The organism is Enterovirga sp. (genome assembly GCF_035325185.1).
Taxonomy (GTDB): domain Bacteria; phylum Pseudomonadota; class Alphaproteobacteria; order Rhizobiales; family Beijerinckiaceae; genus Enterovirga.
Genome location: NZ_DAOLAJ010000017.1, coordinates 1 through 41,223 on the forward strand (window position 1 = coordinate 1; position 41,223 = coordinate 41,223).

Annotated in this window: 43 protein-coding genes and 1 pseudogene; 20 read left to right on the forward strand and 24 right to left on the reverse strand. The window is 66.8% G+C overall.

Features of this window, described 5'->3' with window-relative positions; translation table 11 throughout:
- Positions 1-1,123: pseudogene (locus PKD06_RS05340) on the reverse strand (DUF932 domain-containing protein); the annotation flags it as partial.
- Positions 1,124-2,254: 1,131 nt separating this feature from the next.
- Here PKD06_RS05340 and PKD06_RS05345 point away from each other — a divergent pair.
- Positions 2,255-2,905: a hypothetical protein gene (locus PKD06_RS05345; RefSeq protein ID WP_324378336.1), complete on the forward strand. Its 651-nt coding sequence runs from the start codon at positions 2,255-2,257 to the stop codon at positions 2,903-2,905.
- 76 nt (positions 2,906-2,981) lie between these two features.
- On the opposite strand, the gene PKD06_RS05350 is transcribed toward PKD06_RS05345, so the two are convergent.
- The 8 genes from PKD06_RS05350 to PKD06_RS05385 all read right to left on the reverse strand — a co-directional run bounded on the left by PKD06_RS05350 (position 2,982) and on the right by PKD06_RS05385 (position 11,154).
- Entirely contained in the window at positions 2,982-3,227 is a 246-nt protein-coding gene (locus PKD06_RS05350) for a DNA polymerase (protein ID WP_324378338.1), read from the reverse strand.
- The gene (locus PKD06_RS05355; protein WP_324378340.1) at positions 3,203-4,129 is read right to left on the reverse strand and encodes a hypothetical protein; all 927 of its coding nucleotides are present in this window, start codon (positions 4,127-4,129) and stop codon (positions 3,203-3,205) included. Before PKD06_RS05355 ends, PKD06_RS05350 begins: the two co-directional genes overlap by 25 nt.
- Positions 4,130-4,213: 84 nt before the next feature.
- The gene (locus PKD06_RS05360) at positions 4,214-6,547 is read right to left on the reverse strand and encodes a DEAD/DEAH box helicase family protein (RefSeq protein WP_324378342.1); all 2,334 of its coding nucleotides are present in this window, start codon (positions 6,545-6,547) and stop codon (positions 4,214-4,216) included.
- Complete coding sequence (locus PKD06_RS05365) at positions 6,547-8,547, reverse strand: site-specific DNA-methyltransferase (protein WP_324378344.1); 2,001 nt, start codon at positions 8,545-8,547, stop codon at positions 6,547-6,549. Before PKD06_RS05365 ends, PKD06_RS05360 begins: the two co-directional genes overlap by 1 nt.
- 112 nt (positions 8,548-8,659) lie before the next feature.
- The gene (locus PKD06_RS05370) at positions 8,660-9,055 is read right to left on the reverse strand and encodes an XRE family transcriptional regulator (RefSeq protein ID WP_324378346.1); all 396 of its coding nucleotides are present in this window, start codon (positions 9,053-9,055) and stop codon (positions 8,660-8,662) included.
- A complete protein-coding gene (locus PKD06_RS05375) occupies positions 9,045-9,425 on the reverse strand; it encodes a type II toxin-antitoxin system RelE/ParE family toxin (protein WP_324378348.1) in 381 nt (126 codons plus the stop codon). Before PKD06_RS05375 ends, PKD06_RS05370 begins: the two co-directional genes overlap by 11 nt.
- 12 nt (positions 9,426-9,437) lie before the next feature.
- On the reverse strand, positions 9,438-9,740 hold the full coding sequence (locus tag PKD06_RS05380) for a DNA-binding protein (RefSeq protein WP_324378350.1): 303 nt from the start codon (positions 9,738-9,740) through the stop codon (positions 9,438-9,440).
- On the reverse strand, positions 9,733-11,154 hold the full coding sequence (locus tag PKD06_RS05385; protein WP_324378352.1) for a tyrosine-type recombinase/integrase: 1,422 nt from the start codon (positions 11,152-11,154) through the stop codon (positions 9,733-9,735). Before PKD06_RS05385 ends, PKD06_RS05380 begins: the two co-directional genes overlap by 8 nt.
- A 379-nt stretch (positions 11,155-11,533) precedes the next feature.
- On the opposite strand from PKD06_RS05385, the gene PKD06_RS05390 reads away from it, so the two are divergent.
- Both PKD06_RS05390 and der read left to right on the forward strand, forming a co-directional pair.
- Positions 11,534-12,196: a tetratricopeptide repeat protein gene (locus tag PKD06_RS05390; protein WP_324378354.1), complete on the forward strand. Its 663-nt coding sequence runs from the start codon at positions 11,534-11,536 to the stop codon at positions 12,194-12,196.
- Entirely contained in the window at positions 12,197-13,537 is a 1,341-nt protein-coding gene (der, locus tag PKD06_RS05395; protein ID WP_324378437.1) for a ribosome biogenesis GTPase Der, read from the forward strand. It begins immediately after the preceding gene.
- A 10-nt stretch (positions 13,538-13,547) separates the two neighbouring features.
- Here the strand turns inward: der and PKD06_RS05400 are convergent, their stop codons facing one another.
- Together PKD06_RS05400 and zigA are read right to left on the reverse strand one after the other, a co-directional pair.
- Positions 13,548-13,838, reverse strand: a complete 291-nt coding sequence (locus tag PKD06_RS05400) for a hypothetical protein (protein ID WP_324378356.1) — start codon at positions 13,836-13,838, stop codon at positions 13,548-13,550.
- The gene (zigA, locus tag PKD06_RS05405; RefSeq protein ID WP_324378358.1) at positions 13,835-15,046 is read right to left on the reverse strand and encodes a zinc metallochaperone GTPase ZigA; all 1,212 of its coding nucleotides are present in this window, start codon (positions 15,044-15,046) and stop codon (positions 13,835-13,837) included. Before zigA ends, PKD06_RS05400 begins: the two co-directional genes overlap by 4 nt.
- Before the next feature lie 157 nt (positions 15,047-15,203).
- Here zigA and PKD06_RS05410 point away from each other — a divergent pair, with 157 nt between their 5' ends.
- Entirely contained in the window at positions 15,204-15,509 is a 306-nt protein-coding gene (locus PKD06_RS05410; protein ID WP_324378360.1) for a PsiF family protein, read from the forward strand.
- Between the two features lie 27 nt (positions 15,510-15,536).
- Here the strand turns inward: PKD06_RS05410 and PKD06_RS05415 are convergent, their stop codons facing one another.
- The 7 genes from PKD06_RS05415 to PKD06_RS05445 form a co-directional block, all read right to left on the reverse strand.
- A complete protein-coding gene (locus tag PKD06_RS05415; RefSeq protein ID WP_324378362.1) occupies positions 15,537-16,028 on the reverse strand; it encodes a DUF3617 family protein in 492 nt (163 codons plus the stop codon).
- A 134-nt stretch (positions 16,029-16,162) separates the two neighbouring features.
- Positions 16,163-16,900: an SDR family NAD(P)-dependent oxidoreductase gene (locus PKD06_RS05420; protein WP_324378364.1), complete on the reverse strand. Its 738-nt coding sequence runs from the start codon at positions 16,898-16,900 to the stop codon at positions 16,163-16,165.
- A gap of 7 nt (positions 16,901-16,907) precedes the next feature.
- Complete coding sequence (gene purF / locus PKD06_RS05425) at positions 16,908-18,392, reverse strand: amidophosphoribosyltransferase (RefSeq protein WP_324378366.1); 1,485 nt, start codon at positions 18,390-18,392, stop codon at positions 16,908-16,910.
- 104 nt (positions 18,393-18,496) lie between these two features.
- The gene (locus PKD06_RS05430; RefSeq protein WP_324378439.1) at positions 18,497-19,072 is read right to left on the reverse strand and encodes a CvpA family protein; all 576 of its coding nucleotides are present in this window, start codon (positions 19,070-19,072) and stop codon (positions 18,497-18,499) included.
- 187 nt (positions 19,073-19,259) lie between these two features.
- Positions 19,260-20,699 (reverse strand): DNA repair protein RadA, encoded by a 1,440-nt coding sequence (radA, locus tag PKD06_RS05435; RefSeq protein WP_324378368.1) that lies wholly within the window; start codon positions 20,697-20,699, stop codon positions 19,260-19,262.
- Positions 20,699-21,853 carry an alanine racemase gene (gene alr, locus PKD06_RS05440; protein WP_324378370.1) on the reverse strand — a complete coding sequence of 385 codons (1,155 nt, stop codon included), beginning with the start codon at positions 21,851-21,853 and terminating at the stop codon, positions 20,699-20,701. The genes radA and alr overlap by 1 nt, the downstream gene beginning before the upstream one ends.
- A 13-nt stretch (positions 21,854-21,866) precedes the next feature.
- Positions 21,867-23,354 (reverse strand): replicative DNA helicase, encoded by a 1,488-nt coding sequence (locus PKD06_RS05445; RefSeq protein ID WP_324378372.1) that lies wholly within the window; start codon positions 23,352-23,354, stop codon positions 21,867-21,869.
- Between the two features lie 234 nt (positions 23,355-23,588).
- On the opposite strand from PKD06_RS05445, the gene PKD06_RS05450 reads away from it, so the two are divergent.
- Positions 23,589-23,840 (forward strand): hypothetical protein, encoded by a 252-nt coding sequence (locus PKD06_RS05450; protein ID WP_324378374.1) that lies wholly within the window; start codon positions 23,589-23,591, stop codon positions 23,838-23,840.
- A gap of 175 nt (positions 23,841-24,015) precedes the next feature.
- Here PKD06_RS05450 and rplI read toward each other — a convergent pair whose 3' ends face one another.
- The 4 genes from rplI to rpsF form a co-directional block, all read right to left on the reverse strand.
- On the reverse strand, positions 24,016-24,579 hold the full coding sequence (gene rplI / locus PKD06_RS05455; protein WP_324378376.1) for a 50S ribosomal protein L9: 564 nt from the start codon (positions 24,577-24,579) through the stop codon (positions 24,016-24,018).
- A 23-nt stretch (positions 24,580-24,602) separates the two neighbouring features.
- On the reverse strand, positions 24,603-25,583 hold the full coding sequence (locus tag PKD06_RS05460) for a DUF2232 domain-containing protein (RefSeq protein ID WP_324378378.1): 981 nt from the start codon (positions 25,581-25,583) through the stop codon (positions 24,603-24,605).
- Positions 25,584-25,718: 135 nt separating this feature from the next.
- Entirely contained in the window at positions 25,719-25,961 is a 243-nt protein-coding gene (gene rpsR / locus PKD06_RS05465; protein WP_324378380.1) for a 30S ribosomal protein S18, read from the reverse strand.
- A 2-nt stretch (positions 25,962-25,963) separates the two neighbouring features.
- Complete coding sequence (rpsF, locus tag PKD06_RS05470) at positions 25,964-26,380, reverse strand: 30S ribosomal protein S6 (protein WP_324378382.1); 417 nt, start codon at positions 26,378-26,380, stop codon at positions 25,964-25,966.
- Between the two features lie 319 nt (positions 26,381-26,699).
- Between rpsF and PKD06_RS05475 the strand changes: the two genes are divergently transcribed.
- The 6 genes from PKD06_RS05475 to era are packed head-to-tail and all read left to right on the forward strand — an operon-like array spanning position 26,700 to position 30,607.
- The gene (locus tag PKD06_RS05475; RefSeq protein ID WP_324378384.1) at positions 26,700-26,894 is read left to right on the forward strand and encodes a hypothetical protein; all 195 of its coding nucleotides are present in this window, start codon (positions 26,700-26,702) and stop codon (positions 26,892-26,894) included.
- Between the two features lie 42 nt (positions 26,895-26,936).
- The gene (locus PKD06_RS05480) at positions 26,937-27,695 is read left to right on the forward strand and encodes a pyridoxine 5'-phosphate synthase (protein WP_324378386.1); all 759 of its coding nucleotides are present in this window, start codon (positions 26,937-26,939) and stop codon (positions 27,693-27,695) included.
- A gap of 6 nt (positions 27,696-27,701) precedes the next feature.
- Positions 27,702-28,166: a holo-ACP synthase gene (acpS, locus tag PKD06_RS05485; RefSeq protein WP_324378388.1), complete on the forward strand. Its 465-nt coding sequence runs from the start codon at positions 27,702-27,704 to the stop codon at positions 28,164-28,166.
- A gap of 47 nt (positions 28,167-28,213) precedes the next feature.
- Positions 28,214-28,984, forward strand: coding sequence for a signal peptidase I (lepB, locus tag PKD06_RS05490; RefSeq protein WP_324378390.1), 771 nt, complete (start codon positions 28,214-28,216; stop codon positions 28,982-28,984).
- Positions 28,985-28,989: 5 nt separating this feature from the next.
- Complete coding sequence (gene rnc / locus PKD06_RS05495) at positions 28,990-29,700, forward strand: ribonuclease III (protein ID WP_324378391.1); 711 nt, start codon at positions 28,990-28,992, stop codon at positions 29,698-29,700.
- Positions 29,693-30,607 (forward strand): GTPase Era, encoded by a 915-nt coding sequence (gene era, locus PKD06_RS05500; protein ID WP_324378393.1) that lies wholly within the window; start codon positions 29,693-29,695, stop codon positions 30,605-30,607. Before rnc ends, era begins: the two co-directional genes overlap by 8 nt.
- 176 nt (positions 30,608-30,783) lie before the next feature.
- On the opposite strand, the gene hemB is transcribed toward era, so the two are convergent.
- Positions 30,784-31,851, reverse strand: a complete 1,068-nt coding sequence (gene hemB, locus PKD06_RS05505) for a porphobilinogen synthase (protein ID WP_324378395.1) — start codon at positions 31,849-31,851, stop codon at positions 30,784-30,786.
- Positions 31,852-32,008: 157 nt separating this feature from the next.
- On the opposite strand from hemB, the gene PKD06_RS05510 reads away from it, so the two are divergent.
- The 4 genes from PKD06_RS05510 to PKD06_RS05525 all read left to right on the forward strand — a co-directional run bounded on the left by PKD06_RS05510 (position 32,009) and on the right by PKD06_RS05525 (position 35,709).
- Complete coding sequence (locus PKD06_RS05510; protein ID WP_324378397.1) at positions 32,009-33,082, forward strand: enoyl-CoA hydratase/isomerase family protein; 1,074 nt, start codon at positions 32,009-32,011, stop codon at positions 33,080-33,082.
- Positions 33,079-33,531 carry a DUF6163 family protein gene (locus tag PKD06_RS05515; protein ID WP_324378399.1) on the forward strand — a complete coding sequence of 151 codons (453 nt, stop codon included), beginning with the start codon at positions 33,079-33,081 and terminating at the stop codon, positions 33,529-33,531. Before PKD06_RS05510 ends, PKD06_RS05515 begins: the two co-directional genes overlap by 4 nt.
- 205 nt (positions 33,532-33,736) lie before the next feature.
- A complete protein-coding gene (locus PKD06_RS05520) occupies positions 33,737-34,246 on the forward strand; it encodes a winged helix DNA-binding protein (RefSeq protein WP_324378401.1) in 510 nt (169 codons plus the stop codon).
- A gap of 218 nt (positions 34,247-34,464) precedes the next feature.
- Positions 34,465-35,709 (forward strand): L,D-transpeptidase family protein, encoded by a 1,245-nt coding sequence (locus PKD06_RS05525; RefSeq protein ID WP_324378403.1) that lies wholly within the window; start codon positions 34,465-34,467, stop codon positions 35,707-35,709.
- Between the two features lie 56 nt (positions 35,710-35,765).
- Here the strand turns inward: PKD06_RS05525 and PKD06_RS05530 are convergent, their stop codons facing one another.
- Complete coding sequence (locus tag PKD06_RS05530; RefSeq protein WP_324378405.1) at positions 35,766-36,782, reverse strand: polyprenyl synthetase family protein; 1,017 nt, start codon at positions 36,780-36,782, stop codon at positions 35,766-35,768.
- 102 nt (positions 36,783-36,884) lie between these two features.
- Here PKD06_RS05530 and PKD06_RS05535 point away from each other — a divergent pair, with 102 nt between their 5' ends.
- From PKD06_RS05535 to glyS, 5 genes are all read left to right on the forward strand, one after another.
- Positions 36,885-37,109 carry a DUF2007 domain-containing protein gene (locus tag PKD06_RS05535; RefSeq protein ID WP_324378407.1) on the forward strand — a complete coding sequence of 75 codons (225 nt, stop codon included), beginning with the start codon at positions 36,885-36,887 and terminating at the stop codon, positions 37,107-37,109.
- Positions 37,102-37,914 carry a methyltransferase gene (locus tag PKD06_RS05540; protein WP_324378409.1) on the forward strand — a complete coding sequence of 271 codons (813 nt, stop codon included), beginning with the start codon at positions 37,102-37,104 and terminating at the stop codon, positions 37,912-37,914. The genes PKD06_RS05535 and PKD06_RS05540 overlap by 8 nt, the downstream gene beginning before the upstream one ends.
- A 31-nt stretch (positions 37,915-37,945) precedes the next feature.
- Complete coding sequence (locus tag PKD06_RS05545; protein WP_324378411.1) at positions 37,946-38,887, forward strand: glycine--tRNA ligase subunit alpha; 942 nt, start codon at positions 37,946-37,948, stop codon at positions 38,885-38,887.
- Positions 38,884-39,303, forward strand: a complete 420-nt coding sequence (locus PKD06_RS05550) for a hypothetical protein (protein WP_324378413.1) — start codon at positions 38,884-38,886, stop codon at positions 39,301-39,303. Before PKD06_RS05545 ends, PKD06_RS05550 begins: the two co-directional genes overlap by 4 nt.
- Before the next feature lie 92 nt (positions 39,304-39,395).
- Positions 39,396-41,223: glycine--tRNA ligase subunit beta (gene glyS / locus PKD06_RS05555; RefSeq protein WP_324378415.1), on the forward strand; the 1,828-nt coding region annotated here is incomplete at its 3' end.

The window sequence follows — 41,223 nt, forward strand, 5'->3', positions numbered from 1 at the left end:
CGCGCGCGACGGCGGTGATGCCCTGCACGAAATCGAAGATGCTCTCCGGCGGGCGACCTTCCTCGGCCAGCACCGTGTCGATGATCTTGCCGGTCTCGGCCTTCGAGAAGCCGCGGCGGCGCAGGAAGTCGGTACGATCCTCGTCGGTGCGCGCCACGATCTGCTCGCGGGCCATCTTGATGCCGTTGACGAAAGGCACGGCTGAGGAATTGGCGAAGTTCGCCAGCGCCGGCGCCGCCTCATGGGCGAAGCGGTTGGCGGCATATTTGGAGTGGCGGATGGTGATCTCCTCGAAATCCTCCACACCCCAGAGATTCCGGTTCTGACAGACCGCCCGCAGATAGAAGCTCGCCATGCCGAGCGTCTTGGCGCCGACCTCGGAATTCCAGCAGTAGAAGCCCCGGAAGTAAAGGTCGGGCGAGCCGTCAGGTAGCCGGCCGGCCTCGATCGGGTTCAGGTCATCGACCAGGAACAGGAAGACGTCACGGTCCGAGGCATAAAGCGTCGTCGTGTCCTTGGTGATGTCGACACGCGGATTGTAGATGCCGGTCGACCAGTCGAGCACGCCGGGCACTTTCCAGCGTGTGTCGCCGGTGCCGTTGCCGGCAATGCGCTGCACAGCCTCGACCAGCTCACAGTCGTAGATGCGGCCATAGTCCGGGCCGGTGACGGCGCGCAGTTCGACACGGCCGTTATCTGCTTCGAGCGTCTTGATCTGCTCGGCCCGATTGGATGTCAGGCCATATTGCAGGTTGATCGCGGCGAGCGGCGCCGGGAGCTGGCGCAGATAGGCGGCCGGCGCCCCGACCAGGCTGGCCAATTGGCCGAAGCTCCAATGGGTCGGGGCGATGGGCGTATCCGTGCCGGGCAGGATCAACGCCAGCCGTTCCGGGTCGCTGCGGTTCGCTTCAACGTGGATGAGCGCGCTCTCCACCACGCGCGTCCGGCTGCGATCGGCGCGGTCGCGAACGGAGTGCGCCAGTTCGGACAACGACAGATACCGCTCATCCGCTGGCCGGGAAAACCATTCCGACTAAACGCGGCCGATCCGCCCGCCGCGGCCGACATCAACCTTATAGCCGCCGGTGTCGCGGCGCGCGTCGAGAACTGAAACCTGGGTCATGGGACCAATCTCCATGACGGGCGCCGGAGACCTCTTCTCCAGCCCTCAACCCGTCACGGAAAATCTCTCCGCACTCTCACTCTCAGGGGGCGTTGCGGGGTCTCCCCGCAGAAGGGGTCGGCCGAGACCATAGGCTCGGTCGCAGGGGAAAGCTTTCCCCTTTTCGGTTCGCGGTGAATATCGGATCGTCTCAACAATTGTCCCGTCTTGAACGACCCTCGTGTCCAGACGTCATCGGCGCTATGAACGACGACATGCACAACGATCATGAGCATCACATGGAACGAAGAGAATATTACAGACCAGCATGGTCGTTGATACTCGACACGATCCGGTCGCGAGGCGCGGCTTGCAGCTTGCTCGTAGGTGCGATGACCGTTGGAGCTTGCACAGCGGAGCCTGAGGCGTCCGTTGCGGACACGTCGTCGCGCTCTGTCGCGCTCGCTACCCCGGCCGTGGAAATGGAGGCTGACCCACCGCCAGCCTTCACCTATTGGGCGCCAGAGGGATCGACGATCCGAAATCATCCGCAGGATCCAAACATATGGATCGCCGAAGGCACGGACGGGTCGAGGACCTACTATTTCGGCGACCAGTGTCGTGCGTCCGAACGTCAGGATTGGGTTGGACAGCCCGTTGAAACCCTGCCCAAGCCGCCCGTTGACGCGGTCTGGCGCATCGGCACCACCACCTCGCCTCAAACGTCAGACCTGCGGCGCGAACGGCTTAATATTTCTGTCGACGAGAAAACCCGTCGGGTCGCTCGCGTGGCCTGCGGCTAGATGGCGGGGCTTGTCAAGATGCGCGAGACGCTCATTACGTTCGTAGCACTGTTGGGTCTGGCCGCCTGCACGACCTCGCCCGAGGCGCCAGCCGCCTCTGCGACGCGTGAGCCCACGCCGCCGTCAAATACCACTTCGGTGGATGCGCCCGTATCCGACCAATGCCGAGCTGCGGAGCGTCAAGGTTGGGTGGGTCGGTCGGTCGACAGTCTGCCTGCGGCTTCGCACGGTGAGAACCGGCGCGTCGTTTGCACGACCTGCGCCCGAACGGAGGACTATAGGTCGGATCGCCTGAACATCGACTTTGATGCGGGTACGCGGCGTGTCGTCAAGGTGAGTTGCGGCTAGCATGGCGGGCAAGCCACCTGATGATACGGCTTCTGACGCCGAACTTCCGGCTGGCGTCGCCATACTGACCATCGAGATCCCGAACACGCCCCCTCCGCCGCTCCTCTCGGAGCGTGAAGCTCTTGACTGTCTGCTGGGCGCGTTGGAGGGCGGGCCGCTCGAACGGGTGTCGCGTGCTTTGGACACATTGGCGTCCCCGGCCGAGTGCCGGACATTCTTCTCAGCCGCTCTGCGACCTGGGGCCGCGGTGAAAGACATTCGGGCGGACTTCCATTTGGCCTGGACGGTTCGAGGGTTTCGACTGCGAGAAGCGCTCGACAACGACGGCCTGTTGCTCGCTGCGCTTCGCGTCCTGCTGCCTGCCTATGAGGGAGAAGGTTTGTGCCTGTTCCGCGGCGAGCAAGCCGGACGGTACGCGGCGGGAAAGCTCGGCTTCGGATGGACGCCCAAGCGGCAGGCGGCGGAAATGTTCGCGAGCGGACTCTGCGCCAGCTACGATGGTGGCGGCGTCCTGCTCGAGGCGACCGCGCCCGCAGAGGCCATCATAGCCGGACCAAGCGCCCACAGCGGATATCTTGGTGAACATGAACACGTCGTCGATCCGTCGCGCCTTACGGATCTACGGCCAGTGGCGTGGTGTCCGCAAAACTGAAACACGCAATGCGATCACATAGGGTTCGCAGGCTCCGGCGGCGCCCCCGCGACGACATCGGTGTTCGGCCAAGATTTCAGCGGAAGTCCCGCGTCTTCACCTTGATCGAGTCGATGTGCAGGTCAGGGATGTAGATGTTGCGGGTACGCATGGCGTTGGGGGCCTTGCCGCGGGGATCTGGCGTCGGCGAGCCGTGATGGAATTCGTCGCCGCGCCCATGCGGCAATGGAAAGGCCGTGTCGCGCTCGCCAACGCTTGCCAACTCGGCGGAGAGATCGGTCAGCCGTGGACGGGTAGCTACGACACCTTTTCGCGAAGCCATGACGATAGGCCTGCGTCGAGAATCATACGGGAGAGCTTCTGCGGTCCAAGGAGAACGACGCCGGCAGGAGCATCCTCTTCCGGGATGTCTCCAGTGTGCCAGACGAAAAACATACGGTCATATGCTTCGGCCTGGCTGAGCCGCGCCGCGTAATCGTGCAGCCCGCCACGGGTGGCTTGAGATTTGACTTGGACGAACGCGCGCTCCGCAGTGCTTGGGAGTATGAGTTCGAGGTCCACAGTCTTCTGCGTGCGACCGACTTGGCTCAAGCGTCGCCAACCGCTGGTCGAGAAGACAAGATCGACAAGAAGCTCGAAGTCCTGCCATGTGAGCAGACGCATGAGGCCAGCGATCGCGACTAACAGCGCTCGCTCGGCTTCTTCGGCAGCCGCTACCTCAGGAGCAAGCTCGTCGTTCAGCCTGCGCAGTACATAGTCGCTGGCGCGAACATCGCAGATAGTTCCCCGAAACATCTGGACCTTCAGTAGTCGGCCCGAGAGCCGATCTGCTGAAAGGACGGTGCCGCCGGCGGTAGTGCTGTGCCATCCGTCTAGTGTGGTGCGGCGATGGCTGCGGTCTTCCAATAACTCGACGTCGCCGCCGGGATGGCACCAATAAAGCAAGCCTCCGACGAAGGTGATGAAGATCGACCGGTCGTCGGCTTCATAGAAAGCCCGAATTTGATTGACGTCACGAGTGGCGGCGCCAGCGTCACCACGAATAGCTTTCATCGCTTCCCATACACCCTGCCATTCACCTTTGGAGCAGAGTTCGTGAGGCGCTTCCCGATAGCCAAACCGTATGACGCCGTCGCGCAGACTTTCGGCCTCCCAGTCTCCGCCTCGACCGAGCTTGATATAGTAGATTTTCGAGGCTGTGATCGGATGGGACTTGGCCGTCATCAGGTTAGGACCCGTCGGCAAGTCGTCTACGCGGGGATGCGTAGCGCCCCGGATGGAAGCAAAAGACAATGTCCTGCTGCGGCTTCAATAGGTGAGTGCCTTCTTGACCGCGGCACGCTCATCCTCCGCATGTTGAGCGTGCAGCTTGCCAGCTTTCCAGCTCCAAACCGTAAAGCCTATTCCGCTCAGCTTGGTGATTTGTCCGGAAGGAGACACCTGGGCTTCTCCTTCCGACACTAGGCGAAGTACGACTTTGGCTGGTTCCCCCAAAGTATCTATTTCAAACAGCTTGCCTAGCGTCGCGTCCGTGAGGAGGTGATCGCCCTTTGTATCGATGGCGACCACGGTTTTGTCGACCCACACCAGGAAGTCCGGCCAGTACGTTGAGGCCGACGCGAGATCTAACAGAGGCAAATAAAAGCCGCTGTTACGCGGATTGCGTGCCCACACTCGCTGCGACTTATCAAGCGCGCGTGCGAAGCGAAGTTCGAGGGGATTTAAGCCAGAATAGCGGCGATGGAGGGATTTGGAGAATGCTACGGCATCTGCTTCGTCGATAAGGACCGGTCCCACCGAGTACGGAGCGTCAAAGTCATTCTGAAAAATGCGAGAGTTCGATATGTAGCAATCGACAACATCTCTCGCGATTGATCGAATATGGTCGGCTGCCGGGCTTGTGAGCTCGACAAGAGCGTCGAACTTTGGAAGCTCGATATCGACGAGATTGATCGGTCCCCCGGCTCTCCTAAGGGCACCGGAATAAAGGCGCTGAAGCTCGCGCCGAAAAATCGCGCGCGCTGTCACGCGATTGCTGTGTTCGACTTCGACCCAGTCATAGGTGGCTTCATTGCCAGTCCCGATCTCTTGCAGAACCAACATGCGACTACCTTGGCCGATGGTGTTCTCACCTCCAGATGAGAAGTTCATCATTTTCGAGATAATCGCCGCGATAGGGTCCTTTGCATTTGCCGACAGAATGCCAACAGTCGGGACTGTGCGCGGCGGCTCCGGCATGAGCTTCTCAAGGATGCGACCTCGCCCGTCCTTCTTTATGCTTAGGCTGATGGCGGGATGCTCATTGAGCAGTTGCGTTCGAACATCATCCAATATCTCGTCAAAAACGCCCCGCTCATCGGAGCGAATGTAGAAGTGCGCGGTATTGAGAATGGGGTTCTGATAGTGCTCGGCTCCGGGTTGTCGCAGGACGCGACCGATCACCTGAGTGATCTGCCGTGCTGAGGCCATCTCCTTGTCAATATATGCGAAGCCGCAGGTGGGATCATCCCAACCTTCTTGCAGGCCGAGGTTGAAGATGACGTGCTCGAAGTTGCCTTCCAGGAAGGTGGTATAGTCGTTGTCTCCGCCAGAAAGCAGACGAAGTGACGGCGGCGGCGGAAACCCTGGCCCAAACTTCAGTTGGCTGTAGATAACGATCTTAGACGGATCAATCCCGGCATTTTCTACGAGGTGGCGCCAAATAAGGATCGGTCGAGCCTGACGATCTGTGAAGGGGCGCTTGACGTCCTCGCTTATAGGGACGCCGTCGACCGTATTTGTGCTGCAGACGTAGATTGCCTTCGGCCTGAAGGGGATGGGAACGGAGGCAGCCGCCTCTTGAGCATCTCCCATGTCAGTCAGCATTGCATCGATAGCCGTTTCCATCGGAGTGACATAGCCGCCAATCGCGATGCGCTCTTTAACCAAACCGGCATCAACAACGGCGCGGCTTGAAACGGCGGTAGTAAAACGCTGCTCATTCCAGCCGCGATCATTCCGAAGGCGGGCAATCGTATTTTCAAGCTGGCCAGGTAGCGCCATAGTCGCGCTTGCTGAGATCAGCGCGTCCGGCGAAAGCTCGAGGAGCCGTCTTGTTTGGAGATCCGAGAGGTTGTGACCTTCGTCGTAGACTACAATCAACGGACGGCGCAGCCCGCCGTGTGTCCGTCGCTTCGCTATGAGGGACCAGAGCGATTCAGAGGCCAAGTCGAGTTGTGCCTGGTAGACGCGCCGGTCTCCTCCCTGACTGTCCTCAACCGCGAATTTGCCGACCGTCGCCACCAACAGAAGCGGCACTGTGTCATCTTCGAGGTCGCTCGGAGCCACCTGCAGAAGCGGCTTCACGTTGAACCCGGGCAGATTGTCAGCGTACTTCCCCGAGGAAAGGTTTGCATACGCCTGAGAAACGACGATCCGGCCTTTAGATATCCAGAGAACGACGGGCTGGATAGGAAGCCGATCGCGAATCTGCGCGATGGCCTCAGCCAAGATCAAGGTCTTTCCGCTACCAGTGATGGACACCAACGTCTGAAGGAATGGAACCGTCGTTTGACGATCTACCATCAAAGGATTTGCGGCGTACTCGGCAAAACGTTCGGCTATCTGGCTAGACGCCTCTTGCTGAAAACTGAAGGCGTCCATCACATTTCCTGCTCAGACGAGTTGTACTCATCATTCTCATCCAAACCGAGGTGCGCGAGGATACGGTCCGGTATCTTCCAGAAGCGCACGTTAGGTGACTGAAATGTCTCGTACCTTGCATAAACGTGGTACGGGGGCTTTACACCCGCTCGCTTCCCCTCCGTCACGACGGTCTTGTAGGTACTGAGGTCGAGAGAGCCGACCGGACCCCCGTTGTCCCAAATCAAAAAATAGCCCTCACCCGCATCGTCGGTCCCGATGAGGTACTGGTAGCCCGCACCATCGAAGAAGCTCAAGCTCGGAGCGCTTCTGCGCTGAGTTTCCCAGTGTGACGTAAGCACGATGTCGATCAACTCGCTTCGCTGCATCGATAGAACCGTGCGCGCGTCGATCGTCTTCGTTAGCAGCCTATATTCGAAGCCGCCGCCGAGCGGTTCTGCTTGGCTTCCATCGGGCCGTTCGCCAGTTATGGCATTGTGCAAACGCTTCCATGTGAGAGTGCGAGCGTACTTATCGCCGTTTTCGGGGGCACCTTGCTCAATCAAGATGAACCGTCGGTCCGCTTCCTGCTCCTGGTTGAGTTCTAGCACTGCATGTGCCGTCGAACCGGAGCCGGCATACGGGTCCATTACGAGACCGGCGGGCGGACACCAGATCTGAATGATCTTCTTTAGCAAGCGCAGTGGCTTGACCGTATCGAAGCCGTGATCCTTCCCAACCACAGCATCGAGTTCACGTTTTGCCAGGTCCGTATGGCCGGACTCGCCATGGGCCCAAGCCACCGCCCCGATCTCGAACGGATCATCGTACTGCTCTTCGTCCCAGAAGGTCGTAGGGACTTTGCCCTCCTTGATCCGATGAAGATGATTCTTTAGCCGAGGCCGAACGTATCCGGGCCGGCGGGCCTTATCGTCGCGGAAGTATAGCTGGGGCCAATTCCCCGCTTCTCGGCGCCGTTGCGCTTGAGTCGCCGCCTTCTTGACGACTGGGTCCTTGGCGGGGTCATAATCTTCAAGCCGTGTCCCCGCACCCTTCAGGACGAGCGCCTTTCCTCGGCCATCCCCAAGGTCTTTTTCGACGTACTCGCTACCCCACTCAGCAAGGAGCTTACGCGCCTCCGCCTTTGTGAAGTTGACCCAATGTGCGCGTGCCTCGGGCAGTTGCCCATCGAATCTGTATTCGCCGTTGGGATAGTGAAGATATCCGGTGACCGGAGACTGAATTGCGTAGGCGGTCTTGTCGCGATGCTGCCGCGCCGTCGGATCGCTGGGAATCCAATCGCCGTCAGGGTCATCGTCCAGATTGCGGACCACCCCACGATCCAAGTCTACGCGGCCAGTTTTGGCTCGTGTGCGATCTTTGGCATAAACGAGGACGTACTCTGTAGTCTTCGAAATCGTCTTGGCGTCGTTCTTGGGAGAGTAGGCCTTCTGCCAATTAATAATTCCGAGCCTATTCTCCTCACCAAACACTTCATCCAGCATCATTCCGAGATGATATAGCTCGTTGTCGTCTATGCAGATCGCAAGAACGCCCGATGGCTTCAGCATCGCCTTCATCACCTGAAGACGAGGCATCATTGCCTTGATCCACTTGGTATGGCGCGACCCATCTTCGCGGCCAACAAGCGTGCCGAGCTCGGGATCGTTAGGATCACTATCCCAGCGATCATTGTACCGGAAATATTGTCCTGTATTATAAGGTGGATCAGTCAGAATAAGGTCGACCTCGCCGCGATACTTATACAACGTCACCATTGCTTGAAGATTTTCGCCTTCAATCAAGAGGTTTTTCGCTTGGTCGATCGCAGGACCGACATGCAGCCGCGGCTCGCGCCGCGTGACTCGAGGACGCACTCGGCGGTAAATTTCCAGAGCTGTCCGCTTTCCATGGAAGCTCAACGCGACACCATGTGAAAGGAGGCCGCGCACGATTCTTTCAAGGTCATCCCTGTCCAGCTTGGCTAGTTCGCTGCCAAGAGCGTCATTCTCAATGTCCACCCATCACTCCAATCACGCATCGAGGCACCCCCCCGACGCCAGCTATGTTCTTATTTAGTTCTCGGCTGTCCGGCAACGTTTGATCCGGTTTAGCGCGTGGTCGGGGACAGCGCTAACGCGATGTCGTGCGGGCCCCAGGATGTCGTTTTCGAGGCCGGGATCGTGCCGAGGGAGCCGAGCGCGGGGGCGATAGCCCGATGTCACCTAATGTTTGCAGGTTGATTATCGGGCGAGAAGGAAGCCTCACAGTCAGTTCAAGCTTGCCTCCGACAGCTTCCACGTAGCTCCGAAGCGTCGAGAGGTACATGTCGGTTTGCTTTTCGAGCTGAGAGACGGACGGCTGCCTTATGTTCAGCGCCGACGCGATGTCCGCTTGAGCCTTGCCTGTAATACGACGAAGTTCGCGCAGGCCATCAACCTCCTGCTTCAACTCGTGATAACGAGCTTCAATCGCTGCCTGCTCGTCAGCCGGCAACGCCGCCACGATTTCAGTCAGGCTACGGCCCATTTCGTTTGCTTTCTTTTGCGGACTTCAGGCTTTCCAGATGCTCGGAAAACCGAAGATCCGCTTTTGCGGTCAGTTTCTTGTAGAAGCGCTTCTGGCTGACGCCAGACTTGTCGCCTGCTACAAGGACGATGGCCTTTCGCTTGGGATCGAAGGCGAAGGCCGCACGCCATTCGCCGTCGCCGCCCTCGAACCGCAGCTCCTTCATATTGGCGTGTTTCGATCCCTTGAGCGTGTCTGCGTGAGGCCGGCTAAGCTGGGGACCGTAGTCGGCCAACAGCTTGGAGACGGCGATCAACGCGACGCGGACATCACGCTCAAAAGTCAGAACCTCCGCCTCGAAGGCTGGGTGGAATTCGACCTCCCATTCCATATAGGTTGGAACCTATATTCGGTCAATGGGCAGGACGCGCGGTGCGGCGGGCGACGCCGTCGTTGCGCGCCGGCAGCTCTCGGCCCACGCGTCGAGATCATCGACCGCATAGCGCACCCATTTTCCGAACTTATGGAAAACCGGTCCGCCACCCAGCGAGCGGTAGCATTCGAGCGTATGCGCTTCGAGGGCGAGATAGCGGGCGGCCGCGTCGGTATCGACGAAGCGGATCGGTCCCGCATCATCGACGAACCTGGCCCGGCGCAGGATGTCACGCGTAGGCCAGCGGCGTTGCGGATTGGCGTCCTTACGCATGGCTCGCCTCCTTTTCCTCATCGCGCTTGGTGCCGGGAGGGACGGCGCGGTTTTCCCCGGAGCGATGGCGGAACGGCCGATAGTTTCCGAGCTTGGTGCGTGAGGCATACTGGCCGTCCTCATAGCCAAGGGGCTTGCCGGTCGCGGTCAGGGCCGGCTCGATTGCTTCGACGTCGGGCGCGACTGAGGGCACGTCTACTATCGGCGTCGCAACGGGGTTGGGAGTCGGGCTCGCCGGCAGGCCGCCGAGCAGAGCTTGTCGGCGCTGGTTCACTGCTTCCGCCGCAGCGCGTACCGGATCGTCCTCGGTGTGGACGTATTTCATGAACATCGTCACCGTCTTGTGGGCGGTGAGTGCCATGCCGACCTTCACCGGAATGCCCGAGTTGGCGATGTCGGTCGCCGAGCGGTGGCGGATGCCGTGCGTCCCGATATGCGGCAGCCCGGCGCGTTCCAGGATGCGCCGCCAGCCCTGATAGTAGGTGTGCTTGGACATCGGCAGATTGGGATCGAAGACAGACGGGCAGACGAATGGCGATTCCTCAAGCAGCGGCGCGGTCTCGAAGAGCCGCTGCGCTTCGGCGCTCATCGGCTTGGACATGCCGCCGGTCTTGCTGTCGGGCCAAACCACGCGCCGGTTGTCGTAATCGACCCACGACCATTCGAGCTGGAGGATCTCCGACATGCGCGCGGCGAATTCGAACTGGAGCCGGATCGCGAGGAGAATGAACGGATGCTCAAGCCCCTCCGCCTCGGCGCGCGCGAGATAAGCAAAGAGTTTCTTCATCTCGCTGTCCGTGATCAGCCGGGTCTTTCCCCGTTCGGGGAATTTGGGAACGTGGCGGCACGGATTCGAACCGTCAGGGCGCATGCCCCAGACCTCGGCCATGTTGAACATCTTCCGCACGGCCGCGAGGACTCGGTTCGCATTCGTTGGCTTCTTCGCCATCTTCTTCATCAGGTTCGAGATGTCGGCGCGCGTGACGTCGGGCACCTTCAGTTGGCCGAGCACCGGGATGATGTAGCGCTTGCCGTAGCCGCGGTTCGAATGGACTGTGGACGGCTTATTGCGGCTCTCCGAGTAGTCGGTGATGAAGCGGTCGAAGAGTTCCTTGACCGTAGGCGCCTGCCGCGCCGTGGCCCGCTCGGCACTGGGATCAACGCCGCGGCGAACCTCGGCCAGCCAGTCCTGGGCGATTCCGCGGGCTTGCTCGACGGTGATCTCGCCGTAGCGGCCGATAGCGGGCTTTCTGCGCTGCCCGTTGTTCGCGACGTAGGCGACCATGAAAATCTTGCGGCCAGCCGGGGTGATCTTGACAAGGAACCCGGGTATCGTCGTATCCCGGAGTTCGTAATCACGCTCCTGCGGGGTTGCGGCGTCGACAGCGGTCTTTGTGAGCTTGATTTTGGGCATTCCTAACCTCCGTTGAGGTCGGATTTCAGGTGCAGAATAGGTGCACCTAGAAAGCCAACCGTAGCGTACGTCCGGCTAGGTATGTGTGTTCTGGGAACCGAAAAAAGCTAGTGCTGACAATCGGTTATCGGGAAAACGGATACTGCCGGATACACAAAGGATAGGGCATATCCGGTCTCTCAAAATCCGCCGTCCTCGCGGATATGTCGGTTCGAGTCCGACCGCCCGCACCATTTGCGCGGGACCGCTTTTCATCCGCTTCCGGTGGAAATGCACTCTCCAGAGCGGGGCGCCGGGATTGGATGCCGCGCCTCCTCTGCCTCGCCTTGCGGCCTCGCCTGTGCTAGGCGCCGCCCCGAGAGGGACCCACGGCCGGGACATGGACAATTTCATTCGCGAAGTCGACGAGGAGTATCGCCGGGAGCGGCTCGCGCAGATCTGGAAGCGTTTCGGCGCCGCGATCGTCGCCCTCGCCCTGCTGATGGTCGGGGGCGTCGGCGGCTGGCGCTACTGGCAGCATAGGGAACTGGCACGGCAGGAGGCCGCCGGCGCTCGCTTCGCCGAGGCGGTGCAGCTCTCGACCGACGGCAAGGGTGAGGAATCCGAGGCTGTTCTGAAATCCCTCGTCGGCGACGGGCCGGAGGGCTACCGGCTGATCTCGCGCTTCCGCCTCGCGGGCGAGCTCGGCAAGACCGGCACCGGCGAGGAAGGGGCCAAGGCTTTCGACGCCCTCGCCGCCGATGCCTCCCTCGAGGCTGTCCTGCGCGATCTCGCGAAGCTGCGCGCGGCCGCGATCCGGCTCGATTCGGACAGCGAGGCGGCGACGCGGGAACTCGAGCCTATCGCCTCGCCCTCGAACCCCATGCGGCACACGGCACGCGAACTGCTCGGCCTCGCGGCGCTGAAGCGCGGCGATTTCGAGGGCGCGAGCCGCTGGTTCGACCAGATCGCTCAGGATCGCGCCACCCCGCAGAACCTGCGCGGGCGACTCGAGATCTATACCGCGCTCGCCGCGGGCGGTCCCGTCCAGGTCACGCAGTAGCTGTCCATGGCGGTCGTCGCGATCGTCGGCCGGCCGAATGTCGGCAAGTCGACCCTGTTCAACCGGCTGGTCGGGCAGAAGCTCGCGCTGGTCGACGACCGGCCGGGCGTCACGCGCGACCGGCGCGAGGGCGAGGCCCGGCTCGGCGACCTCTCCTTCCGCATCATCGACACCGCCGGCCTCGAGGAGGCCGAGGCGGGCTCGCTTTCCGAACGCATGCGCCGGCAGACCGAGGCCGCGATCGAGGAAGCCGATGCCGTCCTCTTCCTGATCGATGCGCGGGCGGGCGTGATCCCCGACGACCGCACCTTCGCGGAACTGGTGCGGCGCGCGGACCGTCCCGTCGTGCTGGTCGCCAACAAGGCGGAGGGGAAGGGCGGCCTCTCGGGCGCCTATGACGCCTTCTCGCTCGGCCTCGGCGATCCGGTGCCGCTCTCGGCCGAGCACGGCGAGGGGCTCGGCGATCTCTACGACGCGCTGGAGCCGATCCTCGGCGGGGAGGAAAGCGACGGGGAGAGAGCTGGCAAGGCCCTGAAGGTCGCGATCGTCGGCCGGCCGAATGCGGGCAAGTCGACGCTCGTCAACCGCATGGTCGGCTCGGACCGTCTCCTCACCGGCCCCGAGGCCGGCATCACGCGCGACACGATCTCGCTCGAATGGCGCTGGCGCGACAAACCCATCCGCCTCTTCGACACGGCCGGGCTGCGCAAGCGCGCGCGGGTCGAGGACAAGCTGGAGAAGCTTTCGGTCGCCGATGCCTTGCGCGCGATCCGCTTCGCCGAGGTCGTGGTGGTGCTGCTGGATGCGACCATTCCCTTCGAGAAGCAGGATCTCTCGATCGTCGACCTGATCGAGAGCGAGGGCCGCGCGCTCGTGATCGGCCTCAACAAATGGGATCTCGTGGCCGACCAGCCGGGCCTGCTCAAGACCTTGCGCGAGGAGGCGACGCGTCTCCTGCCGCAGGTGCGCGGGGTGCCGGTCGTGCCGCTCTCGGGGCTTGCGGGGCAGGGGATCGACGCCCTGATGGGCGCGGTTGTGGCGGCGGCGGAGGTGTGGAGCCGGCGCGTCTCGACGGCCCGGATCAACGACTGGCTGGCCGAGGCTCTCGCCGCCCATGCGCCCCCGGCCGTCTCGGGGCGGCGGATCAAGATCCGCTACATGACGCAGGTGAAGAGCCGCCCTCCCCATTTCGCGCTTTTCGGCAACCAGCTCGATGCCCTGCCCAAGGCTTACACGCGCTATCTCGTGAACGGGCTGCGCGAGGCGTTCGACCTGCCCGGCGTGCCGATCCGCCTCTCGCTGCGGTCGGGCCCGAACCCCTTCGACAGGAAGAAGCGCTGAGGGGAGGGCCTCAGGCCGCTCCCGCCAGTTCCCGGCAGGCTTCGTCGATCTCGTCTTCCCTCACCTCGGCGAAAGCGGCGGAGATCTTGTAGGCGCGTGGCTGCTCGCCTGCCCGCATCAGCAGGATCACGGTCTCGACCCCCGGGCAGCCGGGGTCGTGGCAGACGATCTCGCTGATCGTGATCGCGTCGTCCTCGCCGAGCGCCAGCTTCTCCGAGAGGCGCGCCTTGAGGGCGGCGCGCCGGCCGGCCTCCTCGGCCGGGCGCTTGCAAAGGCCCCGGAAGCCGGCAAGCAGGCTCATGCGGCCTGCCTGCGCCACAGGGGAAACGGATCGGGCAGGTTGCGATAGGCGTCCGGGTCGAAGCGGGGCGTCGTCACCGAGCCGACGAGGCAGGAATCGAGCGCCGCCCGGAGGCCGGCCTCGTCGAGATTCGTGCCGATGAAGACGAGTTCCTGCCGCCGGTCGCCCCAGGTCGGGCTCCAGTGCCGCGAGATCAGCCGCTGCCATTCCGGGTGGTCGGGCCAGCGCGATTTCGGCACCGCCGCCCACCAGGTCCCCATGGGCGCGACGCGGCGGATCGCGCCGGCAATGGACAACTCGCCCACCCAGTCGGGCCGCGTCGCGAGCCAGAAATGACCCTTCGCGCGGATGAGGCCGGGCCAGGTCCGGTTGAAGACCTCGTCGAGCTTCGCCGGATGGAAGGGTCGTCGGGCGCGGTAGACGAAGCTGCCGATCCCGTATTCCTCGGTTTCCGGGGTGTGCTCGTGGGGCGCGTAGAGTTCCTTGTACCAGAGAGGATGGCGCTGGGCCTTCTCCTCGTCGAAGAGCCCGGTCTCGAGGACCGCGTCGAGCGGCACGCGGCCGAAATCGGCCTCGATGATCCGCGCATCGGCGTTCAGCCCGCGCACGACCTTGCGGCAGAGATCGCGCTGGTCCCCGGTGACGTCGCTCGCCTTGTTGATCACGACGACGTCGGCGAATTCGATCTGCTCGACGAGAAGGTCGACGATGGTGCGCTCGTCCTCCTCCCCCGCCGTCTCGCCGCGCTCGTGCAGGAAGTCGTGCGAGCCGTAGTCGCGCAGGAGATTCATCGCGTCGACGACGGTGACCATCGTATCGAGCCGGGCGACGTCGGAGAGCGAGCGTCCGTTCTCGTCGCGGAACGAGAAGGTCGATGCGACGGGAAGGGGCTCGGCGATCCCCGTTCCCTCGATCAGGAGATAGTCGTAGCGACCCTCGGCCGCGAGGCGGCCGACCTCTTCGAGAAGGTCGTCGCGCAGGGTGCAGCAGATGCAGCCATTGGTCATCTCGACCAGCTTCTCGTCCGTGCGGGAGAGGTCGGCTCCTCCCTCGCGCACGAGATCGGCATCGATATTCACCTCGCTCATGTCGTTGACGATGACTGCGACGCGGCGCCCCTCGCGGTTGTTGAGGATGTGGTTGAGAAGCGTCGTCTTGCCGGCTCCGAGAAAGCCGGACAGGACGGTGACGGGAAGACGGTCGGGCATGCGGGGCTCTGGCTTGAGACGAATTGTTATATTATAACGTATCTATCGTGGCTGCAAAGCCGGCTTGCCCTGGCGAGGTGACGCATCCCGCGCGGTTGTTCCGGCGGCGTTCAGGAATAATCTGCGGGGATCGCTGTTTCTTGAAGGGAGATTCGAGATGTCCCTTGTTCGACTGACCCTGGCCGCCGGGCTCGCCCTCGGCCTCTGCTCGCCGGTCTATGCCCTGACGGCGCAGCAGGAGAAGATGAAGACTTGCAATACCGACGCCACGGCGAAGAGCCTCAAGGGCGCCGACCGCAAGACCTTCCTGTCCGAATGCCTGAAAGCGGATAGCGCGACGGCTGAAAAGGCCCTGACGGCGCAGCAGGAGAAGATGAAAACCTGCAACGCCGACGCGACGGCCAAGAGCCTGAAGGGCAAGGAGCGCCGCACCTTCATGAGCACTTGCCTGAAGGGAAGCTGACGAGCCTCTCCGCCGCGGCTTCGGAGGTCACTTCCCCGGCATATGCATCACCTTGCCGCCCGGCAGGACGATGTCGCCGGGGTTCTGGCCCGCGCCGCAATCGCCGAGGCGCGTCGTCGTGATGGTTGTCTCCTGCGTCAGGGGCTTCGGCATGCCCGGAATCCCCTTGATGGTCGTCGTCATGGCGAGCTTGACGGAGGTGTCGAAGTCGCCGCTGATCAGGCCCTTCCCCTCGGCGGTGATGCCGCCGACCGTGCAGACGGTTTCGATCTCGTAGCCGGCCTCGACCTTGCGGATCTCGCGCTTCGAGCAGGTGGCGCCCGGCGCTGTCGTCGATTCGGCGAGCTTGTCGGTCTTCTCGTCGATGCATTGCCGCACCTTCGTCCCCTTGGGCAGGGCAGCCCCGGCGATGGTGGATTCCCAGAGCCCAGGCTTGCGGGACGGAAGCGTATCGGCCGCGCAGGGCAGGGCCGACACGGCGAGGGGCGCGAGACAAAGGACGAAGGCGGCAGGTCTCATGAAGGCTCCGGCTTCCGGAGCATGCTGCGGAAAAGTGGACCCTGGTTTTCCGGAAACAGCATGCTCGAACAAAAAGATAGATCCGGCAATGTCGCTGTCCGGTGGGACTGAAATGTGACCCGTCGGCGACGGGTTCAGCTCGGCCGGTGGAACTCCAACACCTTGTCCTGCGGGAAGTCGTAGAGCTTTCCCGTCTCGCTCCAGGCGGGGGAGGCGAGGCGGACGATGTGGGGCGCGAGGTCCTCGGGCGTCTTCAGCGTCATCGGATCCTCGCCCGGCATGGCGGAGGCGCGCATGCGCGTGCGCAGCGGGCCCGGATTGACCAGCATCACGCGGACGGGGGTGGTCACGGTCTCGGCGGCATAGGTCCGGGCCAGCATCTCGACGGCGGCCTTCGAGATGGCATAGAGGCCCCAATAGGCGCGCCCGTTATGCGCCGCCCCGGAGGAGGTGACGATCACCCGTCCCGCATCCGAGGCCCGCAGCAGCGGGTCGAGCGAGCGCAGGAGGCGCCAATTGGCCGTCACGTTCACGGCCATGACGTCGTCCCAGCTCTTCTGGTCGTAATGGCCGAGGGGGGCGAGGCCGCCCAAGAGGCCCGCATTGGCGAAGAGGATGTCAAGCCTGCCCCAGCGCTCGTAGAGCGCGCCGCCGAGCCGGTCGAGCGCGTCGAAATCCTTGATGTCGAGCGGCACCAGCGTCGCCGAGCCGCCGATCTCGCGGATCGCGTCGTCCAGTTCCTCGAGCGCGCCCTGGGTGCGGGCGAGGGCGACGATATGGGCGCCGGCCGCGGCGAGCGCCAGGGCCGCGGCGCGTCCGATGCCTCGGGACGCGCCCGTCACGACCGCGATGCGGCCGTCGAGTTCTGCCATGATAGGTCTAGCCGGCTTCTGCGAGGAGCGAGATCTGCTTGGAGGCCTCGCCCATGTGGTCGGTGATAGGCGTCGGATATTCGCCGGTGAAGTAATGGTCGGTGAACTGGGGCATGGCGTCGTTGCGGCCGGGCTGGCCGAGCGCGCGATAGAGCCCGTCGATCGACAGGAAGGCGAGGCTGTCGACGCCGAGATAGGCCGTGATCTCCGGCACCGACATGCGGGCGGCGATCAGCTTGTCCTGCGAGGGCATGTCGATGCCGTAGTAATCGGCATATTTGATCGGCGGGCAGGCGATGCGGAAATGGATCTCGGCCGCACCCCCCTCGCGCATCATGGCCACGATCTTGCGCGACGTCGTGCCGCGCACGATCGAATCGTCCACGAGCACGATGCGGCGTCCCGCGATGACGGCCTTGTTGGCCGAGTGCTTCATGCGCACGCCGAGCTCGCGGCCCGTCTGGCTCGGCTGGATGAAGGTGCGTCCGACGTAATGGTTGCGGATGATGCCGAGTTCATAAGGAATCTGCGAGGCTTGGCTGAAGCCGATCGCGGCGGGGACGCCGGAATCGGGCACCGGCACCACGACATCGGCCTCGACCGGGCTTTCGGCCGCGAGGGTGGCGCCGATCTTCTTGCGCACCTCGTAGACGTTGTAGCCGCCGAGGATCGAATCGGGCCGCGAGAAATAGACGTATTCGAAGAGGCAGGGGCGGGCGCGGAGCGCCGGGAAGGGCCGCGTGCTCTCGACGCCGTCCGGCCCGATGACCACGACCTCGCCGTTGGCGATCTCGCGCACGAAGCGCGCGCCGATGATGTCCAGCGCGCAGGTCTCGGAGGTCAGGATGGGGCAGCCGTCGAGATCGCCGAGGACGAGGGGGCGGATGCCGAGCGGGTCGCGCGCGCCGATCATCCGCTCGTTGGTCATGCCGACGAAGGCATAGGCGCCCTCGACCTGCGAGAGCGCGTCCGTGAAGCGGTCGAGGAAACGCCCGCGGCGCGAGCGGGCGACGAGGTGGAGGATGACCTCCGTGTCCGAGGTCGCCTGGAAGATGGCGCCGTCCCCGATCAGCCGGCGGCGCAGGGTGAGGCCGTTGGAGAGGTTGCCGTTGTGGCAGACCGCGAAGCCGCCCGTCTCGAGTTCCGCGAAGAGCGGCTGCACGTTGCGCAGGATCGTCTCGCCGGTGGTCGAGTAGCGCGTATGGCCGATCGCGGCGCGGCCGGGCAGGCGCTCGATCGTCGAAGCCTTGGAGAAGGTGTCGCCGACGAGGCCGAGCCGGCGTTCGGAATGGAAGCGCCGGCCATCGAAAGAGACGATGCCCGCCGCCTCCTGGCCGCGATGCTGGAGGGCGTGCAGCCCGAGCGCGGTGATGGCGGCGGCATCGGGATGGCCCCAGATGCCGAAGACGCCGCATTCCTCGCGCAGATGATCCCAGTCCCGGTCGTCGTCCGGCGAATCCCAGGCGGGGTGAAGCTGCGATCCTGCCGTCATCAGCCGGGTCCCCTCTCGCATTGAGCCCGCAATTTAGGCCGTCGCAGGACGATTTTCTACCTTCTCGCGCGCCTTCCTGCGCAATCCGGGGATGCCGTGAGGGCTCAGCCGCGATTCGGGGTGGCGGGAGCCGGCGCCGGCTCGGGCGATTCCGCCCCCTCCTGGCCCTGCTGCTTGTTGCGCTTGAACTGGGCAAGCACGCCGTCCGGGTCAGGCAGCATCGCGATCAGCGTCGCCGCGGAGCTTTCGAGCGCTGGGCGCGAGCGCGCATTGGCCGCCCATTCGGGCATCTTGCCCTGGACCAGCCAGGCCAGCCCCGCCCAGCCGATGACGCAGATCAGGAAGCCGCGCGCGGCGCCGAATAGGAAGCCGAGCGTGCGGTCGAGGGCGCCGATGCGCGAATCGAGGATGAAGTCCGACAGCTTCACGGTGACGAGCGAAACGACGAGAAGAACCACCACGAACACGCTGCCGATGGCGACGGCGAGTGCGATATTCGGGTTCGTGATATGCTCCTTGATGCGCACCAGCACGAGCGGATGGAGCACCCAGGCGGCCGCGGCGGCCGTGCCCCAGGCGACGATGGCGAGAACCTCGCGCGTCAGGCCGCGCACGGCCGCGAGCAGCGCGGAGATCAGGATGACCACGATCACCACGAGGTCGAGGATGGAAACGGGCAACGAGGCCGTCATGAAGGATCGTCCGCCTGGATTTTTCGCTGGATGCGCCCGGGCACGTCATGACCTTGCCATGACCACGCGCGCTCGGCGCCCTCATAGCCCCGCCCGGGAGCCCCGTCATCAGAGCACGCGGTCGCGGGCGGCAGTTTGCCCCGGACCTGTTGCCGGTACGCATCGCTCCGTCAGATTATGCGTAATCCGGCTCGCTGCGATCGCGGGGACGTCCGGGCCGGCCTCCTGCCGGCGATCGCGCCCGGCCCGGGGCGCCGCCCGCGGAGGCGATCACCGTCACGAGATCGGTCACATGAGAGAGAGCCGGCGCGCCGGCCGCCTCGCCGGGAGGGGAGGGGCCCACGGCGCGCGCGAAGCCGAGCTTCTGCGCTTCCTTGATGCGGGCGGGGATCTGCGTCACCGGCCGGACCGCCCCGGACAGGCCGATCTCGCCGAAATAGACGTTCTCGGCGGGCAGCGGCGCGCCGGTCAGCGAGGAGACGAGGGCGGCGGCGGCGGCGAGGTCGGCGGCCGGCTCCTGGATGCGAAGGCCGCCGGCGACGTTCAGATAGACGTCGTGCTGGCCGAGGCGCACCCCGGCATGAGCCTCCAGCACGGCGAGGACCATGGACAGGCGCGCGGGGTCCCAGCCCACCACGGCCCGGCGCGGCGTCGCGAGCGGGGAGGGGGCGACGAGCGCCTGGACCTCGACGAGAAGCGGGCGCGTGCCCTCCATCCCGGCGAAGACGGCGGTTCCGGGTGTCGCCCCGTCCCGCCCCGCGAGAAACAGCTCGGAGGGGTTGGGCACCTCGGCGAGCCCGTGGTCGGTCATCTCGAAGACGCCGATCTCGTCGGTTGGGCCGAAGCGATTCTTGGCGGCCCGCAGGATGCGGAAATGATGGCCCGGATCGCCCTCGAAGGAGGCAACGCAGTCGACCATGTGCTCGACGACGCGCGGCCCCGCGATCTGGCCGTCCTTGGTCACGTGCCCGACGAGGATGACGGCGGTGCCGCGGCTCTTGGCGAAGCGGATCAGCGCCTGGGCGGCGCCGCGCACCTGGCTCACGGTGCCGGGGGCGGATTCCACCGTCTCGGTCCACATGGTCTGGATCGAATCGATGACGGCGAGGCGCGGCGTCGCCCCGGCGGAGAGCGTCGCGACGATGTCCTCGACATTCGTCTCCGCCGCCAGTTCCACGGGGGCCGAGGACAGGCCCAGGCGCTCGGCGCGCAGGCGCACCTGCGCCACCGCCTCCTCGCCTGAAATATAGGCGACGCGGTGGCCGGCCCGCGCGAGGGCCGCCGAGACCTGGATCAGCAGGGTCGACTTGCCGATGCCCGGATCGCCCCCGAGCAGCAGCACCGATCCCGGCACCAGCCCGCCTCCCGCGACGCGGTCGAACTCGGCATTGCCGGTGCGCGTGCGCGGCGCATCCTTGATGTCGCCCGCAAGGCCCTCGAGCGGAAAGACGCGGCCGCGCGCCCGGCCGGGCCGGGTGGAGGCGGGGCCGGCGAGCGGGTGGCTTCCCGCTTCCTCGACCACGGTGTTCCAGCCGCCGCAGGCTTCGCATTTGCCGCGCCAGCGATTGTAGACGGCGCCGCAGCTCTGGCAGACGAAGGAGGGGCCCTTGGCCATCAGCCGCTTGCGCCTGCCGGAGGAGCTTCCTCTTCGAGGCCGAGATAACGGCGGGCATAGCGCCGGCCGAGGCTCGTCAGGATCTCGTAGCCGATCGTGCCGGCCCGGCGGCCGACCTCGTCGACGTCGAGCGTGTCTCCGATGAGCGTCACGGCCGAGCCTCGCTGCGCCTCGCTTTCCGGCACCTCCGTCACGTCGACGACGATCAGGTCCATCGAGACGCGGCCCGCCAGGGGACAGAGGCGCCCCGCGACGAGCGCCGCGCCCGTGTCGCGCATGTCGCCGTCCGTTGCGCTCCCGTTGCGGAGATAGCCGTCGGCATAGCCGACGGAGAGGGTCGCGAGACGGCGCCGGCTGCGCGCCGTCCAGGCGCCGCCATAGCCGACCGGCTCCCCGCCCCCGATCTCGCGGATCTGTACGATCCGCGTCTCCAGCCGCACGACCGGGCGCATGGGGTTCGGGCGGCCGGGCGTGGGATTGCCCCCGTAGAGAGCGAAGCCCGGCCGGGTCAGGTCGTAGGCCGGGACGGGATCGAGGAAATGGCCGGAGGAATTGGACAGCGAGGCCGGAAGGGCGGGCAGAATCGCCCGCGCCTTCTCGAAGGCCGCGATCTGCTCCTGCGTCGCGGGCTTGTGCGGCTCGTCGGCCGAGGTGAGATGGCTCATCAGGAGCGCGGGCTCGATCGCCGCGAGGCGCGGGTCGCTGGGGAGGGCGGTAAGGGAATCGGGCGGGAAGCCGAGGCGGTTCATGCCTGTATCGACATGCAGGGCGGCCGGCAGGGGCCGTCCCGCCGCTGCGGAGGCGGCGGCCCAATCCTCCAGCTCCTCGAAGGAGCCGATGACGGGGCGAAGGCCATGTTCGACGAGGCAGTTCGCCATGCCGGGAAGCAGGCCGTTCAGCACGTAGACGGGCGCATCGGGCAGGGCCGCTCTCACCCGGATCGCCTCGCCCGCATGCGCGACGAAGAAGGTCCGGCAGCCTGCCGCGGCCAGGGCCCGGACGGCCGGCTCGATCCCGATGCCGTAGGCATCCGCCTTGACCACGCCCGCGCACTCGGCGGCCCCGGCCCGCTCTTGCAGCAGGCGCCAGTTCGCGGCGAGGGCGCGCAGATCGATCGTCAGCGTCGCGGGGGCGCAGGGGAGGGGAGCATTCACCGGTCCGGGCCTCTCAATAGGGTTCAGGGAGCCTGTCTTCCTGCGCGAGGTTGCTGAAGCGGGTCACGTCGGCCTGGAAGGCGAGCGCGACGGTGCCGGTCGGGCCGTGGCGCTGCTTGCCGATGATGACCTCGGCCTTGCCGTGGACCAGCTCCATCTCGGTCTGCCACTTCAGGTGCTCCTCGGTGCCGGCCCGCGGCTCCTTGTTCTTGATGTAGTATTCCTCGCGGAACACGAACATCACCACGTCCGCATCCTGCTCGATCGAGCCGGATTCGCGAAGGTCCGAGAGCTGCGGGCGCTTGTCGTCGCGCGCCTCGACCTGACGCGAGAGCTGCGAAAGCGCGACGATCGGCACGTTGAGATCCTTGGCGAGCGCCTTGAGGCCGGTCGTGATCTCCGTCACCTCCTGCACTCGGCTGTCGCCCTTTCGCGCGGCGCCCGAGAGGAGCTGGATGTAGTCCACCACGAGGAGGTCGAGCCCGCGCTGGCGCTTGAGGCGGCGGGCGCGGGCGGCGAGCTGGGCGATCGAGATGCCGCCCGTCTGGTCGATATAGAAGGGCATCGCCTGCATCTCGCGGGCGGCGTCGGTGATCTTGTAGAAATCGTCCTCGCGCATGTCGCCGCGCCGGATCTTGTAGGAGGGTACGCCCGATTGCTCCGCGATGATGCGGGTCGCGAGCTGCTCGGCCGACATTTCGAGGGAGAAGAAGCCGACAATGCCGCCATTGGCGGTCTTCGTCGAGCCGTCCGGCTGCTTCTCGCCCCGATAGGCCTTGGCGATGTTGAAGGCGATGTTGGTGGCGAGCGCCGTCTTGCCCATGCCCGGCCGCCCGGCCAGGATGACGAGGTCGGACGATTGCAGCCCGCCCATCATCCGGTCGAGATCCGAAAGGCCCGTCGAGATGCCGGAGAGCTTGCCGTCGCGCTGATAGGCCGCCGCGGCCATGTCGATGGCGGTGGTCAGCGCGCGCGAGAAGTCCTGGAAGCCGCCGTCGTAGCGCCCCGTCTCCGCCAGCTCGTAGAGCCGGCGCTCGGCCGCCTCGATCTGGTCGCGCGGGGAGCTTTCGACGGGAGCGTCGTAGGCGACGTTCACCACGTCCTCGCCGATCGTGATCAGGCTGCGGCGGATGGCGAGGTCGTAGATCGTGCGGCCGTAATCCTCCGCGTTGATGATGGTCGTGGCCTCGGCCGCGAGGCGGGCGAGGTATTGCGGCAGCGTGATCCCGCCGAGATCGGCATCGCCGAGAAAGGTCTTCAGCGTGATGGGATTGGCGACCTTGCCGGCCTTGATGAGGCTCGAGGCGACCTCGAACACGCGCCGGTGCAGCTCCTCGTGGAAATGCTCCGCGAGAAGGAAGTCCGAGATGCGATAGAAGGCGTCGTTATTGACGAGGATCGCCCCGAGGAGGGCCTGCTCGGCATCCACGTTGCTCGGCGCGGCCCGGAAGACGCGGCCCTCCGCATCGAAGCGATCGGCGAGGGCGACGGCGGAAGCCATGGAGCGATGATCCTCGATGAGCGGTCGGGAAGGAGGCTCTTGCGCCGATTCGGCCCCGGCGGGGGAGGCCGGGCCGCATTCTCCCCGCTACACACAGCATTTCACCGGTTCGGCCGGACGAGGCGTCCTAGAACAAATCAGGAACAAACGCAAGGTGCGAACAAATGCCTTGTTTCCGCCGGCATCACCGGGCATTATGCTGCGGTGCAACAAACGGGCGGAAGCGAGGGCGGGATGTTCGAGACCTGGTTCAATGTTCTCCACTTGGCGACCGAAGCGCAGGAGGTGATCGGCCTCCGCCTCTTCAAGCTGGGCACCGGCGGGGCGGCCGCCCAGGATGAAGCCTATCTGATGGTTTCCGAAAAGATCGACGCCGCCATGGTGGCGACGGTCGCGCTCATGTCGGGCGCGACGGCCGACAAGATCGTGGCGGGCTACCGGCGCGAGGTCCAGGCCAATGCCCGCCGGCTGTCCGGCCCGCGCTGAGACCGGTGCCCCGCCCTGACGGCGTCATGGCCGGGCTCGTCCCGGCCATCCACGCCTCTCCGCGTGCAAAGCGGTAAGCGGCTCGCAGGCGGCCGCCGTGCTCGTGGATGGCCGGCACAAGGCCGGCCATGACGCACGGGAGAGAGCGGGCCGAGCCGATCTGCCGGATTTCGTCCTATTCTTCCTCGCCGGCGGATTCGGCGAGCGCCGCGCCCACTTCGAGCCCCAGCTCCTCCAGATCGAGTTCGTCGCGCGTGAAGACGCTCTCGCCGCGCGCCTGGCGCTCGGCCTCCTCGGGGCTGCGCGCCACGTTGAGCGTCACCTCGACCTCGACCTCGGGATGGAGCGAGACCGGGATCGTGTGCAGGCCGAGCGTCTTCACCGGCTTGTTGAGGACGAACTGCTCGCGCCCGACCCTGAAGCCCTCGGCGGTCACGAGCTCGGCGAGGTCGCGCGTCGAGACGGAGCCGTACATGACGCCCGTCTCGCCCGCCTGGCGGATGATGATGAAGCTCTTGCCGGCGAGCTTCTCGCCCACCTTCTCGGCCTCCGAGCGGCGCTCGAGGTTGCGCGCTTCCAGCTCGACCTTCTGGTGCTCGAAACGCTCCTTGTTGGCGGCCGTGGCCCGGAGCGCCTTGCCGCGCGGCAGCAGGAAGTTGCGGGCATAGCCATCCTTGACCCGGACGGTCTCGCCCATCTGGCCGAGCTTGGCCACGCGCTCGAGAAGAATGACTTGCATCGGAAAAACTCCGTTCGTGTGTCTCAGGTGGAGGAAGGCGGGCGCGGCCCGAGGCCGCGCCGGAGGGGAAGCACGGAATCGGCGATGCCGAGCAGCGCGAAGGCCGGCAGGAAGAGATAGCCGATCAGGAAGGTGAGGCCGTAGGCGATCGTCAGGAGCGCGGTCCGGCCCGGCCGGCCCCGGCTCGCCCAGTGCACGACCGCCAGCCCCTGCATGGCGAAGGCCATGGTGAGGCCGCCGACGAGAGCCACCCCGGCAACCCCGGCGAAGCCCTCGGTCCGGGCCAGCAGGAAGGCGGCGGCGAGGCCGAGGACGGCCGCCATCGGCATGCGCGTCGCCGCGACGTCCGGCCAGGGCCGCGCGAGGCGCCCGGAAATCGTGACCACCCTGGCGGCGAGCCAGAGGTTGATGGTGAGGACCAGCGTCAGCATGCTGCCGAGGAGGGCGGGCGCCAGCCCCGTCATGAGCTGGACGAAATCGCCGCCGGGCACGCCGAGCGCCTGCGGCAGCGGAGCGCCGCGCTCGACGCCCGCCTCGCGGCGCACGAGGCTGCCTGCGGCCTGTTCCAGGGTCGAGCGGTAGCGCTCGTAATCGCCGCCCGTCGCCGCGACGAGGGAGGACAGGCCGATCAGCGCCCCCGCCATGCCGAGCCAGAGCAGGAGATGGCCGAGCGGATACCAGCGCTCGTCGCCGAGTCCGTTGTCGTTGGACGCCGTGCCCGGCCGCGTCAGCAGCGCGAGATAGGCGAGGAGCCAGGCCGACAGGGCGGGACCGAGAGCGAAGGCGAGGCCGGCCGAGGGCGACAGGGCGAGGGAGACGGCGATGGCGCCGCTGGAGAGCGCGAGCAGGCCCAGGAGATGGTGCCAGCCGAGCGAGACGATCAGGATCGGCAGCGGCGCGAGATACATCAGCATCACGGCCGGCAGCGATTGCGCGCCGACGGCGGCAAAGAGAAGGGCGGCGGCAAGGCCCGCCCCGATTCCCAAGGCAACGTGGAGTGTCATCGCTCGCTGTCCCGCCGCTCGCGCGGGGTTAGGGACGGTTTGTCCCAGCGTGGCCCGGGCGGCTCGTCCGCCCGGTCCTGTTCTCGATGCGAGATCCGCAAGCCGGCCGCCCGAAGGCGCCGGAACGGGTGATCCTTATTGGATCACGTAGGGCAGGAGCCCCAGGAAGCGCGCGCGCTTGATCGCCTGCGACAGCTCGCGCTGCTTCTTGGCGGAGACCGCCGTGATGCGCGAGGGCACGATCTTGCCGCGCTCGGAGACGTAGCGCGAGAGCAGCTTCACGTCCTTGTAGTCGATCTTCGGCGCGTTCGGGCCCGAGAACGGGCAGGTCTTGCGACGACGGAAGAAGGGGCGACGTCCCCCACCGGCCATGGACATGATCAGGCTCCCTCACCCTGGCCCTCGGGCGTGCCGCCGAAGCCGAAACCTTCCTCTTCGCGGCGGCGACGCTCGCGATCCTTGCGCTCGTCGCGGTCGCGCTTCTGCATCATCACCGAGGGAGCTTCCTCGTGCTCCTCGACCTTGAGGGTCATGAAGCGCAGGACGTCCTCGTTGATGCGCATCTGGCGCTCCATCTCGGCGACCGCCGGGGCGGGAGCCGTGATGCCGAGCATCGTGAAATGCGCCTTGCGGTTCTTCTTGATGCGGTAGGCGAGGGACTTGATGCCCCACATCTCGGTCTTCTCGACCTTGCCGCCGCCCGCCTCGATGACGCCCTTGTATTGCTCGACCAGCGCTTCGACCTGCTGCGCGGTCACATCCTGGCGCGCCAGGAATACGTGTTCGTAAAGTGGCATTGCGAGCCCTGTCCTCGTGTGGACGAGACGGCGCGCGACAGGTCGGATGACCGTCGGGCCGCCTCGCGCGCTCTCGTCGGCGCCAAGCCCTCCGAGCCCTGCGGCCCGAGCGGTTGATCGAAGGCGGAGACACGGGACGGCGGGCCGAGGCCCTGCCGGCTGGCGACGAAGCGCAGCCGGCCGTCCGTTCAGCCCCCAGCCGAGGCGAACGCGAAGCGCGGCTCATAGACCGCCCGGACCCGCCGCGCAAGTCGGTTTTCGGGGCTCGCCTGCGCGGGCGTGATCTGGCGCCCGGCGGCGATGATGCTACGTTCGGGACATGAAAAAGCTCGACACCCTCATCGGCCTCCTCGTCGAGGCGCGCGCGGAGGCCGAACGTCTCGGGCCGGCGGGGCGGATCATCGCGCGCCAGCTCGACGAGGCGCTGGGCGAGGCCCGTCTCCTGGCCTCGCAGGGCGGGCGCGCCGACGAGGGCCGGCGTCCGCAGGATCTGTCGAGCGCCAATGACGGCTGAGCCGCCGGCGCGGTCTCGTCCCTTGCGAAGGTCCGAGTAGAGATGTCAGCTCCAAATCTGCGCCTCGGCGTGAATGTCGATCATGTGGCGACCCTGCGCAACGCGCGCGGCGGCTTCTACCCCGATCCGTGCCGCGCCGCGCACGAGGCGATCATGGCCGGCGCCGACAGCATCACCGCGCATCTGCGCGAGGATCGCCGCCACATCCGCGACGAGGATGTCGAGCGGCTGAAGCGGCAGATCCTGACGCCGCTCAATTTCGAGATGGCGGCGACGGCCGAGATGGTCGCGATCGCCACCCGCATCCGTCCCCACGCGGCCTGCCTCGTGCCCGAGAAGCGCGAGGAGCGCACGACCGAGGGCGGGCTCGACGTGATCGGCGGCGCGGAGACGCTGCGGCCGGTGATCGAGGAGCTGCGTGACGCCGGCATCCGCGTCTCGCTTTTCGTCGAGCCGGAGCCGGCGGTGCTCGACATCGCCTTTGCCCTCGGCGCGCCGGTGGTCGAGCTGCATACGGGGGCCTATGCCGAGGCGTCCTTCGCCGGGGATACCGAGCGGCTGGCGCGGGAGGCGGCCCGCCTCTACCGCGCCGCCGAGCACGGGGCCGCGCTCGGGCTCGAGATCCATGCCGGGCACGGCCTCACGGAGGAGAATGTCGCGCTCGTCGCCGCGATTCCGCAGGTGGCCGAGCTGAATATCGGCCATTCCCTGATCGCGACGGCGATCTTCGTCGGCCTGCCGGAGGCGGTGCGCGCCATGCGTGACGAGATGGAGCGCGGCCGCTCCCGCATCGGCGGCTGAGGCGCCATGATCCTCGGCATCGGCTCGGATCTCTGCGACATCCGCCGCATCGAGCGCTCGCTCGAGCGCTTCGGCGAGCGCTTCACCCACCGCATCTTCACGGAGGGCGAGCGGCTGAAGAGCGATCGCCGCGCGAGCCGTGCTCCCTCCTATGCCCGCCGCTTCGCCGCCAAGGAGGCGTGCTCGAAGGCGCTCGGCACGGGCATGCGCCTCGGCATCTTCTGGCGGGATCTCGAGGTCGTGAACCTGCCCGGAGGGAAGCCGACCATGCGCCTCGGCGGCGGCGCGCTGCTGCGCCTCGCCGAGATGACGCCGCAGGGATACGAGGCCCGCATCCACGTCTCGCTCACCGACGACCCGCCGATCGCCCAGGCTTTCGTCGTGATCGAGGCGGTGCCACTCCGAGCCTCGTGGCGTTTAGCCCCGGCCGGGCGGCCCCGCCGCATTGCCGGGGGCGTCCCTATGTTCTAGACGCGGCCCCGGCCGTGCTCCTTCGGCCGGACCTGGGGATTTCGCGCATGGCCCGCGCCGACATGGGCGGCAAGAGCAAGGTGAAGGACGAGGGCGGGCTGTGGGAGACGATCAAGGTGATCGTCCAGGCCCTGCTGATCGCGCTCGTGATCCGCACCTTCCTGTTTCAGCCCTTCAACATCCCCTCCGGCTCGCTCATTCCGACCCTTCTGATCGGCGATTACCTGTTCACCTCGAAATATACCTACGGCTATTCGAGGTATTCGTTTCCCCTGAGCCCGCCTCTCTTCGAGGGGCGCATCTGGGGAGCCGACCCCGCGCGCGGCGACATCGCGGTCTTCAAGACGCCGAAGGACAATTCGACCGATTTCATCAAGCGCGTGATCGGCCTGCCCGGCGACAAGATCCAGATGCTCAACGGCATCCTCCATATCAACGGCAAGGCCGTGGAGAGAAAGCGCATCGAGGATTTCGAGACGACCGACCTCTACAACCGGCCGACCAAGGTGCCCCAATACCTGGAGACCCTGCCCAACGGCGTCACGCACCGCGTGATCGAGGCCGATGGCGACAACGGCTATTGGGACAACACCAATCTCTACACCGTGCCGCCGGGCCATTTCTTCATGATGGGCGACAATCGCGACCGCTCGGCGGATTCGCGCGACGACTCGGTCGTGGGCTACGTTCCGTTGGAGAATTTCGTCGGCAAGGCGCAGGTGATCTTCTTCTCCATCGACGACCAGGCGTCGGCCTGGAAGGTCTGGGACTGGCCCTGGACGGTGCGCTGGAACCGCATCTTCACCAGGATCCGCTAGCCTCCATGGCGAAGGGGGCGGATCCGGCGGCGCTGGAAGTCCGGCTGGGCCATGCCTTCCGGGATCGGAAGCTGCTGGCCGAGGCGCTGACGCATGTCAGCCGCAGCGGCGGCGGCCCGACCTACCAGCGGCTCGAATTCCTCGGGGACCGGGTGCTCGGCCTCGCGGTCGCGGCGCTTCTCCTGCGCTCCTTCCCCGAGGCCAGCGAGGGCGACCTCTCGCGGCGTCTGGCGGAGCTGGTGCGGCGGGAGACCTGCGCGGCGGTGGCGGCGGAATGGGATCTCGGCCCCCATCTGCGCCTCGGCGGCGGGAGCACGGGCGCCATGCGTCGCAACCTCTCGATCCTGGGGGATGCCTGCGAATCGGTGATCGGGGCGGTCTTTGTCGACGGCGGCTTCGAGGCGGCCTCGGCGCTGGTCGAGCGGTCCTTCGCCCCCCGTCTCGCCGCGCTTGCGGACGTGCCCGCCAATCCCAAGACGCTGCTTCAGGAATGGGCGGCCGCCCGCGGCCTTTCCCCGCCGACCTATGCCATCGTCGGCAGGGAGGGGCCGGACCATGCGCCGACCTTCCGCATCGCGGCCCGGCTGCCGGGCTATGACGACGCCGTCGGCGCGGGCGCTTCCCGGCGCGCCGCCGAGCAGGAGGCCGCGCAGGCGCTCCTGATCCGCGAGGGCGTCGTCGCCGCCCCCTCAGGCGAGGAGCGTGCCGATGGCTGAGACGGAAGCTTCCGGCCGGAGCTGCGGCTTCGTCGCGCTGATCGGCGCGCCGAATGCCGGCAAGTCGACGCTGATCAACCAGCTCGTCGGCACCAAGGTCTCGATCGTCTCGCGCAAGGTGCAGACGACGCGCAGCCAGATCCGCGGCATCGCCATCGAGGGAGCGGCGCAAATCGTCTTCGTCGACACGCCGGGCATCTTCCGCCCGAGGCGTCGGCTCGACCGCGCCATGGTGACCTCGGCCTGGGGCGGGGCGGGGGATGCGGACATCGTCTGCCTGCTCGTCGATTCGCGCCGCGGCCTCGACGAGGAGACCGACGCGATCCTCGCCAGGCTGCCGGAGGTTCGCCGCCCGCGCATGCTGGTCCTCAACAAGATCGACCTGATCGAGCGCTCGAAGCTCCTCGCCCTCACCGCGGCGCTGAACGAGCGCGCCGCCTTCGAGCGGACCTTCATGATCTCCGCCCTCACCGGGGACGGGGTCGATGCGCTGCGGCGCGATCTCGCCGCGCGCATGCCACCGGGCCCATGGCTCTATCCCGAGGACCAGGTCTCGGACGCGCCGCTGCGGGCGCTCGCCGCGGAGATCACCCGCGAGAAGATCTACGAGCGCCTCCACGAGGAACTGCCCTACCGCTCGACGGTCGAGACCGATTCCTGGCAGCAGCGCCCGGACGGGTCGGTGCGGATCGAGCAGACGATCTTCGTCGAGCGCGACAGCCAGCGGAAGATCGTGCTCGGCGAGGGCGGGCGGACGATCAAGGCGATCGGCCAGGCGGCGCGGCGCGAGATCGCCGAGATCGCCGAGACGAACGTCCACCTCTTCCTGTTCGTGAAGGTGCGCGAGAACTGGAGCGACGATCCCGCCCGCTACCGCGAGATGGGGCTGGAATTTCCCTCTTCATAATACGAGATCCGGTAGACCGGCCTAGCTTGCTCGCCTGCGCGTCATGGCCGGCCTTGTGCCGGCCATCCACGCCTTTCCGCCTACACTGCGGTGAACGGGCTCGCAGGCGGCAGCCGTGCTCGTGGATGGCCGGCACAAGGCCGGCCATGACGTGCAGGAGGGGAGAGGGCCCGGCCTCAGCCCCACATCTCTTTCAGCTTCTCTGCCACGCGGGGGGCGAAATAGGTGAGGACCCCGTCGGCGCCGGCGCGCTTGAAGGCGGTGAGGCTCTCCAGCATGGCGCGCTCGCCGTCGATCCAGCCGTTCTGCGCCGCCGCCTGGATCATCGCGTATTCGCCCGACACCTGGTAGGCGAAGGTCGGGACCTCGAAGGCGTCCTTCACCCGGCGGATCACGTCGAGATAGGGCAGGCCCGGCTTTACCATCACCATGTCGGCGCCCTCGTCGAGATCGGCCGCGACCTCGCGCAGGGCCTCGGCGTCGTTGGCCGGGTCCATCTGGTAGGTGCGCTTGTCGCCGCTCAGCTTCGTGCCGAGGGCGTCGCGGAAGGGGCCGTAGAAGGCCGAGGCGTATTTGGCCGAATAGGCCATGATCTGCACGTCGTGGAAGCCCGCCGCGTCGAGCCCCTCGCGAATGGCGCCGACGCGCCCGTCCATCATGTCGGAAGGCGCGATGACGTCCGCGCCCGCCTCCGCCTGGACGAGCGCCTGCCGGACCAGAACCGCCACCGTCTCGTCGTTGAGGATGCGCCCGTCCTCGTGCACGAGGCCGTCATGGCCGTGATCGGTATAGGGGTCGAGCGCGACGTCGGTGATGATGCCGATCTGCGGGACGGCGGCCTTCACGGCCCGCACGGCGCGGCAGACGAGGTTCTGCGCGTTCAGCGCCTCGGAGCCGCGCGCGTCGCGGAGCGCCGGGTCGGTATAGGGAAAGAGCCCGAGCGCGGGGATGCGCAGCGCGGCGGCCCGCTCGGCCGCGCGCACGATTTCGTCGATGCCGAGACGCTCGACGCCCGGCATCGCCCGGATGGGGTCGTGGCGTCCCTCGCCCTCGATGACGAAGAGCGGCCAGATCAGGTCGTCGGCCGTCAGGACGTGCTCGCGCACGAGGCGGCGCGCCCACTCGCTCTTGCGGTTGCGGCGCGGCCGGTGGCGAAGGGCGAGCGCGGACGAGGCGGTTCCCGCCGCCTCCCTGGCGATTTCACGGGCGGCGGGCCGCGAAAACGGCGCGATCCTGGCGGACATGTGGCCTCCTTGTCTGAAAGGGGACCTACCACATTCGAACGCGTCCAAAAAAGAAGCCAAAAAAGAAGCATTGTCGCAGGCTTGGCGGCAAGCCTTCCGAGACTTGGCCTTCGGTCCATTTGACCGGCCTGTGCCCGCCGTCTAACTCCGCCCCGTCATGAGCGAGCCGGAAATCCTGTGCGAGCGGCGGGGCCCGGCCGGCACCGTGCTGCTGAACCGCCCGAAGGCTCTCAACGCCTTGACCCTGGGCATGGTGCGGATCCTGGCCCCGGCCCTCGACGAATGGGAGCGCGATCCCGCGGTCACGCGCGTCCTCGTCGAGGGCACGGGGGAGCGCGCCTTCTGCGCCGGCGGCGATATCCGCGCGCTCTACGAAGCCGGGCGCTCGGGGAACCTCGCTCCCGCCCTGGCCTTCTGGCGCGAGGAGTTCCGCCTCAACATCCGCATCAAGCGTTATGCGAAGCCCTATATCTCTCTCATCGACGGGATGGTGATGGGGGGAGGGGTGGGGATCTCGCTCCACGGCAGCCACCGGGTCGCGGGGGACCGCTATCTCTTCGCGATGCCCGAGGTCGGGATCGGCTTCGTGCCGGATGTCGGGGCGACCTATGCGCTGCCCCGCCTGCCCGGGCGCATCGGCGCCTATCTCGCCTTCACCGGGGCGAGCGTCGGGCCCGACGAGGCGGTGGCGCTGGGCCTTGCGACCCATCGCGTCGCCTCGCGCGATTTCCCGGCCCTGCGGGAGGCGCTGGTGGCGGGGGAGGGGGTCGAGGAGGCCCTGGCCCGCGCCGCCCGGTCCGGCGGCCGGGCCCCCCGGCCCGTCGCCCCAGGCTCGATCCTGGCCGAACGCGGCCTGATCGACTCATGCTTCTCCGCCGCCTCCGTCCCGGACATCCTCGCGCGCCTCGACGCGGCGGCGACGTCCGGATCGGATTTCGCCGCGAGGACGGCCGCGACGATGCGCACGAAGTCGCCTTCCAGCCTCGCCATCGTGCACGAGCAGATGCGCCGCGGCGGCGCCATGAGCTTCGAGGAAGCGATGGCGACCGAGTTCCGCATCGTCACGCGCCTCGCCGAGGAGCACGATTTCTACGAGGGAGTGCGCGCCGCGATCGTCGAGAAGGACGGCGCGCCGCGCTGGCGCCCGCAGAGCTTCGCGGAGCTTCCGCCCGGCTTCGCCGCGGCTCATTTCGCGCCGCGGCCCGGCCGCGAACTGGACGATGCGCCGTGAACCGCCTCTTTCGCCGAAACGCCTCGCCCCCTCCCGAGCGGCGGGACGATATCCTGGTCGAGCACGCGCCGGACGGGGAGGAGTTGCGTTGGAACACTGTCCTCGTCTGGTTCATGCGCGGCCTCTCGATCGCGTGGCTGCTGAAGGGCCTCGCGGCATGGATGGTGATCCTGGGCCTCTGGAGCGGTCTCGCCCCTTTCGAGGGGGGGGCCACGGGCTATCAGGCGGGGCTCGTCTATTTCGCCGTCATCGACCTCGTGGCGGCGGTCGGCCTGTGGCTCACCTCGACCTGGGGCGGGGTGCTCTGGCTCCTCGCCGTGATGAGCCATCTGATCCTGGCGGTCTTCTTTCCGCGCTTCGTGCAGAACAGCGCGTTGCTCATTGCGTTGTTTATTTTCGCCATCATGTTGTATCTGACGATATCCTGGCTCGCTTCTGTCGAAGAATGACTCTCCTGCCGCGGTGATGCATTGCGGCTAGGGGCTCTTCTCTCCTGGGCGAGCCGGGTTTGATGCGAATTCAGCATCTATTTACGCCAAGAGGTAAAGCCGGGATTCATCCTGTTACTTAAAGTGGTCTTCATTCGCGGGCCATAAATTAGCCCCATAAGCGAACCGGCCGGCCCGGGATCGCACCAGAAGAATGAGGCATCACATGAGCAACGCCGCCAGGAAGCAGGATTTCGCCCCGGAAGCCGCCCAGCCCGCCGCCCGCGCGACCTATCTCGAGGCGCTGCATCTGGTGGAGCGGCTCCACCGTCGGCTGCTCGACGTCGTCAAGGACGAGTTCGACCGCCACGGCCGGAACGACGTCAACGGCGTGCAGGCGCTGCTGCTCTACAATATCGGCGACAAGGAGCTGACCGCGAGCGAATTGCGCACCCGCGGCTATTACCTGGGCTCGAACGTCTCCTACAACGTCAAGAAGCTCGTCGAGGAAGGCTATCTCCACCATGCCCGCTCGCGGATCGACCGGCGCTCCGTCCGCATCAGCCTGACCGCGAAGGGCAAGGAGGTGCACGACATCGTCTCCGCGCTCTACGACAAGCATGCCCGCACGATCGAGCCGGTCGGCGGCCTGTCGCAGGACGACTTCACGCGCCTCAACCAATCGCTCATGCGCCTGGAGCGCTTCTGGACGGACCAGATCAAGTACAAGCTCTGAGGGGAGAAGCGCTCGATTTCGGTGGGGAGGGGACCGCGCAGGTGTGGCGCGAAGGCATCGGTGGCGGCCAAATCCGCTCGTGCGGCGCAGCACGGCCTCGTCTGTGGGCGCATGTCAAACTTCGGCCGGGCTGGTGAGGTTGCGTTAACGAAGTCGCGCCACCGTCCCCCTCCGGGCCGCGAGGCCGACACGACGACCGAACGAGACCAGCGATCCCGATGATCATTTCCCGTCGCGCCCTCCTCTGCACCGCCGCGACCGCCTTCGCCGCCTCGGGCCCCGCCTTCGCGCAGCAGGCCGAATGGGCGCAGAACTACGATGGCTCCGCGCGGGTGCGAATCCCGCGCTCCCTCACGCCGGTCCTGTCGCCGCAGGCGCTCCAGGGGACCGAGGAGGCCGTCGCCCGCTATCGCGACATCGTCGCCCGCGGCGGCTGGGCCGATCTCCAGGCCCCGCAGATGCGGGTCGGCACGCGCCATCCGGCCGTCCAGGCCCTGCGGCAGCGCCTGATCGTCGAGGGTGATCTCGACCCGAGTGTCGGCTCCTCGCCCATCTACGATTCCTATGTCGAAGCGGGCGTGCGGCGCTTCCAGTCGCGCCACGGGCTCGGCGCGACGGGCGTGCTCAACGGTGCCACCCTCGCGGCCATGAACGTCCCGGCCGAGACGCGCCTCAGGCAGCTCGAGCTGAACGTGGTGCGGCTGCGTTCCTATTCCGGCAATCTCGGCCACCGCTACGTGATCGTGAACATCCCCGCGGCCCTGGTCGAGACCGTCGAGGGCGGGCAGGTGGTCACGCGCCATGCGGCGGGCGTCGGCAAGATCGACCGGCAATCGCCGATCATGAACGCCAAGGTCGTCGCCATCAATTTCAACCCGTACTGGACCGTGCCGGCCTCGATCATCAAGAAGGACCTCATTCCGAAGATGAGAAAGGAGCCGAGCTACCTCACGGACAACAAGATCCGCATCTTCACGAAATCCGGCCAGGAGATCAGACCGGAGGCCGTCAACTGGAATTCCGACGAGGCCACCCAGTACATGTTCCGCCAGGATCCGGGCGGGGACACGAACTCGATGGGCTTCGTGCGGATCAACATCCCGAACCCGCACGGCGTCTATATGCACGACACGCCCTCCAAGGGCATTTTCGGGGACGATTTCCGCTTCGTCTCCTCGGGCTGCGTGCGCGTTCAGAACGTGCGCGACTACATCACCTGGCTGCTCCGGGAGACGCCGGGCTGGGACCGCAACCGGATCGAGGAGGTCTTCGCGGCCGGCTCGCGCACCGATGCGCCGCTCGCCCAGCCCGTTCCCGTCTACTGGACCTACATCACCGCCTGGGCCCAGCCGGACGGCCTCGTCCAGTTCCGCGACGACATCTACAACAAGGACGGCCTCGGCCGCGTGCCCGTGGCCGCCCGCCAGCAGGTCGAGCCGGAGAACGAAGCCCTCATGAACTGAGCCCGGGGCCGCTCCCCCTTCTCCCCGCTTGCGGGGAGAGGTTCCAGGGCCGTCCCTCAATGCGCGCGCGAGACGCAGAATTCCACGGCGTCGAGAAGCGCGTGCTTGTGGGCCCCGTTCGGGAAGAGCGCGAGCGCGTCGCAGGCGATCTTGCCGTAGTGGCGGGCCCGCTCGATCGTGTCGTCGATGGCCCTGTGGCGGCGCAGAATCGAGATGGCACGCTCGACGTCGCCCTCGCCGATCTCGCCCTTCTCCAGCGAGCGGCGCCAGAAGGCGCGCTCCTCCTCGTCGCCGCGCCGGAAGGCCAGCACGATCGGCAGCGTGATCTTGCCTTCCCGGAAATCGTCGCCGACATTCTTGCCGAGCGCGGCGGCCGTGCCGCCGTAATCGAGCGCGTCGTCCACGAGCTGAAAGGCGATGCCGAGATTCATGCCGTAGGAGCGGCAGGCGGCCTGCTCGGCCTTGGGCCGCTCCGCGATCACCGGCCCGACCTCGCAGGCGGCGGCGAAAAGCTCCGCCGTCTTGCCGCGGATCACGGCCATGTATTCGTCTTCGTTGGTCTCGACGTTCTTGGCGGCCGAGAGCTGGAGCACCTCGCCCTCGGCGATCACGGTCGCGGCCGTGGAGAGGATGGCGAGGGCGGGCATGGAGCCGGTCTCGACCATCATCTTGAAAGCCTGGCCCAGCAGGAAGTCGCCGACGAGGACGCTGGCCTCGTTGCCCCACATCATCCGGGCGGCGATCTTGCCGCGCCGCATGGTCGAGGCGTCCACGACGTCGTCGTGGAGGAGCGTCGCCGTGTGCATGAACTCGACCGCCGCCGCGAGGCCCACATGGCCCTCGCCGGCATATCCGGACATCGAGGCCGTCGCGAGCGTCAGCATCGGGCGCAGCCTCTTGCCGCCCGACGAGATCAGGTGGTTGGCCACTTCGGGGATCATCGTGACCCGCGAGCCCGTGCGGGACAGGATGAGCCGGTTCACCCGCTCCATGTCGTCCCGGACCAGCCGGATCAGGTCGTCGATCCGCGCGGCCTGGGATTCCTTCTCTTCGAACGGCAGGACGACGCCCATACGCACTCCGTTGCCGGGACGACCGCCCGGTCCGATGATGCATCGCATGCAAACGCGCCCCCCTGCAACGGGCCGCTTGCCGGAAGACGAGACAGAGCCCCCATGCGCGAGCTGATCCGCACCAGCGACATCGTTTTGCTCGACGTGGTGCGCACGCTCCTGGAGAGCGAGCGCATTCCCGTCCTGCTCGCGGACGGCCAGATGAGCGCGCTCGAGGGAGGAATCGGCGCCTTTCCCCGCCGTCTCCTCGTTCCCGAGGACTGGGCGGCGCGGGCGCGGCGGCTCCTGGTCGAGGCGGGCTTCGCGGCCGAGCTGCGCGATGGTTGAGCGGGAAGGGATCAGCGAGGACACGCTGCTGGGGGGGAAGGTCCGCCTTCTCCAGCCCATGGCGGGCCACCGGGCGGGGACCGACGCGGTCCTTGCCGCCGCCCTCGCCGGGCCGGAGGGCGGGGAGGGCATCGTCGATCTCGGCAGCGCGAGCGGCGCGATCGGGCTGATTCTGGCCGCGAGCCTGCCCGATGCGCGGGTGGTGCTGGCCGAGCGCGATTCGTCGCTCGCCGCGCTCGCCCGCGAGAACGTCGCCCTCAACGGATTCACGGACCGGGCGGGGGTGGCCGAGATCGACGCCTTCGACCCGGCCGCCCGCTGGCGCGAGACGTGGCCGGAAGCCCTGCTGCCGCTAGGGCAGGCCGGTCTCGTCGTGACCAATCCGCCCTTCTTCGATGATCCGCGCGCGCGGCCCTCGCCCGATCCGGGGCGCCGCGCCGCGCATATGATGGCGGGGGGCGGGTTGCGCGAATGGATCGCGGCGGCGGCGCGCCTCCTGAGGCCGGGAGGCCGGCTCGTCATGATCCACCGCGCCGACGCCCTGGCCGCCTGTCTCGGTGCGCTTCCGCCGGCCTTCGGCACGATCATCCTGCGGCCGGTTCTCCCGCGCGCCGATGCCGATGCTTCCCGCATCGTGCTGTCGGCGCGCAAGGGCGGGCGCGGCCCTCTCGCGATTCGCCCGCCCCTGGTGCTGCACGGGCCGGATGGGCGCTTCACGCCGGAAGCGGCGGCCCTGCACGCGAATCCGGTCGAGGCCGGCCCGTCCGGCGATGCCACCGCCCGGCGCCGCCGGCCTCGTCCTTGACAGCCTTCGGGGCGCTCTTCAGGAAGCGGCCATGACGCACGATCCCGGATCGCCGCTCTCGCCCCAGCGCTCCTTCCAGGGCCTCATCCTGACCCTTCAGCAATTTTGGGCTGAGCAGGGCTGCGTGATCCTCCAACCCTACGACATGGAGGTGGGGGCCGGGACCTTCCATCCCGCGACGACTTTGCGCGCCCTCGGCCCGCGGCCCTGGCGCGCAGCCTATGTCCAGCCCTCGCGGCGGCCGAAGGACGGGCGCTACGGCGAGAACCCGAACCGCCTCCAGCACTATTACCAGTACCAGGTGATCCTGAAGCCGAACCCGCCGGACTTGCAGGAGCTCTATCTCGCCTCGCTCGCCGCCATCGGCATCGATTCGAGCCTGCACGACATCCGCTTCGTCGAGGACGACTGGGAGAGCCCGACGCTCGGCGCCTGGGGGCTCGGCTGGGAATGCTGGTGCGACGGGATGGAGGTCAGCCAGTTCACCTATTTCCAGCAGGTGGCGGGTTTCGAATGCGCGCCGGTCTCGGGCGAACTGACCTACGGCCTCGAGCGCCTCGCCATGTATCTGCAAGGCGTGGACAGCATCTACGACCTGAACTTCAACGGCCTCGACGGGGCCGAGCGCGTCACCTACGGCGACGTCTTCCTCCAGGCCGAGCAGGAATATTCGCGGCATAATTTCGAGCATGCCGATACCGAGATGCTGTTCCGGCATTTCCGCGACGCGGAGGCGGCCTGCCGGTCCTATCTCGCGGCGGGGGAGGCGGGCGAGCGCCACCTCATGGCGCTGCCGGCCTATGACCAGTGCATCAAGGCGAGCCACGTCTTCAACCTGCTCGATGCGCGCGGCGTCATCTCGGTGACGGAGCGGCAGAGCTATATCGGCCGCGTGCGCGACCTCGCCAAAGCCTGCGGCGCGGCCTGGCTGCGGACGGCGGGCGGAAGCCCGCCCGCGCAGGAAGCCGCATGACCCCGCGGGCGCGCCGCAACATCCGCATCGCCCTGATGCGCGTCTCCTACGACATCGTGGGCAGCGCGACGACCGATACCGGCGTCGCCAGGATCGTGGGAACGGCCGAGATCCTGGAGACGGGCGAGGACCTGGGGAATGTCGACCTCACCTTCTGGGGGTCGACCCCGGCCCAGCTCAAGATGCGGGCCAAGAACTGGCCCGCCCGCTTCGAGGCGGTCCACGGCGATTATTTCGGCGTCTCCGATGCCGGCGCGCACCGCTTCGACATCTTCCTCTCGGCGGAGCGCTTCTTCCGCCTGCTCGACCTCGCGCACGGCTCGCGCCGCGCCTCGATCCGCCTCTCCTGCGACGTCTCGGCCGACGGCAAGCTCGATCTCGTGCGCGAGATCGAGATCTCGGCGAGCCGGGGCTGAAGGCCTTCGTCCGTCCGGCCCCGCTCGACACGGCGGAGGCCGGGGGCTAAGCGGGCCCTGTTCCCCTTTTCGGTGAGGCTGATCGCGGTTCCATGCCGGACCTTCTGCTCGAACTCCTCTCGGAAGAAATTCCCGCCCGCATGCAGGGCCGGGCGGCCGAGGATCTGAGGAAGCTCGTCACCGATTCGCTGGTGGCGCAGGGCCTTCTCTACGAGGGCGCGGTCGCCCATGCGACGCCGCGGCGCCTCATGCTGCATGTCGCGGGGCTCCCCGCCAAGGCCAAGGACGTGCGCGAGGAAAAGCGGGGCCCGCGCGTCGGCGCGCCGGAGGCGGCGGTCGCCGGCTTCCGCAAGAGCGCGGGCGTCACCTCCGACGACCAGATTCGCATCGTCGAGGACGCGAAGAAGGGCGATTATTACCTCGCCACGATCGAGCGGCCGGGCCGGCCGACGCCCCAGGTCCTCTCGGAACTGCTGCCGGGCATCATCCGCAACTTTCCCTGGCCGAAATCCATGCGCTGGGGCGCGGCTTCGGCCGAGCCCGGCTCGCTGCGCTGGGTGCGGCCGCTGCAATCGGTGCTCTGCGCCTTCGGCTCCGATCTCGAGACGGCGGAGATCGTGCCGCTCCTGATCGACGGCCTCGTCTCGGGCGACGCGACGCGCGGGCATCGCTTCATGGCGCCGGCCACGATCCGGGCGCGGCGCTACGACGACTACGTGGCGAAGCTTCACGCGGCGAAGGTGGTGCTGGATGCCGGCCGCCGCCGCGAGATCATCCGGCACGATGCGCGCGACCTCGCCTTCGCGCAGGGCTTCGAGGTGGTCGAGGACGAGGGGCTGCTGGAGGAGGTGGCGGGCCTTGTCGAATGGCCGGTCTGCCTGATGGGCGGCTTCGAGGAGGGTTTTCTCGACATCCCGCCCGAGGTCATCCGCGCGACCATCCGCGCCAACCAGAAATGCTTCGTCCTGCGCCGGGCTCTGCCCTCCAGCGGCGAGGGGAGGGCGGAACTGGCCAACCGCTTCATCCTGGTCGCGAATATCGAGGCGAGCGATGGCGGCAAGGCGATCGTGGCGGGCAACGAGCGTGTCGTGCGCGCGCGGCTGTCGGATGCGAAGTTCTTCTGGGAGACCGACCGGAAGGCGAGGCTCGAGGACCGGCTGCCCAAGCTGAAATCCATTGTCTTCCACGAGAAGCTCGGCACGCAATACGAGCGCGTCGAGCGCATCGCGGCCCTGGCCCGTGCACTCGCGCCGGTCGTGGGTGCGGAAATCGCCGAGGCCGAGCGCGCGGCGCGCCTCGCCAAGGCCGATCTCGTCACCGAGATGGTCGGCGAGTTCCCGGAGCTTCAGGGCCTGATGGGCCGCTATTATGCGGCGGCCCAGGGCGAGGCGCCGGCCGTTGCGGCGGCGATCGAGGATCATTATCGCCCGGCCGGCCCCTCCGACCGCATCCCGAGCGCGCCTGTCACCCTCGCGGTGGCCTTGGCCGACAAGCTCGACACGCTCGTCGGCTTCTGGGCCATCGACGAGAAGCCGACCGGCAGCAAGGACCCCTACGCCCTGCGCCGCGCGGCTCTCGGGGTGATTCGGTTGGTGCTGGAGAACGACGTCCGCCTGGGTCTCGGAGGAATGATTTCCGGGCAATTGCGCGAGAATTTCGAGCAGTCGGGCCAGGATGGGGCTGCCGGGATTCGCGACGATCTCCTCACCTTCTTCCACGACCGCCTGAAGGTGCATCTGCGCGAGCGCGGCGCCCGCTACGACCTGATCGACGCCGTGCTCGCGGCGGGCTCCGCCCACCCCTCCCCCCTTGTGGGGGAGGCCGAGCAGGCGCGCAGCGCCGCCCGGGAGGGGGGGAACGCCTCCGCCTCCGGGACGCCGGGAGAAGGCGTCGAGCCTTCCCACCCGGTCCCCGGGCCTG

Coding starts and splice junctions, on each gene's coding strand:
- PKD06_RS05380 (WP_324378350.1), bottom strand. CDS start 9,740: ATGCGTAAGGACGCCAATCCGCAACGCCGCTGGCCTACGCGTGACATC.
- PKD06_RS05410 (WP_324378360.1), top strand. CDS start 15,204: ATGTCCCTTGTTCGACTGACCCTGGCCGCCGGGCTCGCCCTCGGCCTC.
- PKD06_RS05375 (WP_324378348.1), bottom strand. CDS start 9,425: ATGGAATGGGAGGTCGAATTCCACCCAGCCTTCGAGGCGGAGGTTCTG.
- PKD06_RS05530 (WP_324378405.1), bottom strand. CDS start 36,782: ATGGGCGTCGTCCTGCCGTTCGAAGAGAAGGAATCCCAGGCCGCGCGG.
- rplI (WP_324378376.1), bottom strand. CDS start 24,579: ATGCAAGTCATTCTTCTCGAGCGCGTGGCCAAGCTCGGCCAGATGGGC.
- PKD06_RS05520 (WP_324378401.1), top strand. CDS start 33,737: ATGAGCAACGCCGCCAGGAAGCAGGATTTCGCCCCGGAAGCCGCCCAG.
- rnc (WP_324378391.1), top strand. CDS start 28,990: ATGGCGAAGGGGGCGGATCCGGCGGCGCTGGAAGTCCGGCTGGGCCAT.
- PKD06_RS05475 (WP_324378384.1), top strand. CDS start 26,700: ATGAAAAAGCTCGACACCCTCATCGGCCTCCTCGTCGAGGCGCGCGCG.
- PKD06_RS05390 (WP_324378354.1), top strand. CDS start 11,534: ATGGACAATTTCATTCGCGAAGTCGACGAGGAGTATCGCCGGGAGCGG.
- PKD06_RS05550 (WP_324378413.1), top strand. CDS start 38,884: ATGACCCCGCGGGCGCGCCGCAACATCCGCATCGCCCTGATGCGCGTC.
- PKD06_RS05445 (WP_324378372.1), bottom strand. CDS start 23,354: ATGGCTTCCGCCGTCGCCCTCGCCGATCGCTTCGATGCGGAGGGCCGC.
- PKD06_RS05450 (WP_324378374.1), top strand. CDS start 23,589: ATGTTCGAGACCTGGTTCAATGTTCTCCACTTGGCGACCGAAGCGCAG.
- era (WP_324378393.1), top strand. CDS start 29,693: ATGGCTGAGACGGAAGCTTCCGGCCGGAGCTGCGGCTTCGTCGCGCTG.
- PKD06_RS05370 (WP_324378346.1), bottom strand. CDS start 9,055: ATGGGCCGTAGCCTGACTGAAATCGTGGCGGCGTTGCCGGCTGACGAG.
- PKD06_RS05420 (WP_324378364.1), bottom strand. CDS start 16,900: ATGGCAGAACTCGACGGCCGCATCGCGGTCGTGACGGGCGCGTCCCGA.
- PKD06_RS05360 (WP_324378342.1), bottom strand. CDS start 6,547: ATGGACGCCTTCAGTTTTCAGCAAGAGGCGTCTAGCCAGATAGCCGAA.
- PKD06_RS05460 (WP_324378378.1), bottom strand. CDS start 25,583: ATGACACTCCACGTTGCCTTGGGAATCGGGGCGGGCCTTGCCGCCGCC.
- radA (WP_324378368.1), bottom strand. CDS start 20,699: ATGGCCAAGGGCCCCTCCTTCGTCTGCCAGAGCTGCGGCGCCGTCTAC.
- PKD06_RS05355 (WP_324378340.1), bottom strand. CDS start 4,129: ATGACGGCCAAGTCCCATCCGATCACAGCCTCGAAAATCTACTATATC.
- rpsF (WP_324378382.1), bottom strand. CDS start 26,380: ATGCCACTTTACGAACACGTATTCCTGGCGCGCCAGGATGTGACCGCG.
- PKD06_RS05350 (WP_324378338.1), bottom strand. CDS start 3,227: ATGGCTTCGCGAAAAGGTGTCGTAGCTACCCGTCCACGGCTGACCGAT.
- PKD06_RS05535 (WP_324378407.1), top strand. CDS start 36,885: ATGCGCGAGCTGATCCGCACCAGCGACATCGTTTTGCTCGACGTGGTG.
- acpS (WP_324378388.1), top strand. CDS start 27,702: ATGATCCTCGGCATCGGCTCGGATCTCTGCGACATCCGCCGCATCGAG.
- PKD06_RS05385 (WP_324378352.1), bottom strand. CDS start 11,154: ATGCCCAAAATCAAGCTCACAAAGACCGCTGTCGACGCCGCAACCCCG.
- PKD06_RS05545 (WP_324378411.1), top strand. CDS start 37,946: ATGACGCACGATCCCGGATCGCCGCTCTCGCCCCAGCGCTCCTTCCAG.
- zigA (WP_324378358.1), bottom strand. CDS start 15,046: ATGCCCGACCGTCTTCCCGTCACCGTCCTGTCCGGCTTTCTCGGAGCC.
- purF (WP_324378366.1), bottom strand. CDS start 18,392: ATGACGGCAGGATCGCAGCTTCACCCCGCCTGGGATTCGCCGGACGAC.
- PKD06_RS05525 (WP_324378403.1), top strand. CDS start 34,465: ATGATCATTTCCCGTCGCGCCCTCCTCTGCACCGCCGCGACCGCCTTC.
- PKD06_RS05540 (WP_324378409.1), top strand. CDS start 37,102: ATGGTTGAGCGGGAAGGGATCAGCGAGGACACGCTGCTGGGGGGGAAG.
- PKD06_RS05345 (WP_324378336.1), top strand. CDS start 2,255: ATGGCGGGCAAGCCACCTGATGATACGGCTTCTGACGCCGAACTTCCG.
- PKD06_RS05400 (WP_324378356.1), bottom strand. CDS start 13,838: ATGAGCCTGCTTGCCGGCTTCCGGGGCCTTTGCAAGCGCCCGGCCGAG.
- PKD06_RS05415 (WP_324378362.1), bottom strand. CDS start 16,028: ATGAGACCTGCCGCCTTCGTCCTTTGTCTCGCGCCCCTCGCCGTGTCG.
- lepB (WP_324378390.1), top strand. CDS start 28,214: ATGGCCCGCGCCGACATGGGCGGCAAGAGCAAGGTGAAGGACGAGGGC.
- PKD06_RS05480 (WP_324378386.1), top strand. CDS start 26,937: ATGTCAGCTCCAAATCTGCGCCTCGGCGTGAATGTCGATCATGTGGCG.
- rpsR (WP_324378380.1), bottom strand. CDS start 25,961: ATGTCCATGGCCGGTGGGGGACGTCGCCCCTTCTTCCGTCGTCGCAAG.
- hemB (WP_324378395.1), bottom strand. CDS start 31,851: ATGTCCGCCAGGATCGCGCCGTTTTCGCGGCCCGCCGCCCGTGAAATC.
- PKD06_RS05510 (WP_324378397.1), top strand. CDS start 32,009: ATGAGCGAGCCGGAAATCCTGTGCGAGCGGCGGGGCCCGGCCGGCACC.